The following is a 56925-nucleotide window of genomic DNA, read 5'->3' on the forward strand; positions in this document are numbered from 1 at the left end:
TGCAATAACGGTATACGGTTAGCCGGATTGGTGGCGACCAGTTCCAGTTTAACGCCAAGTGATTTAGCCAGCGCTTCAGCGAAATCAACGTCGTAGCCGACAATTTTATGTGTTTTTGCATCAATAGAGCCGAACGGTGGATTGGCGTCAAAGGTGGCGATTTTTACCACGCCTGCGGCTTTGATATCGGCCAGTTGATCGGCCTGAGCGTATGACGCGGCAATGCCTGACGCCAGCAGGATACTGAGTGCCAGCCATGTTTTTTTTGTGCTGTGAATCGTCGTTGCCATCATTTTCTTTGAATCCCTGTTGTTTTGGTTTGTGCTTTTTACGCTCCCATAACTTGCGGCGGTGACCAAATAAGAAAAAATTCTTATCTATATACAAAATGGTATTAGTGAAAAGGGTGTTAATTGCGGGTGAAAATAATGAAAAACTGAAATGCAAAATAGCGCACAACGTTGGCAAAAATTCGCATTTCATTTTTTACGCATTCTGCGCTGGAATAAGTTGAGCCCAACAGACAGCGGAGGCGGAGAAGATGAACGGGGTTAAATATCTTTGGTTGCGTATAAAGAATCGACATCCACAGACTCCACAACATAGTGCGGAACGAAATCTTCAGCGTGTTGTGGAGTCTGTTCTTCCTGCCGCCAGCCTGTATGGGGTGGATATCGCCAACATTGATCCGGAGTGGTTCCGTGATAAAACAACACGCTGAACTTCGCCTGACGCGCGAAATGTACTGGAATGAAGTGTGCAAAATGAGCAGAAATACTACTGAATCTCCATTCTGACCTGTAACATACATCAAAACAGGTCTGGATTGGGAACAAGCATGCTGCGTGATAATTTTAACGATCTCTATTATCTCATTGTCGTTGCCCGTGAACGCAGTTTTACCCGCGCCGCAGCGAAGTTAGGGGTCTCGCAGTCAGCATTAAGCCATGCCATTCGCGGGCTTGAGGAGCGACTGGATGTCAGATTGCTGACCCGTACCACGCGAAGCGTCGCGCCAACCGAAGCCGGAGAACGGCTTATCAACAGTATCAGTCCGCGTTTCGATGACATTGAGTCGGAGCTACTGGCATTAACCGATATTCGCCAGCGCGTGGCGGGGAATATCCGTCTGACGCTCGGGGAACATGCGTTGCAATCGACCGTCTGGCCTGCACTACAGCCGTTTTTGCAGGCGTATCCTGATGTAAATGTGGAAATGACCATCGACAACAGCCTGACGGATATCGTGACGGGACGCTATGATGCCGGTATCAGGCTTGGCGAGCAGGTGGCCAAAGATATGGTTGCTGTCAGGATTGGTCCCGACTGGCGCATGGTTGTGGTGGGATCCCCCGCCTATTTTGCCCGCCATGGCAAACCGCAAACCCCGCATGATTTACAGAATCATAACTGTATCAATATGCGCATGCCGACCCTGGGCGGGCTGTATGCCTGGGAGTTTGCCAAAAATGGGCAGGATCTCCGCGTGCGGGTAGAAGGGCAGCTTATTTTTAACAATCTTCCACCGCGTATCAGTGCGGCGATTTCGGGCATGGGCCTGGCATTTGTACCGGAAGACACCGTCGAGCAGGCGGTAGCAGAGGGAGCGCTGGAAAAAGTGCTGGAAGACTGGTGTGAACCTTTTCCCGGTTATTACCTGTACTATCCCAGCCGTAGACAACATACCGCAGCCTTTGCACAGCTGATTGAGGCGTTGCGTTATACGGCGTGAAGCGCAGGCTGACTATAAAAAAACCGGCATTGAGCCGGTTCAGAAATTAGATTTTGCAGGCATCGCCGCAGTCGTTATCAGCAATCATTTCCTGCGCTTTTTTGTCCGCATCTTCCAGACGTTCAGCATTACGCTCTTGCGCTTCTTCCAGCCCATCAAAGACCAGATTATCGAGATCAATTTCCATCATTCACCTGCCAGGTTCAGCGTTTAACATCATTCCATTATATTGCAAAAATGTTGCTGAACAGCAGCGATTATTGCTACTAAGCACGTTCTTATACCAGGTCAGCGTATTTTTCCGGCAGCGTATCCCACAGATGGCGGTTCGCTTCCAGCAGCAGACGGTGCTGCTCAACGGCGTGCGCGTTTTCCCGTGCCCCGCGCGACATCAGCGTCCAGGCCTCCAACGCTGAAAACCTCTCGTCACTCACTCGTTATGTTAATTAAATGTTATTAAATCGAGTCGAGCCCTTGTTTATTCAGGAACGTGATGTGCGATTTGTTTTAACAAATATGCGACAAAATCACTATACATATAACTTAATATCTTTTATACATTAATTGTTCAACCCTGCGACTATTCCACAAAAGAGAAAGCAATATGGAACAGACACCTGATAAGAAAAACGATAATTTTCAAAAAGATGGCAAAGAACAGTTCAACCGCTCGATCGGGCTTATTTCAAATTTTGCGTTGGGTTTTACCTACCTGTCACCGCTCACCGCTGTTTATTCGCTGTTCGCGTTGGCAGTGACGCTGGCGGGACCACCCGCGGTGTGGTGGATTTTAATCGTCGCGTGTGGGCAGTTGTTAGTCGCCCTGGTGTTTGGTGAGGTTGCGTCTCAATATCCGATCACCGGGGGGCTGTATCCCTGGGCGAGAAGGTTGTGGGGTAAGAAATATGCGTGGATCGCCGCCTGGATCTACCTGTGGGCGCTGGTGGTGACGATTACCTCGATCGCGGAATATACATCAACATTTGTTGAATCACTCTTTCATTATGGCCAGACACCCGCCACCATGCTGGTGACCTCCGTCTTGCTGCTGCTTTTGATGATGGCCGTCAATATGTCCGGGACCAGGAATCTGGCCAGGGTCGCCAAAATTGGTTTCTGGTGTGAAATCGTCAGCGTGATTGCGCTGGGTATTTACCTGCTGATTTTCCACCGTTCACAGCCTTTCTCCGTCATCTTTGATTCGATGGGGGTACTGGCACATGACGGAAGTTATTCCACCGCCTTTATGTCTGCCGCGCTGATGGGCCTGTTTATGTTCTTTGGCTTCGAGGCGTGCGGTAACGTTGCAGAGGAAGTGCAAAATCCAAGCAAAAAAATTCCGGTAGCCATGATTTTAAGTATCGTGTTTGGCGCGATCTCCGCCATTATCTCCGTCATGGGCTATTTGCTGGCGTCACCGAACCTGGTGAGTATCGTGAATGGCAAAACCGCCGATCCGATCCCGGCAATCCTCAATGAAGCACTGGGGGAAACCGGTGCGACGGTCTTTATCGTTGTCGCTATTATCGCGATGCTGTCGTGCATTCTGTCTCTGCAAGCGGCGTTAAGTCGTCTTATCTTTTCTTTCTCCCGCGACAGAATGCTGCCGGGCAGCGAGTGGATGGCCAAAATTTCCAAAAATGGTGTCCCGGATAATGCCATGGTCGTCAGCTGCGTGTTGCCGGTTATCATTTGTGTCTGGGTCTATTTCCAGCCAGATAACTTATCGCGTATCACCGCATTTGCTGTGATCGGTATTTATATTTCATTCCAGATGGTGGTACTGGCTGCGCTGCGTCAACGTCTGAAAGGCTGGAAACCCGCCGGAGAGTGGACGATTGGTGGTTGGGGCGTGATTGTAAACGTGCTGGCATTAGCTTACGGCCTGTGTGGGATCTGGTTACTGGCGCAGCCAGCTGACAGCAGTGATTTCATCGACCGTTGGACAGTACTGTTTGGTCTGGCGATTGTGGTAGGTTCAGGATTGATCTACATGTTCCTTACCCGACCTTTTGGCCGCTCGGCTGCACCGGAAAACGATGCTATTGCCTATGCCACGAAGCTCAATATAGGGCAGGATAACTAAAACTAAGGGCCTTCGGGCCCTTAATTTCGAACGCTTTGCGCGCCGGATACAACGCTGGCATCCTTATCCGGTAACGCTCAGCCTTGAATGGACTATTTCTGGTAGTGATAAAGGATAAAGTAGTCGCTTTGATACACCACCGTGCTGTGGGCTGGTGACAATAATTCACCGACGCGAAAGCGCGGCCAACTGGAAAAGATGATCCGGTTTTCCAGATTGGTCAGAATGACATAATCAGGGTGAGGGCAGGAGAGCAGTTCGGCTTCTATCTGACTGACCAGCAGATCGACGGCGGCGACGCCGAGGAACTGATCATGATAGTAAACCGGAACCGCTGAGGTTAGGGTATAGGAGATGTTACAGATATAGTCGACATACGGGCCATGGATGTACGCTTCACCTGCCGGAGGCGAATGCTTAAACCACTCAAAGGTTCTGAAATCCAGCCGCTGTTGCGTCGCCTGATCCAAATCCAGATGTGCCTGACTCAATCCATTATCTTTCTTATACCACCATTCCAGCAGCCAATATTCTTTGGTGGTTTCTGTACTCTCAATATGGCTGGCGAAACCTGCGCCCGAACAGTAGTGATTGTTGTTCAGTGTGCTCTTGATGTGTTGCTGAACCGTTGATCTGACAGCGGGGTCGAGGACAACTTCGGCGGAGCCTTTTTGCACGCCGGCAATGGCCTCGTGAATGCTCCTCGCCAGCGCAACGGTAGACTCTACGGTAGAGGCGGTAATATCATCAATTTTACGGATTAATGCGCTTAAGGATGTCGAAGAGCTCATGGTCTGTCCTGCCTTCACTGATTGTCAGTTCGAGTTATATTTCAGCTTTTTTTCAATAAGGTAGTAGGTAAACGTATCGATGATCTGCGTGGCGTACTGGACCGACCCGGTCTCGTTATGGGCGGCTAGCGCGTCGGCCAGCGCCGAATAAAGCGCGATAATTTCCGCATGAATATTGTCGGCGCGATAGAGTATTGCCACCAGTGATGCCCACTCGGCCTGGACCTGAAGCTCCTGGTTGGCTAGCCGTGCTGAATGAGAGCTGGCCGCAATTGCCAGCAAACAACGCATATCGGCCTGAGTCATCAGTTCCGGTGAGTCGGCTTTCCTCAGCACGTCTACAAACTCGCGAAATTTGGCAATATCCGCCGCGGTCATGCGTCTGGAGGCTAACCTGGCGCTGTGGCTGATAATGGCGCAATGCATTTCGCCTAAATCCGAAAGGTAATCGGTACTGATCGATTTAAACGGATGCAGGGCGCTATTTTTGCCATCAATATTCTCGCAAACGAAGCTCCCGCCATTACGGCCACGAACCGTATGGATAAGATTATTAGCCCGAAGCGTGTTGAGCGCTTCTCTGATAGTAATATGTGAGACACCCATCATTTTTGCCAAATCGGTTTCATTGGGCAGCTGTTCTTTTGGCTCCAGCAACCCGGTAATAATGGCATTTGACAGGCGCTGCACTATCTGGTCTGAACGACTGACTTGCCCGATAGGCGCAAATATGACCGCATGAGTAATCATAATCTTTTCTGCACTCAATTCCCTGAAACAACGACCATTTTTAACACATGCCCGCGGGGCACGAAAGGTCAGAATGGCCGCGTTATTTTACATGCCCACGCGCAACATCGCTGCACAGGCGGATGTGTGTCCCGATAGCGTCAAAGCGCACTGCACGCTGACGATGAAAAACCTTACTCTGAAAATGTAAAATTTAAGTTAAAAGTGCGAGGTTTATCATAGTGTCAATGTTGCGCATTTGAAAAATTTTTACAATATATATATTACATAAGCTTCTTTATGTATTAATTGGCGGGAGACAGGCATGAGAACCCTGAAGCATTTTATAAATGGGCAATATGTAGCGGGTAACACAGAAGACACGTTTGAGCTGGTGAGTCCGGTTGACGGTGAAACGTACGCGTTATCGCCTAATGCCGGTGCGACTGAGGTGGATCTTGCCTACTCGGCGGCCGCGGCGGCATTTAACATTTGGAAAAAATCGACACCAGCCCAGCGGCAAAAAGCACTGCTGCAACTGGCGGATGAGATAGAAAAAAATGTTGAACGACTGGTCAACGCGCAAAGCCAGGAAACCGGTCAATTGCGTCATTTTATCGAAAAAGAAGAGATCGCAGCCTCGTGCGATGCGATCCGTTTTTTTGCCGGCGCAGCGCGTTGTCTGGAAGGGAAGGCCGCCGGAGAATATTCCGCCGGGTTCACCTCAACGATTCGTCGTGAGCCGTTGGGCATTGTGGGACAAGTCACACCGTGGAACTACCCGTTTATGATGGCGGTGTGGAAGATTGCACCGGCGCTGGCCGCAGGCAATACGGTAGTTTTAAAACCGAGCGATACCACCCCGGTGAGTACGCTGCTCCTGGCTGAACTGGCGGCACCCTTATTTCCGCGCGGGGCGTTTAACGTTGTGTTGGGCAAGGCCAGTACTGGCTCACTGGTGGTTTCTAACCCGACGGCTTCATTGGTGTCGATTACCGGTTCGGTACGCGCTGGTCTGCAGGTTGCGGCATCAGCAGCAGCTAACCTGACAAAGGCCCATCTTGAACTGGGTGGCAAAGCACCCGCCGTCGTGTTTGCTGATGCCGATATGGACAAGGCGATTACTGCCATCACTACCGCAGGATTTTTCAATGGCGGACAGGATTGTACTGCCGCCACGCGCATCCTGGTGGAAGATTCTGTCTATGCGACGTTCCTGGAAAAACTGATCCAAAAAACGAAAAGTATCAAGTTTGGTCCTCCGCAGGATCAGGAGGCGTTATATGGCGCGCTGAATAGCAAAAACCAGCTTGAGCAGGTGAAGGGGTTTATTGAGCGTTTACCTGCACATGCGAAAATTGAAACCGGTGGTCATGCGGGGCCTGGGCCGGGTTTCTACTTTGAGCCGACGATAATTTCCGGCCTGCATCAACACGATGAAGCCATTCAACACGAAGTGTTTGGCCCGGTAATGACCATTCAGTCGTTTTCTGGTGATGAAGACGCGTTGCGCAAGGCGAATGATGTGGAATATGGCCTGGCCGCGAGCGTCTGGACCTGCAATCACAGTCGCGCGCAGCGTTTCAGTATTGATCTCGATTTCGGCACAGTATGGATTAACAGTCATATTCCTCTGTGCGCCGAAATGCCGCACGGTGGATTCAAAAAATCCGGCTATGGAAAAGATCTCTCCTCTTATTCGCTCGATGAGTATACCCGGGTGAAGCATATCATGTGTGATATTTCCGAATAACAGGTAATACGATGAAAACATTAAAAATAGCCGCACTTTCATTGGTGATGTTCTCAGGATTCAGTCTGGCAGAAAGCTCACCGCTGAACACGGTTAAAGCATATATGGCAGCATGGAATGCGCATAATGCGCCGCTGGCTGCCCAGTACCTGGCGGACGATGCCGTTTATTACGATGCCGCCGCAGGAGAGCCGGTAACCGGCCGGAAAAAAGCTGAAAAAGACGTGATTGGTGCATTTATTAAGGCGGTCCCGGATCTGACCTGGAAAATGGTCGGTAAACCTGTCGCGGATGAAGATACTGTGGCATTTCGTTGGGAATTCTCGGGTAAAAATAGCGGCGAATGGGCGGGAAGTCCGCCGACAAATAATCCGATCAAATTTGAAGGTGTCAGCTATATTCATGTTAAGGCAGGAAAAATCACCTGGCAGGGTGATTATTATGACGCTAAAAAACTGGATGAAGAGCTGAAGCCAGTGAAGTAGTCGGCGGTATCCTCCTTGTATCTGCGAGGGGGAACCTCTCATTTGTAGTGTTTTTTAGGACAATGTGTCAGTGGCAAAAGGACAAAGTTAATGGCAATTACCCGACGTGATTTTCTCAACGGCGTGGCGGTGACTATCGCTGCGGGACTGACCCCTCTGGATCTGGTCAGAGCGGCAGGAAAGGGGCACGAATTTATTGATGGAAGTTATTATCCGCCTGCGTTAACGGGGCTACGCGGTAACCATCCGGGTTCGTTTGAAATGGCCCATGCGTTAGGCCGTGAACATAAGCACTTTGATTTAAGCGCTCTGCCCATCGAGGAAGAGTACGATCTGGTGATTGTGGGCGGCGGTATCAGCGGACTGGCCGCGGGTTGTTTCTGGCATGAACTGGTCGGAAAAAACAGCAAGGTGCTGATCCTCGATAACCATGATGATTTTGGTGGTCACGCCAAACGCAACGAATTCACCTCCGCAGGCAAAAAACTTATCGGATATGGCGGGAGTGAAGCCTTTCAGTCACCCGCGCATAATTTCAGCCCCGAAGTGAATAAGCTGATGGAAACCGTCGGCGTGAGCGTCACGCGGTTGAAAAAGAGTTTTGACGTTAATTTCTACCCCGACTGGCAGCTAAGTCGTGGCGTCTTCTTCGATAAAAAGAATTTTGGTGAGACGAAAATAGTCAGCGGCGATCCGGGGCGTGCGGTATCCGATGATATTCCGCCGGATCGGCTCAATGGCCGTAATATCGAAGACTTTATCAATGACTTCCCCTTGAGTGAGGAAGATCGTAAAGCCCTGATCGATTTGCATGTGCGTCCGGCTGATTATCTTCCTGGGATGACGGTTGATGAGAAAACAGAATGGCTGGATACCCACAGCTATAGTGAGTTTCTTTCCACCAGGGTTGGTTTAAGCAAAATGGCGCTGCTCTATTTCCAGCAGCGTTCCAACGATTTCTTTGCCATCGGTATTGAAGGCATTTCCGGTAGTGATGCTCGTGCGTGCGCATTGCCGGGAATGGAAGCGTTAGGGCTGCCGCCGCTGGACGGTGAATCGCTTGCCGACCTCGAAGAGCCATATGTCTATCATTTCCCGGATGGCAATGCGGGTCTGGCACGGTTGCTGGTCAGACACATGCTGCCGGACGCGCTGCCTGGCAATACCATGGAAGATTCTGTCCTCGCCAGACTGGATTATGAAAAGCTCGACTTGCCGGAAAACACCACGCGTTTACGCCTGAACAGCACGGTGATTAATGCGGCGAACGTGGAGGGTGGCGTTGCCGTCACCTGGCTACGCGATGGCAAAATGCATCGCGTGCGCGGTAAGAATGCCATCATGGCGGGCTATAACATGATGATCCCATATCTGGTACCGGAAACACCAGAGCAGCAGCAGGCCGATCTCAAACTGAACGTGAAGGCGCCGCTGGTGTACACCAATGTGGTGGTCAAAAACTGGCAAGCGTTTAAGCAACTGGGGGTTCATGAGTTTTATTCACCGGCCGCGCCTTACAGCCGAATCAAGCTCGACTATCCGGTCAGTATCGGCGGATATCAACACCCGGCCTCGCCGGACGAGCCAATGGTGATTCATATGGTCTATGTGCCCACGTATCCTGGCAGTAATCTGTCCGCGAGGGAGCAGTTCCGTTTGGGGCGTGCTTATCTGCTGGGGACCACGTTTGCCGCACATGAAGAGATGATCCGTTCTCAGTTGCAGGAAATGTTTGGCTCAACCGGTTTTGACAACCAACGGGATATTGCGGCCATTACCGTTAACCGCTGGGCGCATGGTTATGCGTATTACGCTAATTCACTGTTCGATGATATGGAAAAAATGCCGGAGATTATTGAGCGGGCGCGTAAACCTATCGGACGTATTGCCATCGCTAACTCTGATGCTGACTGGAGCGCTTATGCTCATGCTGCGATCGATCAGGCATGGCGCGCGGTTAATGAACTCAAGGATATGGGGTGATCTATGCGTAATGCAACCGTTCTAATCGCCTGCCTGTTTACCGCTTCTGTCTCTGCCGCTGAATCTAACGGTGAGTACATCGCGAGGATCTCTGACTGCGTGGCATGCCATACCGCGGAAGGCGGCGCGGCGATGGCGGGAGGCAAGAGGTTCCCCACGCCGGTTGGTGATATCTATTCGACGAATATTACCCCGGATAAGACGCACGGTATCGGCAACTATTCTTACGACGATTTTGAGAAGGCCGTGCGCCAGGGGATTGCTAAAGACGGTCATCCGCTGTACCCGGCGATGCCTTATCCTTCTTACTCGAAACTGTCCGACGCAGATGTTCAGGCGCTGTATAGCTATTTCATGCATGATGTTAAGCCGTCAGCAGAACCCAATAAAGAGAATGCTATTCCCTGGCTGATTTCGGCCCGCTGGCCGCTGCATATCTGGAATTGGTTGTTTACCGATGCGCCGACTGCCGCTGTTGAAGGCAACAAAGCGGATGATACGGCAGCGCGGGTAAAACGGGGGGCTTATCTGGTTGAAGGTCCGGGTCACTGCGGGTCATGCCACACTCCGAGAGGGATGGCGATGAACGAAAAAGCCTATACCAATGCCGATGCTGAGTACCTGAGCGGGGCGATGATCGACGGCTGGTATGCGCCATCGCTGCGGGGAACCGGGATGTCTGAGCAGGCGTTAACGTCATTGCTGCTGACGGGGAAAAGCAAACATGCTGCGGTATCGGGATCGATGTCTGAAGTCGTCAGCCAGAGCACACAGTACCTGACGGACGAAGATGCCACGGCGATTGCGCTGTATCTGTTGAGCCTGAAAAGCACGAAGACGGAACCGACGCGTACGAAAGCCGCTACGGCCTCCTGGTCGAATTCCCCTGAAGCGGGTAAAGTGACCTACAACCGCTACTGCTCGACCTGTCATGGTCTGGAAGGGAAAGGGACCGATGATAATGCACCTTCGCTTATTCACAACCCGTTAGTGATGGTAGACGACCCAACGCCGTTGTTCAGGGTGATTGCCCACGGCGCAGAAACACCGACGACGCGGGGGAATGTCTCCTTTAAGATGCCAGCCTATGGCGGGTTGTTCAGCGACAGCGAAATGCGCGATGTGATCAATTACGTGCGTAAAAGCTGGGGTGAAGGTAATGGTGAGGTAAGCCAGGAAGATCTGTCCGGGATTAAAAAAGCCTCACATTAATCTGTGCAATGATGCCGGATGGCGCTGCGCTTATCCGGCCTACAAAAAGCGTAATTCGTAGGCCGGATAAGGTGCTTACTCGGTGTTTATCCTGATAATATCCGCCAGTCGGGTAAACGCCGCAGCCATCTCATGTTCTTCAATACTGGCAAAGCCCAGCAGCAGACCGCTGCGTTTTTCTTCTTTCACGTAGTACCGCGAAAGTGGGCGAACCAGAAGACCTTGTGCGTTGGCCTGTTGGGCAATTGCGCTATCATCAGTACCCGCAGGTAGCTGTAAAATCAGATGTAGTCCGGCGTTGCTGCTGTAAGGTCCCAGATAATCCTCACCAAGCTGGCTGATGATGAGCTCTACCAACGTATGGCGTCGGCGGCTATATAACTGGCGCATTTTACGGATGTGCGCCGCATAGTAACCCTCACGAATAAACTCAGCCAGCGCCGCCTGAATCAGGAGATGCCCACCACGATAGAGATCGTTATGTACCTTCATCAGTGGGGCGGCAAGCGGTTTGGGTATCACAACGTACCCGAGCCGCAGTGCCGGATAGAGGGTCTTGCTGAAGGTGCCGATATAGATAACCGGAGCATCTTCTTCCAGTCCCTGCAATGACGGGATGGGTTGGCCGGAAAAACGAAACTCGCTGTCGTAGTCATCTTCCACAATCCAGCTGTGCGTTTCACGTGCCTGATAGAGTAGCTGCCGTCGTCGACCAAGGCTCATTACCGGGCCAAGCGGATATTGATGTGACGGTGTCACAAAAATAAGTTTCGGCGCCGGTTCGACGCAAGCAGGCGCAAGCATGCCTTGTTCATCAACCGGGATGGCCGAAAAGTTGACGGCATTGATGCGCAGAATGTTTTTTATTCCCCAGTAACCGGGTTCTTCAATCCACGTATTATCGCCAGGATTACACAACGAGCGGGTTACCAGATCCAACGCCTGGTGAATGCCCTCGGTAATCAATATTTGATCTGGCGTACAGCGCACGCCGCGTGCGGTGCGCAGATAGTCCGCCAGCGCTTCTTTCAGTTCAATCAAACCACCAGTGGCATCGTAGGTGAGAAACTCCGGGCGTAGCCGCCTTGCCAGCCGATCCTGAATCTTTTTCAGTGTGCGATGCGGGAAAGAATGCACGTCCGGTACACCAGGAATAAAAGCTCCCCACTGGCGAGGGCTGGCGCTGGCATGCCCAAGCAGTTCAAGGCTACGGACGGACAAACTGGTGTGGTCTTCACGTGTCGCAGGTGAAACCGGAGGTTTATTAGGGGCCAGACCGAGATTGTCCAGCACGCTGTCGGTCACAAATGTACCGCTGCTGGTGCGCGCGGAGATATAGCCTTCGGCCTGCAACTGCTCGTAAACCCGCAGGACAGTATTCCGTGATAACGCCAGCTCACTCGCCAGGTCGCGTGAAGGTGGCATGCGGGTAGCGGGTTTCAGGCTCCCCTCAAGGATGCAGCTACAGATGGCGGCATACAGGCGACGATGCAGCTTCTCGTCAGTCTGCTGGCTAAATGCATGCTTGATCACATCTCCGGCAAGTGAACGCATTTGGATCCTTAAAATAAAACGATTTGGCTCTCGATTAAAGTACCAGATGGCGTCTAAATTTAAAGGGTAATTCAACCAATTGTGTTTATGGACAAGGTGTAGAGAATGAACAATAAAAACCTGCAACAACGTCGTCTGGATGCCACCCCACGTGGCGTAGGTGTGATGTGTGATTTTTATGCCCAGTCGGCTGAAAACAGCACGATTACCGATATTGAAGGCAATCAGTATATTGATTTCGCCGCCGGGATTGCCGTGCTGAACACCGGGCACCGCCATCCGCGTCTGGTGCAGGCCGTTGAGGCGCAACTGCAAGCCTTTACCCATACGGCTTATCAGATTGTTCCCTACGAAAGTTATGTATCGCTGGCGGAGAAAATCAACGCGGTGGCGCCAATTGACGGTAAGCGTAAAACGACATTCTTTACCACCGGGGCTGAGGCCGTGGAAAATGCGGTTAAAATTGCCCGCGCTCACACCGGTCGCCCTGGCGTTATCGCCTTTGGCGGTGGTTTCCATGGGCGGACATACATGACGATGGCGTTAACCGGCAAAGTGGCGCCATACAAAAAAGGCTTCGGTCCGTTCCCGGGGTCCGTTTACCATGCGCCATATCCTTCTGCGCTACAGGGGGTTTCAACTGCAGACTCGATTAAAGCGATAGAACGTTTGTTTAAAGCGGATATCGATCCGAGCCAGGTCGCTGCGATTATCTTCGAACCCGTCCAGGGGGAAGGCGGCTTTGTTGTCGCTCCGGCGGAGTTTGTCGCGGCAATTCGCCGTATCTGCGATGAGCATGGTATCGTGATGATTGCCGATGAGGTGCAAAGTGGTTTTGCCCGTACCGGGGAGCTGTTTGCGATGGATCACTATGCTGATAAAGCAGACCTGATGACCATGGCAAAAAGCCTTGCGGGTGGGATGCCGTTGTCGGGTGTCGTAGGCAAAGCCGATATTATGGATGCGCCCGCGCCGGGTGGACTGGGGGGGACTTACGCCGGGAACCCGCTATCGATTGCGGCAGCTCATGCGGTACTGGATATTATCCGTGATGAAAAGCTGTGCCAGCGTGCGGCAGCGCTTGGCGAGCAACTGCGTGCTGTGCTGACCGATGCGCGTGCAGTATGTCCTGAACTTGCCGAAGTGCGGGGATTAGGCTCGATGATTGCCGCTGAATTCTGCGATGCGGCCACGGGTGAACCCAGCGCCACCGCCGCGCAGCGCGTGCAGAAAAAAGCGCTTGAGCAGGGGCTGCTGCTGTTAACCTGCGGCCAGTATGGCAACGTGATCCGCTTCCTTTACCCACTGACTATCCCGCAGGATCAGTTTGCAAAAGCGTTAGAGATAATCAAAACGTCGATGAAGTAATCTCGTTCAGTACAGATCGTGTGTAAAGCCGACAGTAGCCATTACCGTCGGCTTTTTTGTTGTAACCATTTCGCCAATCCTCTCTCGTTATATATTTACATATATATCGATTAAGCCTATTCTATTCATCATACAAATATAATAAACGTGCCCCGCAAGAGAAGGCGCTTGTGTTATCGACCGCCAGTCTTTCTATCTAACGAATTGAATCAACAAATGTTAAATTGCAAAATCACCCCAATTGCCTCCGGGTTGCTGACTTTTTCTTGTCTTGCCGCCTCCCTGTCGGCCCATGCTGATGACACCATTACCGTTACTGCTTCCGCGCCTGCTCAATCTTCGTTTCCCGAGCAGGAGCCCGCGGCAGCTGAAAAAAAGGCGACGATCGGTAGCCTGGGCCAGCGAGAGTTAATTGATGTTCCGTGGTCGGTACAAACACTGTCGAAAAAAGTGATTGATCAGCAACAAATCAAAGATGTTAAGGATGTTTATCGCTACATACCGTCCGTTCAGGGAGAGGGGGTTCGACCACAAACCCGTGGCATGCAAGGGAGCGTGGTGCAAAACCATATGATTGATGGGCTGAATGCCGTTTCCACCACCGAATATCCGACAGAGCAGTTCCAGAATATAGACGTGCTGAGTGGTATCGCGGGTTCACTGTACGGGCCAGCCAACCCGGCGGGGATGTTTAATCTGGTCTCGAAACGCCCTCTGGATACGCCACTGCATCGGGTTACCGTAGGGCAAGGTACAGGGTCAGGAACGCTGGCATCAATGGATTTCAGCGGGCCTGTCGACGCGGGAGACAGAGTGAAGTACCGCCTCAACCTGATGAATGATGAAGGGCACAGTTACACCACCGATAGTCATGTTCGTCGGCAGTACGCGGGATTGGGCCTGGATTTTCAACTGACCGATAAAACCGTGCTGGAGAGTAATTTCAGCTATTACCATTATTATGAAAAAGGCATGCCAGGCAGCTTTGCGCTGGCAAAAGGCGTGCAGTTTCCTTCGGCATTCGATCCGACGAACAGTAAATATGGCCAGTCATATGCAGGTCATGATGATGAAACGACCACTGCGGACATGCACATCAAGCATGATTTTGACGGTAACTGGATGCTGGATCTGGGGGCCTTACACCAGGTTGCTGACCGTGAATCGACGGCAGTAACCAACACCCTGACGGATAATCGGGGTCACTACACCACCACGACCTCGAATTCAGCGGCCAGTCGCTTTACGATCAACAGCTATTTAGCGAACCTGACCGGCAGCATTGATTCCGGCTGGTTGACGCAGGATATCGCGACCGGAATGCGCGGATTTGTATGGAAAAACTATAACCCGAGAAATGGGGGAACCTTTACGCTGGGGCATTCTTCACTTGATCAACATCCCGACTATCCGCGCCCGCCTTATCCTGACTTTACTAATCGCTATCATTCGGCGACCACTACGCAGCATGCATTTCTGTTAAGCGATACGCTGCATTTCACTCCGCAATGGAGTTTGTTGCTGTCTGGCAGCGAAAACTTGTTTACCGTCAGCAACTATAACAAATCCGGTCATGAAACCAGTCGCCAAAAGGATAACGGCATGAGCGGCTCCGCCAGCCTGATGTATAAACCGGTTGAGAACGTCACGCTGTACACCACCTGGGCTGACAGTTTGCAGCAGGGCGATACCGCACCTGCCGGGGCCAGCAATGCAGGACATGTGCTGGATCCGTACCGCAGCCATCAGGTGGAGGTGGGGGCAAAATATGCGCCCGTCAAAGATCTGCTGCTCACCGCGGCGCTATTTGAAGCAAAACGTCCCTTTGCTTATACCAACGACAACGGCGAATTTGCTCAGGACGGTACGCAGAAAAACCGTGGGCTGGAACTGATGGCTGATGGGCATATCACGGAAAATTTACGGGTGTTAGGGGGAGCCGCCTGGTTGGACCCCATGCTGCACAATACTGCCGCCAGTAATGCAGATGGTAAGCAGGTTGTCGGCTTGCCACGCTTTACCTCGAATGTGCTGGCAGTCTATAGCATTGAACAGGTTCAGGGACTGGATGTGGATGCCAACGTGCATTACGTCGGACGTCGGGCTACCGATAACGCGAATGATACCTGGGTAGGCAGTTATACCACGGTGGATATTGGTAGCCGTTATGCCACCAGACTGTGGAACACACCCACAACTTTCCGGTTTGATATCACTAACCTGACTGACCGCCGCTACTGGACCAACATTGTCCCCGGCGCGTTGACGGGTTATACGGGGGCCGGGGCGGCCAGTGCGCAACTTGGCGCCCCACGTCAGGCGCAGATTTCCGTTCAGGTTGATTTTTAAGGATTGCTGATGAAAACGTGCCACACATGGTTGCTCTGTGTGTGGCTGGCGTTTCCCGCCCTGGCCACGCGTCAGGTTGTGGATGATGCCGGTCACACTGTAACCGTCCCCACACAAGTTCAACGTATTGCGGATAGCTGGTTTGCCCATCACTCGGTGTTGATGACGCTGGGGGCGGGACGTCAGATTGTCGCCACCGTCAACCATCCACAGAGCCAGCCGTGGATGTTCAAAATAAACCCATCGCTGAATCAGGCCTTACAAATTCACGGGACGTCATTCAATAGCGAGGCCCTGCTGGCTCTGCATACCGATGTTCTGTTTGTCGCAAAGGGCAAGGGGGATGCGCAGAGTTACAACCAGGCGGGTATCCCGACGCTGGAAATGGCATTTACTGATTATCCTTCGATGGAAAAGTCAGTCACGACCACGGCGGACGTGTTAGGCACGGATCAGGCTCGCGCCAGGGCGGTGGCATATAATCAATTTTTAACCCGCACTATTGCGGATGTTCGCGCGAAAACGGCGACATTAGCGGAAAATCGGCGCCCGCGGGTTCTGCACATTCAGTCGCTGAACCCACTGAAAGTCGACGGTAGAAACACGTTGATTGATACCTGGATTGCGCTCTCTGGTGGGCGGAACGTCGCCGGGGAAGTGGACGGTAACATGAAAGAAGTCTCACCCGAGCGGGTGCTGTATTGGCAGCCGGAGGTGATTATTCTCGGGGCGGGATGTGGCGATATTGCCAGTTCACCTTATGCAGCGTTGTTCAAAGAGCTTAACGCGGTGAAACAGGGCAAAGTCTGGCGCAATCCGGCGGGCGTCTTCCCCTGGGATCGCTATGGAACCGAAAGCGCGTTGCAGTTGCAGTGGGCCGCGTCAAAGCTGCATCCAGCACTGTTTGGCGGCCTGGATATGGTTAACGTAACCCGCGATTTTTACCGCCAGTTTTTTGATTATTCGCTTAGCGAGGCGCAGGCGAAGCGGATTTTAGCCGGGCTACCCCCACAGGGGTAAAGCGGGAAGCGCTGACGGGCAAATGCAGGCCAGTTCAGGGTTACACGCTGTATTTGCCGTGACGAACCGCGTGGCGGTATACCGTGTCTGGCGATAATGGGTTGCCAGCTATCACGTTATATAATTTAATGCATATCGAATTTTTCCCAGTCCAGATGGTATCTATGTTAACTCTTCGCTCTTTTGTGCTGGTTTGCGCCAGCATGTTTTTTGCCTTTTCCGCACAGGCGGATCGCACTATCACCGATCAGCTTGGGCGACAGGTTACAATCCCTGACCATGTCGATAAGGTGGTTGTGCTGCAACACCAGACGCTGAATATTCTGGTGCAACTGGATGCTGCGCAGGATATCGTCGGCGTGATGTCGAGCTGGAAAAAACAGCTTGGGCCTGAGTTTGCCCGGTTTATGCCGACAATAACTACGCTGCCTACGCCTGGCGATCTCACCAGCGTGAATATCGAAAGTTTGCTGGCGATTCATCCGCAGGTAGTGTTTGTCGCCAACTATGCGCCCGCTGAGATGATCCAGCAGATTCAGAATGCCGGTATCCCGGTGGTGGCTATCTCGTTACGTCAGGATATTGCCGGGCAACAGAATAAAATGAACCCGACGATGGCTGATGAAGAGCAGGTCTACAACGAAGGCTTAAAGCAGGGGATCCGCCTGATTGCGGATGTGGTCGGGCGTAAAACGCAGGCGGAAACGCTGATCAATTACGTCTTTACGGCGCGAGCAAAATTCAATGCGCCAGTTGCGGCCATCCCGGAAGCGCAAAAGGTTCGCATTTATATGGCTAACCCTGACCTTATGACCTACGGTTCCGGGAAATACACTGGCCTGATGATGCAACATGCGGGTGGGTTAAATGTGGCGGCGGCCAGCGTGAAAGGCGCGCGTCAGGTGGCGCTTGAGCAGGTGCTGGCGTGGAACCCGCAGGTGATTTTTGTTCAGGACCGATATCCGCAGGTGGTCAAAGAGATCCAAAACGATCCTAACTGGCAGGGAATTGACGCGGTGAAAAATCATCGTGTCTGGCTGATGCCTGAATATGCCAAAGCCTGGGGTTATCCGATGCCGGAAGCATTGGCAATAGGTGAGTTGTGGATGGCCAAAAAACTTTACCCGGATGCCTATAAAAATGTCGATGTGGATGCGCAGGCGCAGGATTACTATCAACGTTTTTATCGTGTGAACTGGCAGTCAGATGCTGCTAAGTAAACGGGATTTCCCCTTGCAATCATTACTGATAGCAGGGGTGTTGGTGCTGGGGGTCAGTTCGCTGTGTCTTGGACAATATCCGCTGTCACTTCGTGAAGTGTTTTATCAACTCACCCATTTTGGCGATGCGCAGGGTATTGCCAGTCAGGTGATATGGACAGTCAGACTACCGCGTATTCTGATGGCGTTGCTGGCGGGGGGCGCGCTGGGATTGTGCGGCGCTACCTTGCAAGGGGTGTTTCACAACCCATTGGTCGACCCGCACATCATAGGCGTAACCTCGGGGGCGGCCTTCGGCGGGACGCTGGCGATTCTGCTGGGTCTTGAGCCGTGGCTGATGATGGGGTCAACCTTCTTCTTCGGTCTGGCAGCGCTCATTCTGGTATATGCCATTGCGGCCTTACAAGGGCTGGAAAATACGCTGGTGCTGATCTTATCTGGCATTATTTTAAGTGGTTTTTTTGCCGCGCTGGTGAGCCTGATTCAATACCAGGCCGATACGGAAGAAACCTTGCCGAACATCGTATTCTGGCTGCTGGGCAGTTTTGCCACGGCTAACTGGCATAAAGTCCTGCTGCTGGCGATCCCGGTATCCATTGCGGCGACGATGTTGTACCAGTTGCGCTGGCGGATAAATCTGTTATCGCTCAATGATAAAGATGCTAAAGCGCTGGGCGTGGCGGTGGTTCCGCTGCGGCGTAGCGTGCTGGTGTGCTGCGCGTTTTTAGTTGCCGCTCAGGTGGCGGTCAGTGGCAGCATTGCCTGGGTTGGGCTGGTTATTCCCCATCTTGCGCGGTTGCTGGTGGGGGTTGATCATCGTCGCTTGCTCCCGTGTGCTTTTTGGATGGGAGGTGGTTTTATGATTGCGGTCGATGATATCGCCCGCACTCTGATGCATGCGGAAATACCGCTTGGGATCATCACCGCGTTGCTCGGCGCACCGCTGTTTGCCTTCTTGCTCATTCGTACCAGTCGTCGGGGGAAACAATGACATCTATTGCGCTCAGCGTGAATCAGCTTAGCTATGGCTATCGCTCTCCACTGTTTGACCCCCTCACTTTTCAGTGTCAGAAAGGCCAGATCTGGGCGATGCTTGGGCGAAACGGTCTGGGTAAGAGCACGCTGCTGGATACGCTCACGGGCACGCGACCCGCGCTGGGCGGGAGTATTGATGTTCATGGGGGGATAGGCATTGTGGCCCAGCATTGCCATCTGCCGTTTCCCTATACGGTGAGCGACGTGGTGTTGATGGGGCGGGCGCAGCACGTAAAATTGTTTGCTCAGCCCAGCCGCCAGGATCAACAACGGGCGGAGCAGGCGCTGGAACAGCTAAACATTGCGCATCTCGCCGCCACATCGTTTAGCTCACTTTCTGGCGGTCAGCAGCAACTGGTGATGATTGCCCGTGCTCTGGTTACAGAATGCCAGACGCTGTTGCTTGATGAGCCATGTTCAGCGCTGGATCTTGCCAATCAGCAGGTCGTGCTGCAGCTCATCAGCGATTTAGCACACCGGCAGGGGTGTAGCGTGCTTTTCTCGACGCACGATCCGTTGCACGCCTTACAGATTGCAACTCATACGCTGCTGTTGCTTCCTGAGGGAAAATGGCTGGCAGGGCCGACGGACGGCGTGGTGACAGAAGATAATCTGTTCCAGGCCTATGGCTTGCCATTGCGAAAATTCAGTGTGGAAAACTATCAGACACCGTTTATTGCGCCGCTGTTTGCTATCCACCGCTAACAGGCAAGAAACCGGCGGCGGTCAGCAACGCCTGACCGTCGTGGGCAAGCATAAATTTAACCAGTCTCATCACCTCTTCAGAAGCATCGAGCACCGCCAGTTGGTATTCACACAAGATGTTCTGTTCCGCAGGAATAGCAACGTAGCGAACATCGGACGGTGAACCGAGTGCTTTTGCATAATGTGCGTAACCAATAAACAGATCGGCCAACCCCTGGCGAAGAAGCCAACTGCTTGCCAATTCTCCTGGCGGGATGCTGAGCGTATCGCGGCCACCAACCAGTGGCAGGGCGCGTGCACGAAGCTGTCGTCCAAGTCCCGGTTCCAGTGCATCCATGTTATCGAAAAATGTCCAGGTATAATCACCGGAAGGGTCGCAGCCCGGTGTGGATGTGCCAATACGCAGCACCGGGTCGCGTAGTAAATCCAGCCATTCACCGCGCCGGTTGGTAACCAGGCCCAGTTGATTCCAGCACAGTGTATGTGTGGAAACGGCCCGGTGTGTGTCCAGTAGTCGTTGCGGATGTGCCCGATTTGCACTGGCGAATAGAGCACACGGTTCCCCGGCTTCAATACGCTCGCGCAGCAAACCTGCCGGGCCATAGCCAACGTTGACCTCAATGCCGCTAAGGCGGGTGAACTGATTGAGTAGTGGGGTAAATGCCAGTCGTAAACTTCCCGCAGCAAGGAGGGTGATTGAAGAGGGCATGATATCTGATCTCTGGGCTATGGCAGTTATGCGAAGAAGATGAATGATACGCCCTGCACAAGGGACTTTGAAGGCATCTGATGATGCCATTTCGCTTACATCATTTGATGTTGTAGTCACTTTCAAAGGGTTATTTGATCCAGCGTGCGGTGGGATGCTGACGCTGTCTTTTTTTGTTCTATGCTTTGACCGTAATGAAAGATCCTGAACGGAAGAGGGCATGCGTGCAGGGGGAAGACAAATGACAATCTTGTGTAAGACCTGCGGAACGTCCTATGACGATACGCATGGGGCTATAACGCATTGCAAAATCTGCGAAGATGAGCGCCAGTATGTTCCCGTTACCGGACAATCATGGATCGATCCAGCCGCGCTTCACGCGACGCATACGAATAAATGGCTGCAGCATGAGCGTTCGCTACTGAGTATTCAGACCGTGCCACGGTTTGCCATTAACCAACGGGCATTTTTGCTACGCACCCCGCTGGGGAATGTGCTCTGGGATTGTATTGCGAATCTGGACCCGGCCACGCAGACGCTCATCACCGCGCTGGGTGGGTTGAGTGCCATTGCCATTTCGCATCCTCACTACTACTCCACGATGCAGGATTGGGCGGCAGCATTCGATGCACCAATCTATCTGCATGCCGACGATCGCCAGTGGATTATGCGTGACAGTCCCTCTATTCGGCTATGGGAAGGCGATGTGCATAAAGTGCTTCCTACCGTGACGTTGTTACGCCTGGGCGGACATTTTGCGGGGGGGAGTATTATGCATATTGATGATGGGGAGGGGATAATCCTTGTGGGCGATATTTTGCAGGTCACTCCCGGTGCGGATGCTGTGTCGTTTATGTGGAGCTACCCCAATATGCTGCCATTGCCGGCAAGCGCGGTTATCCACATTATGCACGCGTTGCAGGATGTCAGATTCGACCGACTCTATGGCGCGTTTGAAGGTCAGGATATTAAATCCAACGCCAGACAGATTGTGGTGCGATCGGTGCAGAAGTATCTTGCTTGTCTGCGCAAAGAATAGAATGGGTTTCAGGAGAACGTTTGAGAATTTAGCACCAAATCAAAGGGATATGATTTGGTGCGTCCGAGTGGACTCGAACCACCGACCCCCACCATGTCAAGGTGGTGCTCTAACCAACTGAGCTACGGACGCAAATGGTGCGTTCAATTGGACTCGAACCAACGACCCCCACCATGTCAAGGTGGTGCTCTAACCAACTGAGCTATGAACGCAACGTTGTAGGTGACAACGGGGACGAATATTAGCGGCACAGACCGAATGAGGCAAGAGGGAATTAGCATTTTTCTGCATGTTTTCACGCGATTGCAGAGTAATTAAGCAAGTTGACTATATTTTGTTGATTTTGCAGCGTGTTTTTTATTCAGACAGCGAACTGGAGCATACCATGTTCGGTTTGAATGACAGGGGCGCTCAGACTTTACGCGCTGTAAGGATAGTAGTTTCTATTTTCTCTGGGGTAGTGAAAGGGGTAAAACGCTTGAGCGGCTTGCTGTCACGCCTATCGGGAAGCCCACACTGTAGTTGATGTGACAGGCTTCGCTGCGTACGCGACAGTGGATTGGACAGAAAACTGATTCAAGAGGCGATGAACTTTTGCGAAGAACAGAAATTCTCTGCGGTTCAGTTATGGACATTCCATAATTTATATTAACCAACCTGACGAGCGTTCCATTCGTCGCGCGTGATTTCCCAAAGTTCAGAATCCAGCAAACCGCTGACATACTCTTTCTTTTCCGTCTTGATAAGCCGCATGCCGCTACTGTCTGAAATACGTTTGGAACGGATATTGAGAGATGCTTTCGGCGCACGCAATACCGTCTTATTTAACGTATTAAACCAGTAATCCGTAGCGATATTACTGGCCTCACGCATAAAACCCTGACCCTGATATTCCGGATCTAACCAAAATCCACGGTTATTATCCTCAACGTCATAAAGGCAAATTAAACCTATGAGAGCGTCAGGGGCCTCACGGAGTCTGATAGTCCAGATCCACGCAATCCCTTTTTCCATATCAGGCAGGGCAACGTTATTGACGTAATTCTCCGCACCGTTATCAGGATAGGGCCAGGGTACTGAGGAAACCATATAGCGAACTATCTCCCAGCGTGGATAAAGCAACTGAATCTGCGAGGCATCTTCGGCTTCTAATGGTTTTAACAGCAAGCGTTCCGTATGGAGTTTTGGTATTTTCATATGCGCTTTTCCTACAAGAGCAAAATAAGAGAATCAATGTGGGGAGGATTTTGAAAAAATATTAATAACCAGAACCCCAGCACAAATAAGAAGCATGCCTGCGATCGCCGGAAAATCAAGTTTTTGCCCACTTACCAACCAGCTCAAAAGGCTGATTAATACGATTCCAGCACCTGACCAAATTGCGTACGCAATACCCGTTGGAATGGTCGACAGAGTCTGGGAGAGAAGATAAAAGGCTGTGCAGTAGCACACAATAGTTGCTACCGATGGCCATAGGCGTGTGAATCCGTCAGAGAACTTCATCAGGGTTGTACCTATGACTTCAGCTACAATAGCTCCTGCAAGGAAAATGTATGAATTCAAGATCTGATCCCATGTGACAATCTAAAGCAAATATCGTATCACAAAGGGTTGGGTGAGTTTGAACGCAGCCCAAACTACTACTGAAATGTCCGTTTCATGGCATCTGGCGAAGCACCGCAAGTTCCGCTTTGAGCGAGGTGCGGACGTGGTAGAAATTAAAATAGCGCAAGTAAGTCATGCTCATAGAAAAAAGAGGGAGCAGCATTCACGGTTCCCTCTTTTTTCGTGTAGTGATTAATAATCACCACGATATTGATTATTTTACGACGCTGACCGCATGAAGAATTACACTTGCCACGGCATCTGGCTGAGAAATATGTGGGGCATGACTGGTGTTCAGGGTAGTCACCGTCGCGTGAATTTTCTTCGCCATCGCTTTCTGTAAGTCAGTGTCGAGCATATGATCCTGTTCGCTGACAATATACCAGGAAGGTTTATTTTCCCATGCCGCGTCTTTCACTTTTTCGCCAAATACTGCGCCGTTAGTTGGGCCCTGAGTGGCGTAGATAAGTCTCGCTTGTTCCGCAGTAACATCCTGCGCCAGGTGCTGAGAAACGCCTTCAAAAGTGAGCTTCAGATAACCCGCATCATCAGCATCAATATGGCTGAAACCTGATGGCGTAGGATAATCTTTTGTTAAATCACCGACAGACTCTCCGGCCGATGGTGCAAAAGCGGCAACATAAACCAGTGCTTTGACGTTCTCATTTTTTGCACCGGCCTCTGTAATGACTGCTCCACCATAGGAATGGCCGACCAGCACAACAGGACCTTTTACTCGTGCCAGTGCGCGACGTGTTGTGGCGGTATCTTCAGCAAAGGAGGTGAGTGGGTTTTGTACGGCAACGACATTAAGCCCTTTAGCCTCAAGCAAAGGAATGACCTTATTCCAGCTTGAACCATCTGAAAATGCACCATGCACAAGCACAATTTTATGAAAGAGCGAAAAATATTCTGGCTGAAATGGAAGAAGCGGAAGCCGTGATTGCTGAAACCCGTGCGATCCCCCGTGGTAATCTCAGGATCAGCGCTCCCATTACCTTTGGCAGTCAGCTGCTGGCCTCAAAACTGCCGGAATATCTCAAACAAAATCCCGAAGTCTCGCTCGAACTCTGTCTGTCGAATCGCACTGTCGATCTGTTTGAAGAGCGCTTTGATGCCGTTTTTCGTACGGGAGAACTGGCGGACAGCCAGCTACTGGCAAGAGCGCTTGCTCCCTATCAGATGGTTATTTGTGCTGCACCGGCTTATCTTGAAGAGGCTGGAACGCCCTCTGTGCCGCAGGATTTGACGCGGCACCAGTGCCTGATCTTTACCCATACATCAATGCGGACGGAATGGAAATTTGAAGGCCCTGGCGGACAAGTCTCGGTACCTGTAACCGGCAGGTTTAAAACGGACAACAGCGAAGCCCTGCTTGCTGCCGCCCTCTCAGGGCTGGGAATCATTATGCAACCGCTTCCGCTGATGAGCGCGGACATCGCCGCCGGGCGGCTGGTGCGGGTTCTGCCCGATTATGAACTGCCCGGTCGGCCCGTCCATGTGCTTTATGCCCAGGACAGAAGAATGACTCCACGATTACGAAGTTTTATCGATTTCTGCATCACCCATTTTGGCTCTTAGATACCCGTGAAGACGGCTTACTTCGGATCGCCGAGAACCTTTTTCAACTCCTCGATATCCTCTTCAACCGCTGTTTTAAGACCGCGGCGTTCCAGCCAGTTTCTGCCCCATATGCTTAGATCCAGAACCAGTTTGTTCAGCTCCCGTCCTTCGTCACTCAACGAGTATTCAACCTTTGGTGGAACAACGGGATAAACCTGGCGAATAATCAGGCCATCCTCTTCAAGTTCACGCAGTTGCTTCGTCAGTAAACGCTGATTGATGCTGGTTAAAAACCGCTGGAGTTCGCTAAACCGAAGCGTACCGTCCTTAAATAAATGATAGAGGATCACCCCTTTCCATTTCCCACCCATGATATGCAGTGCTGCTTCCATTGAACAACCTGGTGCCGAATCGTAGTTACGTAATTTCTTCATAAAAACATCATGGTTACCTTTTGGTAAGTATGTGCATTTTTTTAGCGTATAAACGAATTATCATCGTATGGTACTTTTAGCGGGCTAAATATCAATCACTTTCTGGAGTAGAAATGTCAGCTTTGCTTTTTGAACCCATCACAATCAACGGCGTTGAATTCCGCAACCGTATTGCCATGTCCCCGATGTGCATGCACTCGGCATCTGACGACGGCAAGATTAATGACTTTCATGTTATCCACTACGGCGCGCGTGCCCTGGGCGGAGCAGGTCTTATCATGCTGGAAACGGCCTCTGTATTACCGAATGGTCCAATCGGTCCTGGAGACATCGGTATCTGGGATGATAGCCATATTGAAGGTTTGTCCCGCGTGACAGATTCCATTCACCGTTTTGGCGCGAAAGCCGGCGCACAGATTGGACATGCTGGTCGCCAACTGGGAATTGACCTGCCCTCTATCGCGCCGTCAGCTATTCCGTTCACACCTGAGTCCCGCGTACCACAGGCGATGAGTATTGAGCAAATTAACGAAGTCGTAGAGGCGTTCCGTCAAGGTGCTCGCCGTGCGCGTGAAGCCGGTTTTGACGTTATTGAAATCCACGGTGCCCACGGCTATCTGTTGAATCAGTTCCTGTCGCCGCTAGCGAACAAACGTACCGATGAATACGGTGGTAGCCACGAGAATCGTTACCGCATTGTGCGTGAAGTCATTGACGTCGTGCGCAGCGAGTGGAAAGGCCCATTGTTCCTGCGTATCTCTTCAACCGATTATGTTGAAGGCGGAAACCGTCCGGAAGACTTCTTGATCTACGGCAACTGGATGAAAGAACAAGGTATTGATCTGATTGACTATTCAAGCGGCGGAATTGCGATGGTACAGGTAAACACTTACCCAAATTATCAGGTCCCTGCAGCCGAGCTACTACGAAGGGAGTTGGATATTAAAACCGGGGCTGTAGGTCTGATCGAAACAGGTCGTCAGGCAGAAGAAATTTTGCAGAATGGCCGAGCAGATATCATTCTTGTTGGCCGGGATATGCTGAAGGATCCGTTCTGGGCGCGTACTGCAGCAGACGATTTGAACGTTGTACTCCCCGTTCCTGCACAGTACACCCGCTATGGTTCTGGCTGGCAGCGTTCTCAGCCGCGACTGCCGGCAGCTGACCTGGCAAGCACTGTAGAGCAATAATAACAGCTACTTCATCGGCCCTGCACGGTTGTAATGCTGTATCTGTACCAATAGACCCTTTGTTGTAACCCTCATAGTTAAAAAAACAGAAGTGCTTTTCTATTGCCCCTGCATGCTGACGCAGGTTTTTTTTATTGAGAACATCTGATTTTGTATTGCGGATGGTAAAAACCTTAAAAATCAAAGATAAAATTAATTTCATAAATATACTCATCAAATCATATCAACGTCCGCTCCTGGCTGTGAGTCAAAACACCGAAGCACAGTGCTGTGACTCCTCAACGTTATCCCTGTGCTGATTTCTTACTCTGTGTTCGATCGGATGAAATAACAATGGCTATGCCAGCCAGAACGATCAGTGTGCAAACCAGAATTCTCAAATCAGGCAATTCGCCAAGAAATAGCACTCCACCTACCGCAGCAATACAGGGCACACTCAACTGCAGCGTGCTGGCGGTTGCTGAAGACATAGTGGCAACAAGTTGGTACCAAAGTACGTAAGCCACACCAGAAGCCAGTCCGCCGGAGAGCAGGGCAAGGATGACGCCGTTGGCGTCAGTATGCACGGGCTCCTGTCGTACCAAACTCAGGATGAAAATAACCGGAAGGCTCAGAATGAAATTTCCTGCAGTCGTCCCGGCAGGAGAGAGGATATTTTTCCCACGCACAGAGTAAGCTCCCCATGCCATGCCTGAAACAACCATCGTCAGGGCGGGTATCAAAGGGGGAGCGGTTGCGCCGGGGAGCAGCAGCATAATGATCCCCCCGATGGCAATAACGATCCCGATGGCTTTGTATCCGCTAAGTGTTTCACCTTTTATTAATCCCCAGCCAATCATGCAGATCTGCACTGCGCCAAACAGCAGTAATGCGCCTGTTGCGGTATTGAGCTGCACATACGCGATTGAGAAAAATAATACATAGGCACACAGCAACAGGGCATCGATGATTTTCCAGCGTATTTCTTTCAGTTTACCCCGGGCTATATGCCAGAAAAACAGCATTACTGCACCACCGAGTAATCTCAGCATGCTGAACGTTTCAGGATCTGAATACTCATTCTTTAAGGCGATACGGCAGAGGATAGAATTGGCTGCAAATGCAGTTAGCACCAGGAGAACCAGCAACAGCTTTTTCATACCCATCCTTAATGTTGACGATCTGTTGCAGAGTATAGAGTGCATACATCAGGACAGACATGCTAACGATGCTTTTGTTTATAATCCAACACGATAACGTTGCACAGGGGCTGGCGCTATCCCTAAATGATGCTCAGGAAAGTGAGAATGGAAAGAACTGATACACGGCCACCATAGCGGAGGTACTTAATATCACACTGATGATGAAGTAAGTTTTGAAGGGCTGCTTTTGTGTTTTATGGTGAAAGAGTTGTTGGCCGACAATGGCTCCAGCCCATCCGCCCACAGCGCCAAATACCAGCAACGTGGATTCCGGCACTCTGCGCCAGGCCTTACGCGCTGCCATTTTGTCCACGCCGTAAATCGCCAGCGTCAATATGTTGGCGAGCAGGCCCCATATCAGCAACGGATGTGGGGCAAAAAGGCTACTGACCGCAGAGCAGACCAGTAGCAAATAACAACAGCGATTGAGATTCATCTCATTAACCACAGCCAGAACGGAGAGGCGATTATCTTAACCCAGAACCGACACCGATAAATGGATATGTAGATTCCTGGAAGCCAGGGTTATCCAGATTTTGATACAGAAACTGTCGGGGTCGCATGTCCAGTCTATAAAATAGAACATTATGAAAAGTAATGATATTGTTCTACCAGCCACGCTCATAACGAGGTTTTATGAAAATCAGAAGGTTCAAGAATGGAGATGAGATTTCGTTACTCAGCGTTTTCTTATCTTCTGTACATACCCTCGCATCCCACTATTACACACATGAACAAATAGATGCCTGGGCCCCGTCAGATATCGACCCGGATCACTGGACTAATCGCATGAGGGCACTACGTCCCTTTGTTGTTGAAGTGGATGGTGAAATAGCTGGATATGCGGATGTTCAGCCAAATGGGTACATTGACCATTTCTATGTCTCGGGAGTCTACCCGAGACAGGGCGTAGGGACGCTACTGATGGACCGCATTCATGAAGAAGCCAGACAACGTGGAATGGGTGAACTTACTTCAAATGTCAGTAAGGCTGCGGAAGCGTTCTTTCTACGACACGGCTTTCATGTCGTGGAACGAGGTTTCCCTGTGTGTCGTGGCGTGACACTACAAAATGCACTGATGCGTAAATATTTGGCGAAACAGATGAAAAGAAAAAGAGTCGTGTCTGGATAGTTAAATCAGAGTGTCATCATCATTTCATGCCAGGCCATACCACCGTGGTCTGACTCTGACGGTTTCATATACTTGTAACCAAAATGAGCATACAGATCGACGTGGCGATCTTTACACAACAGGTGGATTGTTTTTTTGTTCATTGCTTTCATATGCGCCACGAATTCACGCATCAGCAACGACGAGTATCCTTTGCCCTGATAATCCGGGTGAACCACGACAGACATAATCACGGCATTAGGTGCATCCGGATCGTGTCCAACCAGTTCTTTAAATTCTTCATCAGACATCACGACTTCCCATGCGCAGCCTGCATTGATGAAACCAATAACGTCGCCGTTCAGCTCCATACACAGGAAACCTTCCGGATAGCGGTTAATACGGGTGGCTATTTTCTCGCGCGTTGCGGCTTCATCCCCTTCGTAGGATGTGATTTCAATATCATAGCAACGATCGACATCGGCGGCAGTGGCCTGACGGAATACAGGGGTAGACATAGTTTTGCCTCTTCAGAATCATTTTGTTGGAAATATACTATCTTTTTTCAATCATGCTTTCGCTGCATTTTATGCAAAAATAAAATGTACAATATTCATTAATCACTATTTTCAAATTTCACCCGGAAAAAAGAACCATGGTGTCGACGTTGCGCAAGACCGATCTGAATTTATTGCTTATCTTCGATTCTCTTTATCGGCATGGGAGCGTAACGGAGGCCGCTAATGAAATGGCGCTAAGTCCGTCGGCGCTGAGTCATGCGCTCAATCGCTTACGTGCCTCACTGGATGATCCCTTATTTGTGCGCACTGGCGGACGCATGGTGCCAACGTCAAAAGCAGAGAGCATTGCCGCCAACGTTTCCGCCGCTCTGAACAGTCTCTCGACTTGCCTACATGAGCCTGAACACTTTGAGCCGGAAAAAAGCCGGGAGACGTTTACTTTTGCCGCCACGGACTACACGGCCGCTGTGATCCTGCCAGGCCTGATCGCGAGAGTTAACAGCCTCGCGCCGGGTATTACCATTAAGCTTATCTACTCATGCGATTTTAACGCCGATGAAGATCTGCTTTCGGGCAAAGTTGATTTTGCTCTTGGTTTTGAAGAAGAGCAGAAAAATCCCCGGCGCGGTATTGAGTCCATTACCTGCTTTACGGATGATTACGTGGTTGCGGTGCGACGTGGTCACCCTGAAATTTATGATTCCCTTACCCATGAGCGCTATATTAACGCCGGACACGTGGTGGTACGCCCATGGCTGGAATCCCGGGGGGCTATTGACCGTTATCTGGAAAGTCAGCAGGTACGCCGCCGAATTGTTGTTGAATTACCAAGTCTGATGATTGCCCCGCTCATTGTTTCAAATACTGATCTGGTCATCACGCTGCCCAAGCGGGGCATCTCATCTGTTTTTGATATGAAAAATCTTGTGGTGTTTACTCCTCCATTCCCAACACCCCAGTATATTCTGAAGGCTTATTACAGCCCACAGCTCAGTAACTCCCCTGGACATTTATGGATGAAAGAGCAAATTTTACAGGTTTGCGAGCCGCAAAACCCGATTACGTCAATGAATGCACCCGATCAAACCCCTGACCCAGATCGGTGATCAGGTCATCCGGATCTTCCTGGCCAATCTGGAGCCGAAGGGGTTCTCCCTTCTTGTGCCAGGTTGTCGCAGTTCGATATTCCCGGCAGCCGAAAGGAATAATCAGGCTTTCAAAACCGCCCCAGGAATACCCCATTCCGAACAGCTGCATGTCATTTAGCATGTGTGTTAAAGCCTGTTTGCTGAATACGGGATCAAGCACCACAGAGAACAGCCCTGACGATCCCGTAGGGTCTCGCTTCCATATTTCATGTCCCGGACAATCCGGCATTGCGGGGTGGAGTACAGTTTTGACTTCAGGTTGTTCTTCAAGCCAGTGAGCAATTGCCAGTGCTTCCGCTTCTTTCAGCGAATATGCAACATTCTTAAACCATGTAAGGCAAAGAAACAGTCTTCTGCACCCGGTAACATGGCAAGTATGCCCAAAATCATGCCCGTTGATGTTGGGCTTTAGATACTTTTTACATCAACGTAACCCGCTTCCAGATAGCAGACAAAACAGGGTCAGAAAGTTAATTTATCCTGCTTTTTTGCCCGCAACTCGTTAACAATACCTACAAACGCAAGACCGACGGGAACAAGGGCCCCCCACAGGACGGAGTTCCAGCCGTAGAGGCTGAGTAGAGCACCTGAAGAAAATGACCCTACAATCATAACCCCAAATACCACAAAATCGTTCAGGGACTGGACCTGGGTTTTCTCTTCTGGACGATGATATTCAATGATCTTCGCCGATGCGCCGGTGAAGCCAAAATTCCAGCCGAGACCCAGCAAAATCAGCGACAACCAGTAGTGAAAAATATCGGTTCCACCGAGTCCGGCGAGGACAGAGCATGCAGTGATAAGCAAACCCGCAGCAGCGATACGCATGGCTCCAAAGCGGTTAATTAATTTGCCAGTGAAGAAACCCGGACCGTACATGGCAATAACGTGCCACTGGATACCGAGATTGGACGCCTGTTGAGAGATGCCGTGCATGTGCATCGAGAGTGGTGCAGCCGTCATCAGGAAGTTCATCACCATATAGGTTACCGCACCGCTGAATACGGTTCTGGCAAACCCTGGCTGACGGGCAATTTCGCGTAAAGGCCGCCCACCCGTTTTTATCGCGCAGGTAGGTTCTGCGGTTTTTACGCCTTTAAGTATGAATGCCGAAATAACGGCCACGAGCGCCTGCGCGAGGAACGTGACGGCGAAGGTATGAGGCGGCCAGAAGTGCATCGTGCCTGAAACCAGCATCGGGCCAATCACGCCGGCAACCACGCCGCCTCCCATCACCAGCGACAGGGCCCGGGCGCGACGTTCTGGCGTGACGCCGTCGGTTGCCGCAAAACGAAAGCTGAGCGCAACGGCTGCATAGGCTCCGCCCATGAAGGCGGCAATGCAGAACAATATAAATGAGCCAATCACGACGGCCAGGGCGGCGGTCAGTCCAGTCAAGACACCCGCCCCGGTTCCGACCATAAATGCGCTTTTACGGCCATTTTTACGCGCTAATGAGCCTAACGGCAGGATACAGCCTGCCATCCCCAGAACAAACATGGTGATGGGAAGTGTAGCCAGCGAGCTGCCGGGAGCGAGGGCGTTACCCACAATTGCGCCAGTGGCATAAAAGACGACAGAGTTGGCACCCGCGAGGGCCTGCGCGGCCGACAGGCGAATGATATTATTTCTCTGGTCTGCAACGGGCAGGAAATGTTCTGCGGACATGTGATTAATTATCCTGATTCATGGTGAGCACTATCCTGTATCGCGCCAGACCTTGCTTAAGTCTGTTGAGCGCCTCATTTGCCCGTTCAAATGGCAACATCTCTGTGATGGGCAACGTCTGAAAGAGGTGGCTGAACTGCAGTGCGCGCTCGGTTTGCGCCGGTGTGCCGACGAAGGAGCCTGTCAAGGTGCGTTCAGCGCCGATCATCATACCCGGCGAGACCTGCAGCGGCTTTTGTCCTGTACCCAGCAAGATTGTTTTACCCTGGGGGGAGAGGGCGGACAAGAGGGCTGAAACCGTTTCTGAAGCCGGTGCAGTTGCCACGATAAAATCCACACCGCCGTCATTTTTCAGGCGTTCTGATGCATTTTCCTCAAGTGTATTGATGTAGTGATGCGCACCCAGCTTAAAGGCCGCGCGTTCTTTTTCGCTACCCCGTGCAATCACAGTCACCTCAAAACCCATTTTACGGGCGTACTGAACAGCCATGTGGCCAAGCCCACCCACTCCGAGAACAGCCACTCTGTCGCCCGCTCTTGCGCCTGAATTACGCAGTGCGTTGAAGGTAGCGGTACCGGCGCAAAGGATCGGGGCTGCATGCACGGAAGAGAGCGCGGAGGGAATTGCTATCAGCGCGGTATGTCGCATGACAACGTACTCTGCGTAGCCGCCATCGCAGCTGAGGCCCGGCGTCAGTTGATTTTCACAGAGATGAAAAAGCCCTCTGCGGCAAGGTTTGCAGTGCTGACAATACCCACCCAGTCGGCCGACGCCTACGCGCTGACCGCATTGCCAGATATCGGGTACCCTGTTCCCCTTGCGGGCAATAAACCCAACGATTTCATGTCCCGGTATACGGCCGGGTTGGCCCTCCTGCGGCGCTCTTTCCGCGTCCCGGAGATCGGCACCGCATACTCCGCATGCTTCAATTTTGATAAGCACCTCATCCGGACCGGGAGCGGGTATCGGCCGCTTTGTCATTTCCAGCACCCCGGGGGCAACGATCTGCATCGCGCGGTATTTTTTATTCATAAATGGCACCGATATAATAGGGATTATCAGATGGCAAGGGCGAGATCTTTAGCCCTGGCTTCCTGAACAAAGACGGCCGTCATACAGGCATTAAACGCAGCGAGCATTAATTCCCGCGGATCAGGAGCCAGTCCCTCGCCACCCAGCGAAACCGATTCATCGGAATCGATAACATGGTTTTGAAGTGCCAACGGAGCGGAACCTCCGGAATACGGCTGGCAGAGCGTCCGGCGCGGTCTTCAGGCGTTACGGCCAGCCATCACACCGCCATCAATATCCCAGATAGCGCCGGTGACCCAGCCAGTTTTTTCAGAAAGCAGGAAAGCCACAGTTTCCGCGATGTCGACTGGCGTACCCACGCGTCCGATCGGATGGAAGCTGTCAAAGCTGTTCATCACATCTTTTACGTCGTCTTTCGGAATGAAGCCTTCGTAAATAGGAGTGTGAACAACGGCCGGAGAAACCGCATTCACGCGGATCCCTTTTTCACCCAGCTCAATGGCCAGGTTTTTAGTCAGCGCGTGCAGACCGGCTTTGGCCATCGAATAGGCTGAAGACGGCGTGGCACCAATCGCCTGCTGCGCCCACATGGAGCCGATATTCACGATGGAGCCTTTAATCCCGGCATCAACCATATTGCGAACCACGTCACGGGTAATAAAGAACGTTGCGCGGTTAATGCTCATATACATGTCATAGTCTGACGCTTCATGTTCGGTGAAGGGTTTTGGGAAAAACACGCCAGCCGCATTGACCAGCAGGCTGATATCTTTGTGTTCGGCATTAATGGTGTCTACCACATGCTGCATCCCTTCTTCTTTCATCAGGTCGGCAACGATGATAGAAACCTGACCATCCGCAGCCAGTGCCTGGCGGGCCTGCCCGGCTTTGTCCTGACGATTGCCAACAAGCACAACGCTGCCGCCGTTTTTCAAAACCAGCTTCGCCGTTTCGAAGCCCATACCGCTTGTACCACCGACCACTAACAGTTTTTTACCGGCAAAAGATGCGTTCATCGCTAACCTCTTTGAATTCATATGGTTGTTATTGATGAAAAGCCGTACTCCTCATCGTGTGAAATCAGAATGCCACCCGGACGCCTGATTGACGACTGAGAAGAAATTGCGACTCAGGAAAGAAAATCTTTCTCGCTGGCGTATACTGAGAAAAATAATGAATCAGGATTTCCACAATGCGATCGCTAAACCGACTTAAATGGCTGCACGCTTTTGAAGCCACCGCCAGGCACGGCAGCTTTACCGGCGCGGCACAGGAGCTTGGCGTTACGCCCGCTGCAGTAGGCCAACTGGTACGCTCGCTGGAAGACTGGGTCGGACACCCGCTTCTTCACCGCACCCGCTCCGGAAAAGAGCGGCTGACGTTGGTTGACGAAGCGGAGGAGGCGCTACAGGACATCACGCAGGGACTGGACAAACTCGAAACCGGGTTAAACAAGCTTCGCGGTCGCCGCTCGCGTTCGGTGGTGGTGGTGACGGCATCGCAGGTGCTGATGATGAACTGGCTGATGGATCGCCTGAACCGGTTTTCGGAAACGCACGAAAATATCAATCTGCGGCTTAACGTCACGGAAAAACTGATGGATGTGTCGCACGGCGAGGCGGACATCGGTATTCGCTGCGGACAGGGCGACTGGCCAGGCGTGCATAAAACCTGGCTGATGGATGAAGAAGCGGTGCTGGTCTGCAGTCCGCGCCTGGTGCCGCCCGGGAAAATGGCCTGCCGTGAATGGCTCGCCACGCAAAAACTCATTCACGATGACACGCCGCATCCTGGGGCGGATTTTCCGTCATGGGATGCTGTCCTGATGGCGGTCGGTGCACCCGAAGCGCTGGATAGCGGGCTGCATATTAACTCCACCTCAGCGGTCATCCTGTCGGCCCTGAGCGGCAGGGGCGTGGCCATCGTTCGTTACGCTTTGGTGAAGCAGCTTATCGAAACCGGTCAGTTGGTTCAGCTGCACCCCGATCGCCGTTGGCCGCTCAAATGGTCCTATTATCTGGTCACTCCGCAACAAAAAGTTATGCGTGATGAAGTCAACGTTTTCCATGACTGGCTTCTTCAGGATGTCGTCTCAGACCGTTCATAAACTGCCCCCTCAGGCATTACGCTGCCCCGGCAATCACGTCGGGTGCGTAGTGCTTATACCACGACAATTCACGACATAGAATTTCTTTTCTGCTTCGCAAGATTATCTGATTTGTTGAAGCTGTCTGGCTTTCTGATAATCGCCCTCAACGAAAGGTAATACAGACCGGTTTTTTAAACGGGCGTATTACTTCAACCCTGAACGAAGGAGAGAACGATGGCTTATCTGCAAATCACCCTGAATATCAGTAATGAAAACCGTGCGGCAGCCGCTGAGGTATACCAGAAATACAAAACTCCGTTTCTGACCACCATTGAGGGTGCCACCTCTAAAGAGCTGCTTGTCCGCGACGAAGACGTCCAGGTGCTGCACGGTTTTACGACCGTTGCGCAGGCGCAGGCATACCTTAACAGCCTGCTGTTTACGCAGGATGTCGTTGCCGGATTAAAACCGTATTTAAACAGTGCGCCTGACGTGCGTATTTTCGACGTCATTTAATAACTTTTCTGAGACAAACAACAACCGGAGTTTTGAATGTTCTTAAACTGGAATGAATATCGCAGTGGCCTGCTCGCCACCATCGACAAATTTGCCAAACTGCAGCCTGAGTTTATGAAAGGCTTTCAGCAGATGGATAAAGGTGCGTCAGAAAGCAAGCACCTCGATCCCAAAACCCATGAACTGATTGCGCTGGCCGTGGCCGTAACCACCCGCTGCGACGGTTGCCTGGCCGTTCATGTGGATGCTGCTGTTAAGTACGGTGCCACGCGCGAAGAGATCGCCGAAGCGCTGGCGGTTGCCATAAACCTGAACACCGGCGCAGCGCTGACGTATACCGCGCGCGCACTGGATGTGTACGATAATCTGCCGAACAAATAGGCCTGCACACGGCTCCGCGTGGGGCCGTCTAATCACTGATTATGATGTTACTGAATTCTGATTTTTCGCAGCGCGTGATCATTACCCCGGATGATTATCAATGGATATTTTCACCCTAGCCCGGGGTTGAGCGCATGATGCTTGACCGGATTGGTTGCGAGCAGGTACGCGCAACCCTTCTCGTCAGGCTGCGCCAGATGTCTGCCGATGCACGCCAGCCGGTCAGGTTATATACGCAGAAGGCGGCTAACTGGCATGGTCAGCCGCAAAGACAAGTCTTCGCTTTATTCTCTGGTACCTCAGAAACAATGCTGCTTCAGAAGCTTGTCCCAGGCGCGCGGATTTTCTGTGCGCCGCATGTTGGCGGAGCAGAGATCCACGACGTATCCGAGCCAGATTCGGGTAAAACGGCGATTTTTGGTTTTACTGGCGTACTTGCAAAATCGAGATGGACTGTCAGCGATGCTGTTCTCAAAAGCCTTTGTCGGGAGCCGCTCGTACGCTTATTTGGGCAGGATGCGGTAGAGCCCGAAGCTGAGTATATAAAAGACTGGGCGGCCGATCCGTTTCTGCAACGGAATTTGATCTCCAGCAGGAAGTCAGTCACGTAATACCTGAGCAACTTTCCGCCAGGGGAGAATTGTCCGGTGAGATAACAGGTATTGCCAGTGAATGGTCGCCGCAGTTCCCGGGCTATCTGACAGGCGCAATTGACTCTGCATTAACGGGCGTTCAGCGCTGGCTACAACAGAAATAACCCGCGAAAATGGGGGGCTACCATCCGAGCAGGAGATGGGTTGTTGAAAACAGAGTATCCGGTTCTATAATGCGTCAGCTTTTAAAAAGAGCTGGCTTCTGAAGCGTCCGCTTCACGCCCTGAGACATTCGATAAGCTTTTTACGGCATCAATAAGGGCGATTTTCGCGCTTCCAGTGCCAGCAAATATTTTGCTTCATCATAACAGGTTCTAGTCTTCCAGCAGCGGTAAATTATCCTTATCCATTTGAATGCCAGAGCCCGGATCGCTGATTGATGAGATTTTCCTTTTTCTCGCAGCCCCTGGTAATACAGCTTGGCCCAGTATGATGAGTTAACCGTCTTGGCAGCCCATTCGACGAAGGTTTGCCTGACGAACTTGGCACACTGCCATCGCCAGTGAACCCAGGATTTCTGGCCACTTCGTTCAGTCACCGGTGCAATCCCCGCGTAGTTTTGAATTTCCTCAGCGCTGTTGAAGCGGTCGCGGTTATCACCCAGTGCGGCAAGCATACGTGGGCCCAGACACGGCCCCATGCCCGGTAGTGATCTGAACAGCTCTGCATCCGGAAGTGTATCGAATAACGATTCGATTCGTTCGTCGTAGGTTCTGATAAGTTCACCTACAAGTTTGATTTGCGATGCAAGAGCTGTTGCCATTAGCACGTTCGCCTCGATGACACTTTTATCAGTGGTCAGGGGAATAGCGTTCGCAATGCTTGTCACCCGCTGTTCTGTATAAGCTACAGCGGGACCACCTCTTGCGTTCATAAAATGACGGACGGTATCACTCCTGGCACGTTTGAGCTGTTGCAGGCTTGGCCAGCGGATTATGAGCTCACAGAACAATGAACTGTCCCGATGCGAGAACCATTCCAAGGGTTGAGGGTAATACTGCTTAAGCGTGTTAATGAGCCGATTAACAAAGCGGCGTTTGTCTTCTACCAGCAGTCTGCGCTGCTCGACTAGTTGTAGAAGTAAACGGATATCAGCATTGTCGGGTTCGATGGGTTTTATCTTTTGGGGATAGCGAAGCATCAGATCTAACGCCAGCTCGGCATCCTGCGGATCGTCCTTCGCACCACTTGGCCAGAAGGTCTGCCGATAGCGGGCCAATGATAACGCGTGTACAGGAAAGACAGTAATAAAGGGGTACTTCTGGAGAGCGTACACTACCGGGCCTTTTTTCAGTTCAAGGGCGATAGCGATCCTGCCTTTGACCTTCTGATGCAAGTCATTGAGCCAGGTATCAAGCGCTTCCGGCGTATGGTTAATCACATGGAATGTGCGCTCACCGTTTTTAAACTGAACGCAGACATCGTGTTTTTTATCCGCCCAGTCCAGGCCAACATGAGCAGCAAACTGATCTATAGCAGTCATCACCAACTCCTTTTAACCGGGGATTGGTATGCATTCCACGCTCTTCGAAAGAAATATAGTCAGCAGTTTATCTGCATGCCCTGAGTATTCGTTAGCGAACGTGGAGCACTTACTGGCTCGAAAGCAAAGCGGCAATCATCAAATCACATGATTCTGGCACAATATTCGTAACCAATAAGCGCATACCCTGAATCACTTAAAAGTGTAACTCTCAGGGTGTGAATGACTATACCTGGCACAAAGCGAACATTCTAAAACAAGTTGATGGACGATGAGCATTGCTCATCGCAAGCATTCAGAGCCAGGCAGAAAGACACTGCGGCACAGTTCCCGTTTCGTTTAGCCGAGGTTTACTGCATACGACCTGCACAATCTACCTCACCACACACATCGGTCTGCCAGATATCGGCTCGGGATGGATCTCCGTTTCCACGCTGAATACGCTTCTCAGCAATCCAGGATTCATCACTGCTTCCGGTGTGCCTTGTGCCATCACATGTCCGTTGGCCATGACCACCAGATGATCGCAGTATCGGCTGGCCTGATTAAGGTCGTGCAGCACTGCGACTACCGTTTTCCCCTGGGCTCGGAGTGCGCCCATCAACCGCATCAATTCCACCTGGTGATTGATATCGAGATAGGTCGTTGGCTCATCGAGCAGGACAACGGGCGTATCCTGCGCCAGGACCATCGCCAGAAATGCGCGCTGGCGCTGGCCGCCAGAAAGATCGGTTAACCGTCTGTCGGCAAGATGATGGATTTGGGTCTGGCTCATGGCGAGATTGACCCGCGCATTGTCTTGCGCACAAAGACGCCCCCAAAGTGGTAACCACGGGTTGCGGCCGTAGGAAACCAGCTCCTGGACGGTGATCCCCTCTGGCGTTAAATGGTGTTGCGGCAGCAGCGCCAGCCTGCGGGCAAGCTGGCGCGATGAGAACGTATTGATGGGATTGTCGTCAAGAAATACGGTGCCGGACTGCGGCATTAACAGCCGTGAAAAACAGTTTAACAGCGTCGATTTCCCACAACCGTTAGGGCCAAGTAGCGCAGTAATCTTGCCCGTAGGCAGTGCGAGTGATACGCCGTCAAGCACCTTGTTTGTCCCGTAACAGACCGTCAGATTTTCAGTTCGTAATGTCATTTATCGCATTCTCACAAGCAGCCAGACAAACCACGGCGCACCGATAATGGCGGTCAGCACGCCAGCCGGAAGCTCCAGCGGGGGATGAATAATTCGCGCCAGCAGGTCGGCCGCCACCAGCAGCAATGCACCCGTCATGGCCGAAACGGGCAGCAGCCAGCGGTGACGTCCACCGGTAATGGTGCGCACCATATGCGGTACCACGAGTCCAATAAAGCTAATCGGGCCGCAGACGGCCACGCCGGTTGACGTCATGGCAACCGCCAGTAGTAAAGCCTGAAACCGTGTACGCGGCACCGACACCCCGAGCGTGGTGGCACGCGCATCGCCCAATGCCAGGAGGTCGAGATCTCGGCAAAAAACCAGGCTCAGCGGCAGAAACAACATCAGCAGCGGGGCGGCAACCTTCACAAAACTCCAGTCACGTCCCCATAAGCTGCCGGTCAGCCACAGCAGGGCGCTGTTCACATCCTGCGGGCGCGAAAGCATCAGGTAATCCGTCAGGCTGGCCCAGCAGGCAGAAAGTGCGACACCCGTGAGCGCGAGCTTCATCGGCTGGCTGGTGTTCGCCAGCATTCTCAGCAGGATCAGGCCTGCCATGCCACCGACAAAGGCCAGCAGCGGCAGGGCAATCACCGGTAGTGACGGCAAGAGCAGTAGCGCGCCCACAGAGGCCAGGCTTGCGGCATGATTTACGCCGAGAATATCCGGCGATGCCAGAGGGTTACGCACGATCCCTTGAACCAGAACGCCTGCCACCGCGAGGGCTGCGCCGACCAGCAGCGCCAGCAGCAATCGCGGCAGGCGGTACGCCGTTAATACGTAATGATACTCGCGCCCGGTGTGCCAGTCGGTCAGCAGGGCGCGCCAGGGAACGGCGATCACCCCCATTTGCAGAGACAGAACCGAAAATCCCGTCAATGCGAGGGCGATGAAAATGACTAACGCAATTTTCATCCACGCCCCCTGACCAGCCAGACAAAGCAGGGCGCGCCAATCAGCGCCACTACTGCCCCGGCAGGCAATTCGCCAGGAAAAGCCAGCGCTCGGGCCAGAAGATCTGCCAGCAGCAGCAGCGTAGCGCCCATCAGCATGCTCATCGGTAAAACCTTGCGCTGATCGAATCCCACCCAGAAGCGAGCCAGATGCGGCATCAGCAGGCCGATAAACGCCACCGGGCCAGCCACGCTGACGCAGGCACCGACCAGAAGCAGCACCAGAATATTGATGATCAAACGTAGCTTTGGCAGATTCACCCCCAGCGTGCGGGCGGTGCTGTCACTGACGTTAAGCAGGTTCAGTTGATTAGCCAGCAGCAACACCACCGGCAGGGCAACCGCCACCATCGGGAAAAGCTGCCAGAACTCCTGCCAGCGTGCGTGGGATACGCCTCCCGCGAGCCAGTATAAAATGCCGTAAGCGTGATCTTCCGTCAGCAGCAGGGTGATGCGGGTCAGGGCCATGCAAAACGCCGAGAACGCGATGCCCGCGAGGATCAATTTGTTTCGGTCCTGGCTGTGGCGAAATCCGCCGCCAGCGGTCATCACCAGCAGCCAGCTTACGCCGCCACCGCAGGCGGCGATAAAGGCGATGGAGTAACCTGCAACGGGCACGGGGCTGAGAGCGCTGGTCAGCGCCATCGCCAGCGCCGCGCCGCTGTTAATACCAAGCAGCGAAGGGGATGCCATTGAATTATGCGTCAGGGTCTGCAGCAGCGTTCCCGCGAGAGCCAGACTCGCGCCGATCAGAATGGCGACCAGGCTTCGCGGCAAACGAAGGTTTTGCACCAGCGCTTGTGCAAGCGTCGGCGTATGGCCCGGCAGCAGAGCGTGAATGGCGTCAACGCCAGAAACAGGAATGGCCGAGTAGCAAAACAGACTCAGCCAGAAGAGAGTGATAAGCGCGGCAAGGGGAAGACCCCACTGCAGCGCTGGGTGTCTGAGAACCGTCATTTCACATCGGATAAAGGCTGGTGATGGAAGATTTTTACCGTGTCACTGGCAATGCGTTCGGCCGCGAAAATGCCGCGCATCCGCGCCCAGGCGTTACTGTCGACCGACGCCGTCTGCTGTTTTTGCACTGCAGTTAACATCTGCCACAGCGGGTCCTGCTGCCAGCGTTTGACGATGCTCTCTTTGCGGTAGTGGGCGACCAGCAGCCATGCAGGATTGATCGCCAGCAACTGCTCCAGGCCGATAGACGGCATAGACGCACCGGATATTGACGCCGGCACCGTCAGCCCCAGAGAGGTCAGGACGCCCCCGGTCCAGGTCTCTTGCGTGTGCAGGTTGAACTGCTGCTCCCGGGACGTACCAAACAACACCAGCGTGCCTTTTGGCAACTGGCTTGCCCACGCTGACATCTGTTGTTGGTGTTGCGCCAGACGTGACTGCATCTGCGCCTTTTTGCCCACAACTTCGCCGATGATGGCTGCAGATTGCAGATTTTCAGCGTAGGTTTCATTGCGGGATTTAAGCAGCAGCACCGGTGCGATTTGCTGCAAGGCGCTGTAGATACCCGCATGACGGCTGCTGTCGGCAATGATCAGATCCGGCTTCAGCGCGCTGATGGCTTCTAAACTCGGCTGCGTGCGCGTGCCGACAGACTGCCAGGATTTAAGATGGGCGCGAACTTCTGGAAGAATGCGCGTGGCATCGTTATCGTCGGCAATGCCGACCGGACTAACATCGACGGCTGCCAGTGCGTCCGCGAACGACAGTTCCAGCACCACGATCCGCTGTGGCGTTTTATCAAGCGTAAAGGTGCCATGTTCGTCATGAACCGTGGCGGCAAAAGCATGGCCGGTGAGCAGCAGCAGAGCGGCGAATAGCGTGCGTAATGATGTGAACATGTGAATGGCCTGTGTTGAGTGGCGCGTCGTTGACCCGGCCGACAAAAACAGCATGCAGGCCGGGTCAACGGGATTTAGAACTTCAACGACCCCTGCATATACAGCGTGCGCGGCTGGCCTGCGTAGATGCCTTTATTGTTGTCGTCGTAGGAGCGGGTGAAATACGTCTGGTCGAAGATATTCTTCACGCCGAACGCCAGGTTCAGGTCTGCCATTTGCGGACCAAAATCATAAGCTACGCGTGCGCCCCAGAGCATAAAGCCAGGGATACGACCGGTACTGCCATCGGCGCTCTCTTTCACGGTGTTGGCGTTATCCGCAAACTGGCTGGACTGGAAATCACTGTTCAGGTTGAAGGTCCAGTTGCCCGGCTTATAGTCCACGCCCAATGTGCCTTTGTGTTTCGGGGAGAACGGCACCTGGTTGCCGTAGGTGTCGCCTTTCTCACGAATCTCGGCGTCCACGTACGCATAGCTTGCGTAGACTGAAACGTTGTCGAGCGTTGGCGTCAGCGTGCCGAGGTCATAGCGGGCCTGGGTTTCCAGCCCGGTATGGCGCGTTTTACCGCGTGCTGTAACGGTGTCGTTGGTCTGGTTGGAGTCGTACTGATTATTAAAGTTAATCAGGAACAACCCCATTTCCGCGGTCAGCGCGCCATCGTCGTATCGGGTGCCGAGCTCCCAGGTTCGCGCTTTTTCCGGTTCCACATTGCCGCTTTGCACAGCCTTGCCAATTTGGCTGTACTGTACGGTGCCGAACGAGCCTTCGGTGTTTGCATAAAGATTCCAGCTGTCAGTCAGGTGATAAAGCACGTTTAGCGCCGGAAGCGGGGCGTTATAGCTCACTTCCTCATGTGTGCCTTTGATGGCGTTGTTCTGGTATGACTCGATATGTTCAAAGCGCATACCCGGAGTGATAGTCCAGTTGCCAATATCGATTTTGTCATCCAGATACCAGGCGTGCGCTTCGGTGCCGGAACGGGTGTCACGATCGTAAGGGCTGGCGCTGGACGGCAGTTGTCCGCTGCTGGTGGCGGTGTAGTAACGCATTTCATGCGTCGACTCGCTCACATAGCGGTATCCCACCCCCACTTCGTGCGCGGAAGGGCCCAGCATAAAGCTCTGGCTGTATCGTGGCTCAATGCCGCGTACCCAGTAATTGCGCGGTGAAAGCGTGGTGCGTTTGCCCTGTTCCAGGTAGCCGCTGCGCAGGGTTTCGGTGTAGAAGCCCTGAATATTGAATTTATGCTGGCTGTCCGGCTGGAACTGATAGCCAAGGCTTGCCAGCTTGCGACGCCCCCAGAAGCGATCGTTCGGACGCGTAGATTGCCAGCGGTCGGCGTTGTAATCCGCGCGCGACAGGCCCCCGGGCATATCGGCTTCACCGTCGTAGTATTGCAGAAGGCTATTGAAGGTATGCACGTCGTTCGGCGCATATTTGCTTTTCAGCATCAGGTCATCGATGCGCGTCGCGCTGTGCTCGCGCCAGTCGCTGCCGCGCGTGCCGGAGTAAAGCAGGGCGGTGCCAAAACCGTTATCCGCTGTGCCGCCCACCATCAGGTTGTGCGTCTCTTTGGGATTATTTTGTGAGGACGTTGGGCTGAGCTGGCCTTCCATGCCGGCTTCGATCCCGAAGTCTTGCGGAATGGCGCGGGTAACAAAGTTCACCACGCCGCCCACGCTCTGCGGTCCGTAACGTACGGCGCCGCCGCCGCGCACCACATCGATGGCGTCCATATTTCCGAGCGAAACGGGTGCCAGGGAAAGCTGCGGCTGGCCGTAAGGGGCAAACGGCACCGGAATACCGTCCATCAGCACCGTTGAACGGCTGGCAAGGCGCGGGTTCAGGCCGCGAATACCAAAGTTCATCGCCAGATCGTGGCTACCGGTACCGTTGTTTTCCGGGGCGGTAACGCCAGGAATACGATTCAGCACCTCGCGCATGGTCGTCGCGCCGGTTTTGGCGAAATCCTCACGGCGGATAACGTCACGCGCGCCGGCATGTTCGAATACGTCGTTTTCGCGCGCATCGCCCAGCCAGTCGCCCACAACCGTGAGCGCATCTTCCTGTGGTGCTGGAACGTGTTCGAGCGTCCAGCTGTTATTCCCTAACGGCTTCACCTGCAGGCCACTGCCCAGGAGCAACTGCTGCAAACCACTCTCAACATCGTAATCGCCGTGCAAACCGTTGCTGTGCTTGCCGCGCGTCAGGCTGGCATCAACAGACAGGGTAATTCCGCTGTGTGCGGCATATTGGTTTAGCGCTTTATCGAGTGAGCCTGGTGCAATATCAACCTGCGCTGCGAAAGCGGATAACGAGAGCCCAGCCAGCGGCAGCAGGCTCAGGCGAATGGCGTTAACCAAAGGTGTTGTTTTGCTAAAAACGCGTAAAGGCGTCATACCTTCTCCATCATCATTTTTGTTGTGTTCAGCTATGAGTCGAATGAGAAGGGGAAAAAGGACAATGAAAATGAGAATTATTTTTCTTACAGTGCCGAAATATTTACCCAGTATCGCGTAACAGTCTGAATTTTAACTGGAAGTGTCTGGGCAATAACATCCAGAATCGCATCGGTATTTTTCAGCGGGAACGTGCCACTCAGGCGCAGCCCGGCCACTGCCGGATCGCAACGCAGCACGCCGTTGCGATAACGGCTCAGTGTGGCAATGACCTCACCCAGCGGTTTATCGCTGAAACTCAGAACACCCTGGGTCCAGGTTGCGCTTTCATCATCCGATGTGGTGATTTCAGCAAATTCAGACGCGCTAAACTGCAGGCTCTCGCCAGCGTTGACGATACGTTTTTCCTGCAGATGATTTGCCAGGCGGACTTCAACAGCGTGCTGCTGTACGGCTACGCACGTGATGTTATCGTGCTGAAAGACGGTAAATTCTGTGCCTAACGCGGTGAGCTGACCCTGGCGGGTCATCACACGGAAAGGCCTCTGCTGCGCATCTTTTGCGGTGGTAATCGCAATTTCGCCATACCAGAGGTGGACAGCGCGCTGATGCGTATCAAAACGAACATCAGCGGCGCTTTGTGTGTTGAGCGTCAGCAGTGAGCCATCCTCCAGCCGCTGATGGCTGACCACGCCTTTAGCGGTGCGGTAGTCGGCACGTAGACCTTCTCCGGCCTCAGATTGCCAGAGCTGCCAGCCGCTACCCACGCCAAGCAGTAGCAACAACCCTTTCATGACGTGACGACGAGTTAGGCGCGTATCGTGCAGCGCCCGGCTGGCGACATCGCCCGGAACGCTGCTGAGCTGGCTGCGCAGGTTTTCAACCTGTTGCCATGCCCACTGATTGTCCTGGTCCTGTTCATACCATTGTTGCCAGCGAGCTTCCTGCTGTGGGCTGACACGCTCGCCGCTCAATACCGCATACCAGTGTGATGCCGAGCGCAAAGCCTGACGGCGAGAATCGGTGATAGAAGCGTTCACAGGCCGTGCTCCAGACGAAACAGCAGACAATGTTCGATAGCCTTTGCCACATACTTTTTCACCGAGCTGACGGAGACGCCGAGCTTAAGCGCGATCTCGCTGTATTTGAGCCCCTCCAGTTGCGAAAGCAAAAACGCTTCGCGTGTGTTTCCGTTCAGGCCGTCAAGCATGCTGTCGATGAGTTGCAGGGTTTCGAGCTGGCTCTCACGTTCCTCGGGCGAAGGCGCGAGATTTTCCGGCATCAGCGCCAGCATCTCCAGATAGGCTTTCTCCAGCGCGTTTCGACGAAACAGGTCGACCATCACCCGTTTGGCAATAGTACACAGGAAGGAACGAGGGTCGCGGACAGTCTTGAGCGAGTCACTGCCCATTACCCGTAAAAATGTGTCCTGGGCAATATCATCAGCATCAAAGGCAGACTGGAGCTTGCGCGTCAGCCAGCTTTTCAGCCAGCCGTGATGTGTGCCATAAAGCGACTCGAACGTGAAGCAAGCGGTAGTAGTGGCGCGGTCAGACATGCGGATTGCATCAAAAGTTAATTATCACGCGGCCACATTAACATGAGAATAGTTATCATTACAATTGGAAATGAAATGAGATAAAAATGACATTTTAAAGGGGTTATGATTTTGGCATTAATAGCATCCCTTATTGCCCGCGCTTGCGCTCCCCATCTTTCCTGAGAGTCATAGATCCCATTGGCGATGGTTTAATTGCCTGCACATTCGCAGGCAATAGCACAATAAAATTACGCCAACGGGATGTCTTCAAGGCGGAAATAAACGGTGAGTCCATGCTTATGTGCGACATCGATGTCCATATCAGCACCTTTAGAAGCGCCTTTAATACGGTAAATCGCATCACATTTGGTGATAAGTCGATGGGCAACAGGGTAGATCATAGATTCGCCGATTTCATCGTCAATAGCCGTAGAACCGGCAGCTTTTGCCAGTGGTAGTGCCAGCCATTCGCCAATTACAGGAATGTGTCCTCTTTGATATACCGCTAACGCTGCATCTTCCAGGCGAGCAAGATTCGCATCGATAAGATTTTGTTTTCCATCCGTACCGCTACGGTAGGGGCCAGCAATGAGAATAAGTTGTTTCACAAAGAGAACCTCATAGAATGTTTTTCAGCGCGACGTGGTAAAGCAACATAATGGTTTTGCCATCGACGATAAGACCACTTTCAATTGCGGCAAGTGCGCTTGCAAGCGGCCACTCAAGCACTTCGATATCTTCTCCTTCAGCCGCAATTCCACCACCGGCACCTGTCTTGTCGGCAGCATCATATTCCGCGATGTAAAAATAGAGCTTCTCCGTGACCGAGCCTGGGCTCATGTACGCCTCGAAAACCTTCTGTACGCTGGATACACGAAAACCGGTTTCTTCTTCAACTTCTGCTTTGATCCGTTTTTCAGGAGCCATGTTGTCAAGAAGACCTGCTGCTGTTTCAATGAGATAGCCATCGTGACCATTTATAAATACCGGAAAACGAAACTGACGAGTTAAGATCACTGTTTTCCTGTCACGGTTATAGAGCAGAATCGTGGCTCCGTTGCCGCGATCGTAAACTTCACGACTTTGGCGCTGCCAATCACCGTTTCTTCGTTGAATATCAAAAGTGTATTTTCTTAAACAATACCAGTCATCGGATAATGTTAGGTTATCGACGATGCGTATTTCTGCACGTTTAGGTTGCATGAAGACTCCTTGATCCGTAGAGTTGATATCATAATCAGCATTATCGTGCAAATACAAGTATAAACATGCATAAACAGGAACGGTCACATGCTCGCTCATCAACGTAAACACCTTATTCTTGAACAACTGCAGGTTGAAGGGCAGGTCCAATCGAAAAATCTGAGTGATCGATTTGGCGTTTCAGAAGACACCATTCGACGGGATTTACGTGAGCTTGCCGCAGAAGGGCGATTGCAGCGCGTTCATGGTGGTGCTTTGCCATCGTCTTCAGCTGTTGCGACATTTTCCGAGCGTAAGTCATTAAAAACAGATGTGAAAATGAAGATCGCGCGCAAAGGCACTGAACTCATTTCTTCGGGACAAGTTGTTATTGTGGATGGCGGCACGACCACATCAGAGCTCATTGCCTGTCTGCCGGACGATCTGCATATTACCGTGGTGACACACAGTCCCAGCATTGCACTGGGGTTGGTCGATAAACCCGAGGTTGACGTTATTTTGATCGGTGGCCGACTGTACAAGCACTCCATTGTCAGTGTAGGGGCGGCTGCTATTGAAGGCATCGGCAATATTCATGCGGATATTTTCTTCATGGGGGTAACGGGTATTCATCCTGAAGCGGGATTAACCACGGGTGATTATGAAGAAGCGTGCATCAAACGTGCATTTTCCGGCAGAGCGGCGGAAACGGTCGTACTGGTGTCACCGGAGAAGGTCAACGCTGCGTCATCGTTTGTCATCGGTGAGGTAGGGCTAATCAATACTATCGTGGTTGATAGTGAAACCGATGATAATTGGTTAAGGAGTATTGAAGGAAAGGGCATCACCATTATCAAAGCGTGATTCTCTGTTAATCGAACATGAGAAATCGCATAAAAAACAGATACAGCCACGCCAGTACACTCTGGCCGTTCAGCAACTGTCGCAGATAGCCCAGCACTGTAAAAATCACGCTTTCCATCGTTTGTTCGTGAGATGGCACATATTTGTAAAGTCGGAGGGAAAGGGCAATGAATAGGGGATCTTTGGTAAGGATCTTACTGACTATGGCATTAGTTGGGGATGGAGTAGGACTAGCGACCGCTTTGAGCGAGGAGCGGAAGTTCGAAGTTTTATGAAGGCATTACTTAAATCGTAGCGTGTTAAACAAAGGGGCAGTTCGCCCCCGGTTCTTTCCCCAAATTGATGTAAAACACTACTGAAGAGCTTTAAACAACGTCTCAATATGAATATCAACCGTGTCCAGTGCTTTAACAGGTAACGCTGTACCCGCGAACAAAAGGGGAAGCTCTGTGCATCCCAGAATGATGGCCTCAATGCCTTCATCCCGATACATCCGCTCAATGATCGCGGTAAACGTGTCTCGCGTCTGTGACTTAATAATGCCTCTTTCGAGTTCATCGTGGATTTTTTCTGCGATGTAATCAACCTCGTCAGCATGCGGGACGACCACCTGGATGCCTGCTTCAGTGAAAGGCCGTTTGAAGAAGTCAGCCTCCATTGTAAATCGTGTTCCCACGAGACCTACTTTTTTCAGGCCCTGAGTCTGAACTTCTGCACAAGTGGACTCGATAATGCTGACAAGAGGAACTGTTGTACACGACTGGAGTTCGTTGAAGACGATGTGTGGTGTGTTACCGGTCAAGGCGACGACTTCAGCCCCAGCGGCCACCAAATTCCCGACAGCCTTGGCCAGGTACCTCGTCAGCGCTTCATAATCTTTCCGTCCACACATGGTCAGGACGTCATATACATTGATACTTTCAATAGTTAGAGACGGGAAGAATGTATCGCCAATTCTTTTGTTAGCTTCATAAACAAATTTGCGATAGTAGAGCAATGTTGATTCTGGTCCGGTGCCGCCGATTAATCCAAGTTTCTTCATTTTATTACCCTCAATAGCTCCCGTATTAATCAAGCGTGACCATTTTGCGATGATCAACAAGCGCTTGAGACTAGCTGGGAGGCTGGTAGCTGTTTAAATGGAGTAAATAAATTAAAAAACATGTAGATTCATTTCAATTGAATAAAATAGAATCCAATTTTCAATTATGGTGAAAGTATGGATATAGCTGACTTCCGAACCATCATCGCACTGGTAGAAACAGGTACTATTACTGCAGCAGCAAATTTGCTCTGCCGAGTCCCCTCCGCAATAACCACTCGCGTTCAGAACCTGGAGAGCCAGCTCGGAACCACACTGTTTGTAAGGTCTGGCCGTAGGTTTCTTCCGACAAATGAAGGTCAGGTGCTTTATAACAATGCACTGAAGATTATCGAGCTGGTTACCTTAGCAGAACAGCAGATGGTAAAGCCAGTGCCTGGCGGTCGGTTCCGACTTGGGGCGCTCGACAGTATGGCCGCAACAAGGTTGCCTGAGCCGCTGGCGCGTCTCTACCAGCAACATCAATCAGTAACGGTGGAGCTGGTTACCGGGATAAGCCGCACACTGCTCGATGCAGTGCTTAGTCACGAACTTGATGCAGCCTTCATTGCAGACGCGCCGGATAATGACAGACTGGAACGCATGGTTGTTTACAAGGAAGAACTGGTTATTATCGCCGCAGCAAATTTCCCGCAGATACGTTCTGCTGCCGATTTAGCTCACACAACGTTGCTGGTATTCAGTGACGGTTGCTCCTATCGCGATCGGCTAACAACCTGGTTCAGAGAGGCTGGGATCAGACCTTTCAGGCTGGCAGAAATGTCCTCCTACCATGCCATTCTGGGGGGAGTCAGTTCTGGAATGGGGGCGGGGGTGATACCAACACCAATCCTCGATACGTTTCCGACACAGGAACTCATCACAGTCCATCCCTTTGATTCAGAAAACAGTCAAATAACAACGGAACTGATATGGCGCAAGGGAGAGCTCACGGCTAATACAGGTGCCCTGATTGATATCTTGTCCTCAACGTCGAAATTGCCTGACAGGCAGGGTGCTGCAATCTAGTTTGAGATTATGAACGCTTGACGGTGTCTGCAATGTCGAAATCCCTACCGGGTGAAATGACACTTCTGGTCTTTTCTATCCTGCCAGAGGCTAATGCCCGACTTTGAGCCGTTAACAAAAGCTTAAACTGTCACCTTCCGCTCCTGGCACCAGGTAGACGGTTCAAATGACAATAATACCTAGATTTCAAGTGCAGCAAGGATGATGGTTTCCATTTTCTCCGGGGTAGTGAACGGCGCAAAACGCTTTAGCGGCTTGCCATCGCGTCCGATCAGGAATTTTGTGAAATTCCATTTTATCCGTCCCCCCAGCATGCCGGGCAACTCGTTTTTTAGATAACGAAATACCGGATGCGTAGCGGCGCCGTTAACCTCCACTTTTTCAAACATTGGGAAGCTTACACCGTAGTTGATGTGGCAGGTCTGCGCGATTTCGTCGGCGTCGCCGGGTTCCTGCTTACCAAACTGGTTGCAGGGAAAACCAAGCACCACCAGTCCACGAGATGCGTACTTTTTGTACAGTACTTCCAGACCTGCATATTGTGGCGTGAAGCCACAATGGCTGGCGGTATTTACCACCAGAACCAGCTTGCCAGCATAGTCAGCCATAGGGATACGCTGGCCGTCCAGGCTGGTGGCTGTTAGTTGATAAAAGGTGGTCATAGCGAACTCCTCAGAGCAGGACCTGTCAGACATCGGCATAGCCATACAGCATGGTGCTGCTGGGGCAAGTGAGGAGCGGAGGTGAGTCCGCTCGGTTTAGTGCTGCCAGATTCAGTCCCTAATGATCCAAATCTTCGCGAGTGGGTCCTTGAAAGTAAAGGGTACTAATATGGCAACTACGCGGTTGAGTCAGCACAAAATGAATTGTTTCCCAGACAGAACGCCCATTCATTAGATGTTCTCCCATTCTGGATTGAGTGTCGACAAGAGGATCTAACCCGGTCAATTCAAAATCCGGTGGGTATAACCCGGTTACCCGTATATTTTCTTTGGATAACTGTTCCGACAGTTTAGTTGTAAAACCACTCATCCCGTGTTTACTGGCAAAAAAAGCGGGATGGGCAATTGAATCCGTAAAATTCGGAATGCCGCATACAGATATAATCGAAACGATGTCAGCACTGTCTGAGCGCCTTAATCCTGGAAGCAATGCCTGTGTTAGTAGAATTGAACCTGTCAGGCCTGAGCTGACGGTATTGTAGATTTCTGAGTCTGGTTGTTCGTCTATAGTCCCTGATAACCACTGAGCAGCATTGAGGATTAGAATGTCGATGGACCTGTCTATATCTAAGAGTTGTGAAGCAAACTGAGAAATAGATTCAGGCTGGGTTAAATCACACAGATACCCTTTTGCAACACCACCTTCAGCGGCGATGATGCTGCAGGTTTTGTGAATATCCTCAACCCGCCGGGCAGAAAAATCCACGTTGACGCCTTCTCGAGCCAACCAAACGCACAACGCCTGACCAAATCCGCCGCCGCCGCCGGTGATAACGGCTCTTTTACCTTTCAACATAACGATGCTTCCCTTTCGTGATGAGTTTGTGTCGCTGGATATATAGCATGGTGATACGGGGTCACATCTTCCCGTTAGTGCCATTTACGGCGGGATATAAATAGCGGTTTGCATGCGTTATATCGTTCTCAAAATGGGCTCAGCTCAGATTTAAGCAAAATGCACACCGACGGGGGGATGCATGATGGGACGTCAATCCAGATTAAAATACCGACAATCCCAATCCTTGTTTTACTTCTCTTAGCGTTTGCTGTGTGATGTCGTAGGCCTGCGCGCTGCCTTTTTTAAGCATCGCCATCAGCATACCTTTATCCTGAATATAGGTTGCCCGACGCTCACGCATGGGCGCGATGAGTTCTTGCAGGCACATCTCCAGCTCATTTTTGCATGCCCGATCACCCAATCCTCCTTGCTGATAATTCACTTTCATTTCTGCGACTTTGGCCTTATCCGGGTGAAAAGCATCCAGATAGGTGAACACGACATTACCCTCAATTTGCCCCGGATCGGACACTTTTAGGTGGTTAGGATCAGTGTACATTGCGCTGACGGCGCGATGGATAGTCTCTTCACTTGCCGACAGGAGCAGCGTATTACCGAGCGATTTCGACATCTTGGCGTTGCCGTCAATACCAGGAAGACGGCTGGTTTCGCTTAACATAGCTTTACAGTGATGCAGAACGGGGGTCGGTAACAGGCTATTCATCTTATGCACGATTTCATTAGTCTGTTCGATCATCGGCAACTGATCGTCGCCGACGGGCACCAGGCTGGCTTTGAACGCCGTAATATCTGCTGCCTGGCTGATGGGGTAAACCAGGAAACCGACCGGAAGCGAACGGGCGAAACCTTTTTGTGCAATTTCATTTTTGACCGTTGGGTTACGCTCGACGCGAGCCACGGTAACGATATTCATATACAGCGCGGTGAGTTCGGCAAGGGCAGGTAGTGCTGATTGTAAACAAAGGGTGGTGAGTGAGGGATCAATACCTGCAGCGAGATAATCGGCCAACACTTCGGGTATGTTATTTTGGATCTTTTGTGGATTGCTGCCGTTATCGGTCAGACCTTGCAGGTCTGCGACCAGAACAAACTGCTGATAGTCGTGTTGCAGTATCGCGCGTTGGCGCAGGGAACCGACATAGTGGCCAAGATGCAGTGGCCCAGTAGGGCGGTCGCCGGTAAGGATGATGGATTTGTTGTTCATAGAAGACTCCTTAAGCATAAAACCGAAAGGGGTCTCAAAATGCAAATAACCGCCTTTCGGCGGTTATTTAAAAATGGATAAACACATTCTGACCGCCTTTAAGAAGGCAGCCACCAACGCTTGTGGTTAAAACCGTTGCAATCGTGTTTTATATTCATCGGGTCAACATATCACTACCAGGGGTAGAGGTAAAGTAATGCTCTGCCCGCTCGGGGGGATATTTTAGGAAGTACCCGTCTGGGCTTACGCACCGCTTTTTAGCTCGCTTCCAGCATCCCAAAGCTCACTATGCGTGAACGCCCCAGCTCTTTTGCGCGATACAGCGCGACATCCGCGGCACGTAACAGGTTATCGCTCTGGGCGTGCTGCGGGTAGCTGGCGACACCAATAGACACATCAACATGACCGATGTCAGAGACGCCAAAGCTGAGCGTCAACTCGCGTACCCCGTTGTAAATGTCCGTCGCAAAGCGATTGGCCGCTTCTTCATCCATACCGGCAAGCAGAACCAGAAACTCTTCACCACCGTAGCGGAAGGCCATTCCGTGGTCGTGAACAACGCGCTGAATAATTGCTGCGATACTTTTTATCACCCCATCACCAGCCTCATGACCAAATCGGTCGTTGATGTTTTTGAAGTGATCGATATCGATCATCAGGCAACTGATCGGTTCCTGGTTGTGGACAGCCTGACTCATTTGGGTGCGCAGAGTGTCTTCAAGGTGATGGCGATTGCGCAGACCGGTCAGTGGGTCGTAAAGCGCTTTTTCCAGTAATGCATCGCGCAGACGTTGGTTGGCTAATGCCAGTCCAAGTGCCTCGGCCATCAGCTCCAGATAAGCACGGGAAGGGGCGGAATTGTCACTGAGATTCTGGAATGAGAGCAGGCCGATGGCTTCCCCCTGGGCGATCAACGGTACGCACAGGGTATGATCCTGACACGATTCAGGCAGGTGGTAGCAGGCGATATCAGGCTCACCTTGCACGGGAGGATGACTTTGCCCACGGCGCACTGCCCAGCAGTCATCCAGATGGAAAGGGTCTGTTTTGCCTTGCGGCGAAAGCCACTCGGCGGCACAGCGCATGTGCCAGGCTTGCCGATCAAGAATGTAGAGCCGTCCGGCAACGCCAGGGGCAATGTTCGGGGCAAAAAGCTGCGCAACATTGATAACATCGGCAAAGTTTTCGCAGCCCTGTAAACGCTGGGTCATACGAGCCAACAGTTCACGGATCGCCCAGTCGGCGTCCCGCTCTTTCTCCAGCCGCTGCCGCACCAGGCCGTTCTCACGAAAGATGCGAATGGCTTGCGCCATATCGCCAATCTCATCAATCTGATTAAAGTTAGGCGTTTCTACGGCATAATCCTGCGATGCGAGACGGTGAACCACGTCGCTCAGACGCACAACCGGACGCAGTACGCGGCGTTTCAAAATAAAGCCGAGGACAAACAAAAACAGCAGCGCGGTTAAACCGACCATAACTTCGGAGAGCGTACGCAGTATGCGGGAAGTCCTGGTGGCATCGTCAATGCTGTTACGTACACGGTTATCGAGCAACTGCCGGAAATGATCTATCCGCACCTGCGCCCGTTCCAGTTCCTGTTCATAGGCTTTGCCGTAGAGCAGGGCGATTGCCTGTGACGTTTCTCCGCGGGCCATACTGGCGAGCGCGGCTGCTTGCTCTTCCTGCAGCGCATCGACAATTTGTAATCCTTCATGCAGCAGCGCCAGCTCTTCACCTGTCGCGCCGAAGTCTTTTAATTTTGTTAACCGCAGCTCAATCGCTTTTAGTGATGACGCCTTTTGGCGATAGGCATTCAGTGCTTCTGGATCTTTGGCGATCACGTACTCGCGAGCTAAATCTGACAATGACCAGGCATCGAGCTCCACCTCTTCGGTTAGCTGATCAAATTTATACCGCTGCTCTACCACCTGACGTTCAGTATTGTCTGCTCCGGAAGCCATCAGCATAACAACGCCGGAGGCAATGGTCAGGCATACCGTCGCACTGTAGGCCCAGTTGGTGATTGTGGCTATTCGCACTTTTTCGTTCCTTCTGCGACGATTAATGAATAAGCATGATTGAAATTATAGGAAACGTATGATTTTGCGTGAAAACAAAAGGCGACCCGCGGCCGCCCTTTGTTATCGTCATGCCATCATAAATCTGGAGGGTTTTTTCCTTCTTCCATGAAGGCTTCATCGATACCTTCTACGTTGCCCTCATGGTCACGTCCGGAGAACAGATTCCAGCTCGCCAAAAACAGTGCAGCGATTAGCGGGCCAATCACAAAGCCATTGATACCGTAAATCTCCATCCCACCGAGGGTGGTAATCAATATCAGGTAGTCCGGCATTTTGGTGTCTTTTCCTACCAGTAGTGGGCGCAGGATATTGTCCACCAGTCCGACAATAATGACGAAGAATCCGACAATAAACAGCCCTTGCCACAGTTGGTGGGTGGCAAAGAGGAAAATAGCCGCCGGGACCCAGACTATCGCCGAGCCAACCGCTGGCACCAACGAGAGGAATGCCATTAGTGCGCCCCACAAAACGCTGCCGTCGATGTCGACAATGGCGAAAGCAATGCCGCCCAGCGTGCCCTGTACGACAGCGACAACCGCCGTGCCTTTGACTGTCGCCCGCGTGACACCCACGAATTTGGCAAACAAGTGCTGCTTGGCAAAATCAGACAGCGGTAAGGAATCCAGAATCTGACGCACCAGATACGGTCCATCCTTCAACAGGAAAAATAGCAGGTACAGCATGATGCCAAAGCTGATGGCGAAGCCGAAGGTCCCTTTACCAATCAGGAAAGCACTGCCTGCGAGGTACTGTCCGCCCTGCAGCGCAATGTCGGAGAGTTTTTTCTGGATCTGCGCGACATTATCCAGATTGTGTTCTGCGAGGAATCCTCTGGCCCAGTCAGGAAGATAAGAAAGAATAGAACTGACCACTTCCGGAAACTGCGTATCGTTTTGCTGCAACTTGGTGTAAACCACATTCAGTTCGATTGCCAACGATGACAGGATCACCATCAGAGGAATAAAGACAATTAAGCAAATAATACCAATAGTGATTAACGATGCCAGACCGTTACGTTCGCCAAGCGCACTGCGCAGTTTGTTTTTTACCGGATTAAAGATAGTCGTCAGAATTGCGGCCCACAAGATTGCGGAGAAGTAGGGGGACAATACGTCGAAAAACGCCCAGGTCACGAGGGCAAGAATGAAAATGAAGAAACCTTTGGTCAGTCCGTTAAATCGCATTAGTGAATCCTGTAACTGAGAAGCAGTCTCGACTATAGAACTGTTCAGCAGAATTACCAACTGTGGATGTTGATTCCGGCTTAACGCCGCCTTGATGAGCAAACAGTGAACTCAGAGCAAAAAATTGCCGCGTGTTCCTGTCTCCGTAAGGGGTGAGCGAATGATCTATCTACTCGCCGAGAAAGGGGGCAACGTGTCTGGAAAGCCAAAAATTCTCCGTTGTTTACTGTCCACCATGAAGCGAGTTGATTCGCCAGCCGGTTGAAAATTCGTTATGATCTATCCCCACTTTTTAGTCTGGTTGTCTGATGTCTACGATTCTCGATACCTTTGTTGCTCCGCCGTGCCATGACGAAATAGAAATCCTTTATCAGGATGAACATCTGCTGCTTATCAATAAACCCAGTGGGTTGCTGAGTCTGTCGGGGAAAAATCCGCAAAATCTTGATTCGGTTCACTATCGTCTGGTACAGATATACCCGGGCTGCACGCTGGTA

General features: G+C 51.9%; 58 protein-coding genes, 2 tRNA genes and 2 pseudogenes (2 of these 62 only partly in view). 25 read left to right on the forward strand and 37 right to left on the reverse strand.

The window, feature by feature from the left end; genetic code table 11:
• Positions 1 to 293, reverse strand: the 5' portion of a protein-coding gene (locus AL515_RS11715) for an ABC transporter substrate-binding protein (RefSeq protein ID WP_061067816.1). Its footprint begins 541 nt before the window's first position; the window shows 293 of its 834 coding nt (coding positions 1-293); its start codon is at positions 291 to 293; its stop codon lies off the left edge, out of view.
• 248 nt (positions 294 to 541) lie between these two features.
• On the opposite strand from AL515_RS11715, the gene AL515_RS11720 reads away from it, so the two are divergent.
• Together AL515_RS11720 and AL515_RS11725 are read left to right on the forward strand one after the other, a co-directional pair.
• The gene (locus AL515_RS11720) at positions 542 to 721 is read left to right on the forward strand and encodes a hypothetical protein (protein ID WP_071887336.1); all 180 of its coding nucleotides are present in this window, start codon (positions 542 to 544) and stop codon (positions 719 to 721) included.
• Between the two features lie 117 nt (positions 722 to 838).
• Complete coding sequence (locus AL515_RS11725) at positions 839 to 1732, forward strand: LysR family transcriptional regulator (RefSeq protein WP_048211818.1); 894 nt, start codon at positions 839 to 841, stop codon at positions 1730 to 1732.
• 46 nt (positions 1733 to 1778) lie between these two features.
• Here AL515_RS11725 and AL515_RS11730 read toward each other — a convergent pair whose 3' ends face one another.
• On the reverse strand, positions 1779 to 1919 hold the full coding sequence (locus AL515_RS11730; protein WP_086523654.1) for a hypothetical protein: 141 nt from the start codon (positions 1917 to 1919) through the stop codon (positions 1779 to 1781).
• A 417-nt stretch (positions 1920 to 2336) separates the two neighbouring features.
• On the opposite strand from AL515_RS11730, the gene AL515_RS11740 reads away from it, so the two are divergent.
• Positions 2337 to 3818, forward strand: coding sequence for an APC family permease (locus AL515_RS11740; RefSeq protein WP_048211817.1), 1482 nt, complete (start codon positions 2337 to 2339; stop codon positions 3816 to 3818).
• Between the two features lie 92 nt (positions 3819 to 3910).
• Here the strand turns inward: AL515_RS11740 and AL515_RS11745 are convergent, their stop codons facing one another.
• Both AL515_RS11745 and AL515_RS11750 read right to left on the reverse strand, forming a co-directional pair.
• Positions 3911 to 4609 (reverse strand): cache domain-containing protein, encoded by a 699-nt coding sequence (locus tag AL515_RS11745; RefSeq protein WP_048211816.1) that lies wholly within the window; start codon positions 4607 to 4609, stop codon positions 3911 to 3913.
• Positions 4610 to 4633: 24 nt separating this feature from the next.
• Positions 4634 to 5359 (reverse strand): FadR/GntR family transcriptional regulator, encoded by a 726-nt coding sequence (locus AL515_RS11750; RefSeq protein WP_040233767.1) that lies wholly within the window; start codon positions 5357 to 5359, stop codon positions 4634 to 4636.
• Positions 5360 to 5663: 304 nt separating this feature from the next.
• On the opposite strand from AL515_RS11750, the gene AL515_RS11755 reads away from it, so the two are divergent.
• The 4 genes from AL515_RS11755 (at position 5664) to AL515_RS11770 (ending at position 10771) form a co-directional block, all read left to right on the forward strand.
• Complete coding sequence (locus AL515_RS11755; protein WP_061067817.1) at positions 5664 to 7091, forward strand: gamma-aminobutyraldehyde dehydrogenase; 1428 nt, start codon at positions 5664 to 5666, stop codon at positions 7089 to 7091.
• Positions 7092 to 7102: 11 nt separating this feature from the next.
• Complete coding sequence (locus tag AL515_RS11760) at positions 7103 to 7576, forward strand: ester cyclase (protein WP_053065222.1); 474 nt, start codon at positions 7103 to 7105, stop codon at positions 7574 to 7576.
• Positions 7577 to 7666: 90 nt separating this feature from the next.
• Positions 7667 to 9559: an NAD(P)-binding protein gene (locus AL515_RS11765; protein ID WP_061067818.1), complete on the forward strand. Its 1893-nt coding sequence runs from the start codon at positions 7667 to 7669 to the stop codon at positions 9557 to 9559.
• A 3-nt stretch (positions 9560 to 9562) separates the two neighbouring features.
• Complete coding sequence (locus AL515_RS11770) at positions 9563 to 10771, forward strand: cytochrome c (protein ID WP_061067819.1); 1209 nt, start codon at positions 9563 to 9565, stop codon at positions 10769 to 10771.
• Positions 10772 to 10846: 75 nt separating this feature from the next.
• On the opposite strand, the gene pdxR is transcribed toward AL515_RS11770, so the two are convergent.
• Entirely contained in the window at positions 10847 to 12325 is a 1479-nt protein-coding gene (pdxR, locus tag AL515_RS11775; protein WP_048211812.1) for a MocR-like pyridoxine biosynthesis transcription factor PdxR, read from the reverse strand.
• A 105-nt stretch (positions 12326 to 12430) separates the two neighbouring features.
• On the opposite strand from pdxR, the gene puuE reads away from it, so the two are divergent.
• The 6 genes from puuE (at position 12431) to AL515_RS11805 (ending at position 20022) form a co-directional block, all read left to right on the forward strand.
• Positions 12431 to 13693: a 4-aminobutyrate transaminase gene (gene puuE / locus AL515_RS11780; protein WP_048211811.1), complete on the forward strand. Its 1263-nt coding sequence runs from the start codon at positions 12431 to 12433 to the stop codon at positions 13691 to 13693.
• 216 nt (positions 13694 to 13909) lie between these two features.
• On the forward strand, positions 13910 to 16042 hold the full coding sequence (locus AL515_RS11785) for a TonB-dependent receptor (protein ID WP_105242169.1): 2133 nt from the start codon (positions 13910 to 13912) through the stop codon (positions 16040 to 16042).
• 9 nt (positions 16043 to 16051) lie between these two features.
• A complete protein-coding gene (locus AL515_RS11790) occupies positions 16052 to 17062 on the forward strand; it encodes an ABC transporter substrate-binding protein (RefSeq protein ID WP_061067820.1) in 1011 nt (336 codons plus the stop codon).
• A gap of 164 nt (positions 17063 to 17226) precedes the next feature.
• A complete protein-coding gene (locus AL515_RS11795; protein ID WP_048211808.1) occupies positions 17227 to 18282 on the forward strand; it encodes an ABC transporter substrate-binding protein in 1056 nt (351 codons plus the stop codon).
• Positions 18269 to 19273: a FecCD family ABC transporter permease gene (locus tag AL515_RS11800; protein WP_048211807.1), complete on the forward strand. Its 1005-nt coding sequence runs from the start codon at positions 18269 to 18271 to the stop codon at positions 19271 to 19273. The genes AL515_RS11795 and AL515_RS11800 overlap by 14 nt, the downstream gene beginning before the upstream one ends.
• On the forward strand, positions 19270 to 20022 hold the full coding sequence (locus AL515_RS11805) for an ABC transporter ATP-binding protein (RefSeq protein ID WP_061067821.1): 753 nt from the start codon (positions 19270 to 19272) through the stop codon (positions 20020 to 20022). The genes AL515_RS11800 and AL515_RS11805 overlap by 4 nt, the downstream gene beginning before the upstream one ends.
• Here the strand turns inward: AL515_RS11805 and AL515_RS11810 are convergent.
• On the reverse strand, positions 20009 to 20731 hold the full coding sequence (locus tag AL515_RS11810) for a substrate-binding domain-containing protein (protein ID WP_061067822.1): 723 nt from the start codon (positions 20729 to 20731) through the stop codon (positions 20009 to 20011). The genes AL515_RS11805 and AL515_RS11810 overlap by 14 nt on opposite strands.
• A 241-nt stretch (positions 20732 to 20972) precedes the next feature.
• On the opposite strand from AL515_RS11810, the gene AL515_RS11815 reads away from it, so the two are divergent.
• Positions 20973 to 21770 (forward strand): hypothetical protein, encoded by a 798-nt coding sequence (locus AL515_RS11815; protein WP_061067823.1) that lies wholly within the window; start codon positions 20973 to 20975, stop codon positions 21768 to 21770.
• A 55-nt stretch (positions 21771 to 21825) separates the two neighbouring features.
• Here AL515_RS11815 and AL515_RS11820 read toward each other — a convergent pair.
• The 6 genes and pseudogenes from AL515_RS11820 to AL515_RS11850 form a co-directional block, all read right to left on the reverse strand.
• Positions 21826 to 21902 (reverse strand) — tRNA-Val (locus tag AL515_RS11820).
• A gap of 3 nt (positions 21903 to 21905) precedes the next feature.
• A tRNA-Val gene (locus AL515_RS11825) sits at positions 21906 to 21982 on the reverse strand.
• A 199-nt stretch (positions 21983 to 22181) separates the two neighbouring features.
• Positions 22182 to 22268, reverse strand: a pseudogene (locus tag AL515_RS23805) (glutathione peroxidase); the annotation flags it as partial.
• Between the two features lie 150 nt (positions 22269 to 22418).
• A complete protein-coding gene (locus AL515_RS11840) occupies positions 22419 to 22967 on the reverse strand; it encodes a GNAT family N-acetyltransferase (protein ID WP_061067824.1) in 549 nt (182 codons plus the stop codon).
• A gap of 33 nt (positions 22968 to 23000) precedes the next feature.
• Positions 23001 to 23333 carry an EmrE family multidrug efflux SMR transporter gene (locus AL515_RS11845; protein ID WP_071887338.1) on the reverse strand — a complete coding sequence of 111 codons (333 nt, stop codon included), beginning with the start codon at positions 23331 to 23333 and terminating at the stop codon, positions 23001 to 23003.
• Between the two features lie 256 nt (positions 23334 to 23589).
• Positions 23590 to 24207 carry an alpha/beta hydrolase gene (locus AL515_RS11850; protein WP_061067825.1) on the reverse strand — a complete coding sequence of 206 codons (618 nt, stop codon included), beginning with the start codon at positions 24205 to 24207 and terminating at the stop codon, positions 23590 to 23592.
• A gap of 20 nt (positions 24208 to 24227) precedes the next feature.
• On the opposite strand from AL515_RS11850, the gene AL515_RS11855 reads away from it, so the two are divergent.
• On the forward strand, positions 24228 to 24956 hold the full coding sequence (locus AL515_RS11855; protein WP_219351471.1) for a LysR substrate-binding domain-containing protein: 729 nt from the start codon (positions 24228 to 24230) through the stop codon (positions 24954 to 24956).
• A gap of 17 nt (positions 24957 to 24973) precedes the next feature.
• Here the strand turns inward: AL515_RS11855 and AL515_RS11860 are convergent, their stop codons facing one another.
• Positions 24974 to 25372: a winged helix-turn-helix transcriptional regulator gene (locus AL515_RS11860; protein ID WP_048211800.1), complete on the reverse strand. Its 399-nt coding sequence runs from the start codon at positions 25370 to 25372 to the stop codon at positions 24974 to 24976.
• Positions 25373 to 25485: 113 nt separating this feature from the next.
• Between AL515_RS11860 and namA the strand changes: the two genes are divergently transcribed.
• On the forward strand, positions 25486 to 26562 hold the full coding sequence (gene namA / locus AL515_RS11865) for an NADPH dehydrogenase NamA (RefSeq protein ID WP_061067827.1): 1077 nt from the start codon (positions 25486 to 25488) through the stop codon (positions 26560 to 26562).
• A 284-nt stretch (positions 26563 to 26846) separates the two neighbouring features.
• Here namA and AL515_RS11870 read toward each other — a convergent pair whose 3' ends face one another.
• Together AL515_RS11870 and AL515_RS11875 are read right to left on the reverse strand one after the other, a co-directional pair.
• Positions 26847 to 27701, reverse strand: a complete 855-nt coding sequence (locus AL515_RS11870) for a DMT family transporter (RefSeq protein WP_061067828.1) — start codon at positions 27699 to 27701, stop codon at positions 26847 to 26849.
• 133 nt (positions 27702 to 27834) lie between these two features.
• Complete coding sequence (locus AL515_RS11875; RefSeq protein WP_061067829.1) at positions 27835 to 28179, reverse strand: DUF1294 domain-containing protein; 345 nt, start codon at positions 28177 to 28179, stop codon at positions 27835 to 27837.
• Between the two features lie 200 nt (positions 28180 to 28379).
• On the opposite strand from AL515_RS11875, the gene AL515_RS11880 reads away from it, so the two are divergent.
• The gene (locus AL515_RS11880; RefSeq protein WP_048211796.1) at positions 28380 to 28877 is read left to right on the forward strand and encodes a GNAT family N-acetyltransferase; all 498 of its coding nucleotides are present in this window, start codon (positions 28380 to 28382) and stop codon (positions 28875 to 28877) included.
• A 5-nt stretch (positions 28878 to 28882) separates the two neighbouring features.
• Here the strand turns inward: AL515_RS11880 and AL515_RS11885 are convergent, their stop codons facing one another.
• Positions 28883 to 29374 (reverse strand): GNAT family N-acetyltransferase, encoded by a 492-nt coding sequence (locus tag AL515_RS11885; protein WP_061067830.1) that lies wholly within the window; start codon positions 29372 to 29374, stop codon positions 28883 to 28885.
• Positions 29375 to 29523: 149 nt separating this feature from the next.
• Here AL515_RS11885 and AL515_RS11890 point away from each other — a divergent pair, with 149 nt between their 5' ends.
• Positions 29524 to 30483 (forward strand): LysR family transcriptional regulator, encoded by a 960-nt coding sequence (locus tag AL515_RS11890; RefSeq protein ID WP_192575265.1) that lies wholly within the window; start codon positions 29524 to 29526, stop codon positions 30481 to 30483.
• Here AL515_RS11890 and AL515_RS11895 read toward each other — a convergent pair.
• The 5 genes and pseudogenes from AL515_RS11895 to AL515_RS11915 all read right to left on the reverse strand — a co-directional run.
• Positions 30437 to 30900: pseudogene (locus AL515_RS11895) on the reverse strand (PLP-dependent transferase); the annotation flags it as partial. The gene AL515_RS11890 and the pseudogene AL515_RS11895 sit on opposite strands and share 47 nt — an antisense overlap.
• Before the next feature lie 87 nt (positions 30901 to 30987).
• Positions 30988 to 32193, reverse strand: coding sequence for an MFS transporter (locus AL515_RS11900; protein WP_061067832.1), 1206 nt, complete (start codon positions 32191 to 32193; stop codon positions 30988 to 30990).
• Positions 32194 to 32197: 4 nt separating this feature from the next.
• On the reverse strand, positions 32198 to 33226 hold the full coding sequence (locus AL515_RS11905) for a zinc-binding dehydrogenase (RefSeq protein WP_061067833.1): 1029 nt from the start codon (positions 33224 to 33226) through the stop codon (positions 32198 to 32200).
• A 26-nt stretch (positions 33227 to 33252) separates the two neighbouring features.
• A complete protein-coding gene (locus AL515_RS11910; RefSeq protein WP_225807905.1) occupies positions 33253 to 33417 on the reverse strand; it encodes an OsmC family protein in 165 nt (54 codons plus the stop codon).
• Between the two features lie 48 nt (positions 33418 to 33465).
• Positions 33466 to 34242 carry an SDR family NAD(P)-dependent oxidoreductase gene (locus AL515_RS11915; RefSeq protein ID WP_061067834.1) on the reverse strand — a complete coding sequence of 259 codons (777 nt, stop codon included), beginning with the start codon at positions 34240 to 34242 and terminating at the stop codon, positions 33466 to 33468.
• Between the two features lie 176 nt (positions 34243 to 34418).
• Here AL515_RS11915 and AL515_RS11920 point away from each other — a divergent pair, with 176 nt between their 5' ends.
• The 4 genes from AL515_RS11920 (at position 34419) to AL515_RS23810 (ending at position 36823) form a co-directional block, all read left to right on the forward strand.
• Positions 34419 to 35333: a LysR substrate-binding domain-containing protein gene (locus AL515_RS11920; protein WP_061067835.1), complete on the forward strand. Its 915-nt coding sequence runs from the start codon at positions 34419 to 34421 to the stop codon at positions 35331 to 35333.
• Between the two features lie 216 nt (positions 35334 to 35549).
• Complete coding sequence (locus AL515_RS11925; protein ID WP_048211789.1) at positions 35550 to 35831, forward strand: hypothetical protein; 282 nt, start codon at positions 35550 to 35552, stop codon at positions 35829 to 35831.
• A gap of 36 nt (positions 35832 to 35867) precedes the next feature.
• Positions 35868 to 36212, forward strand: coding sequence for a carboxymuconolactone decarboxylase family protein (locus AL515_RS11930; protein WP_048211788.1), 345 nt, complete (start codon positions 35868 to 35870; stop codon positions 36210 to 36212).
• 134 nt (positions 36213 to 36346) lie between these two features.
• Positions 36347 to 36823, forward strand: a complete 477-nt coding sequence (locus AL515_RS23810) for a hypothetical protein (protein ID WP_225807906.1) — start codon at positions 36347 to 36349, stop codon at positions 36821 to 36823.
• A 286-nt stretch (positions 36824 to 37109) separates the two neighbouring features.
• Here AL515_RS23810 and AL515_RS11940 read toward each other — a convergent pair whose 3' ends face one another.
• The 10 genes from AL515_RS11940 to AL515_RS11985 form a co-directional block, all read right to left on the reverse strand.
• Entirely contained in the window at positions 37110 to 38348 is a 1239-nt protein-coding gene (locus tag AL515_RS11940; protein WP_061067836.1) for an IS110 family transposase, read from the reverse strand.
• 373 nt (positions 38349 to 38721) lie between these two features.
• A complete protein-coding gene (gene fecE, locus AL515_RS11945) occupies positions 38722 to 39489 on the reverse strand; it encodes a Fe(3+) dicitrate ABC transporter ATP-binding protein FecE (protein WP_061067837.1) in 768 nt (255 codons plus the stop codon).
• Entirely contained in the window at positions 39490 to 40446 is a 957-nt protein-coding gene (gene fecD, locus AL515_RS11950; RefSeq protein WP_061067838.1) for a Fe(3+) dicitrate ABC transporter permease subunit FecD, read from the reverse strand.
• Positions 40443 to 41441, reverse strand: a complete 999-nt coding sequence (gene fecC, locus AL515_RS11955) for an iron-dicitrate ABC transporter permease FecC (RefSeq protein WP_061067839.1) — start codon at positions 41439 to 41441, stop codon at positions 40443 to 40445. Before fecC ends, fecD begins: the two co-directional genes overlap by 4 nt.
• Positions 41438 to 42340 (reverse strand): Fe(3+) dicitrate ABC transporter substrate-binding protein FecB, encoded by a 903-nt coding sequence (locus AL515_RS11960; protein WP_061067840.1) that lies wholly within the window; start codon positions 42338 to 42340, stop codon positions 41438 to 41440. Before AL515_RS11960 ends, fecC begins: the two co-directional genes overlap by 4 nt.
• Positions 42341 to 42414: 74 nt before the next feature.
• Complete coding sequence (gene fecA / locus AL515_RS11965; protein ID WP_105242170.1) at positions 42415 to 44739, reverse strand: TonB-dependent Fe(3+) dicitrate receptor FecA; 2325 nt, start codon at positions 44737 to 44739, stop codon at positions 42415 to 42417.
• Positions 44740 to 44825: 86 nt separating this feature from the next.
• On the reverse strand, positions 44826 to 45779 hold the full coding sequence (fecR, locus tag AL515_RS11970; protein WP_061067841.1) for a ferric citrate uptake sigma factor regulator FecR: 954 nt from the start codon (positions 45777 to 45779) through the stop codon (positions 44826 to 44828).
• Positions 45776 to 46297, reverse strand: a complete 522-nt coding sequence (fecI, locus tag AL515_RS11975) for a ferric citrate uptake sigma factor FecI (RefSeq protein WP_048211780.1) — start codon at positions 46295 to 46297, stop codon at positions 45776 to 45778. The genes fecR and fecI overlap by 4 nt, the downstream gene beginning before the upstream one ends.
• A 230-nt stretch (positions 46298 to 46527) precedes the next feature.
• On the reverse strand, positions 46528 to 46887 hold the full coding sequence (locus AL515_RS11980) for a DUF4406 domain-containing protein (RefSeq protein ID WP_061067842.1): 360 nt from the start codon (positions 46885 to 46887) through the stop codon (positions 46528 to 46530).
• Positions 46888 to 46897: 10 nt separating this feature from the next.
• The gene (locus tag AL515_RS11985; protein ID WP_061067843.1) at positions 46898 to 47482 is read right to left on the reverse strand and encodes an NUDIX domain-containing protein; all 585 of its coding nucleotides are present in this window, start codon (positions 47480 to 47482) and stop codon (positions 46898 to 46900) included.
• Positions 47483 to 47569: 87 nt separating this feature from the next.
• On the opposite strand from AL515_RS11985, the gene AL515_RS11990 reads away from it, so the two are divergent.
• Positions 47570 to 48325: a DeoR/GlpR family DNA-binding transcription regulator gene (locus AL515_RS11990; RefSeq protein ID WP_061067844.1), complete on the forward strand. Its 756-nt coding sequence runs from the start codon at positions 47570 to 47572 to the stop codon at positions 48323 to 48325.
• 352 nt (positions 48326 to 48677) lie between these two features.
• On the opposite strand, the gene AL515_RS11995 is transcribed toward AL515_RS11990, so the two are convergent.
• Positions 48678 to 49367: an aspartate/glutamate racemase family protein gene (locus tag AL515_RS11995; protein WP_061067845.1), complete on the reverse strand. Its 690-nt coding sequence runs from the start codon at positions 49365 to 49367 to the stop codon at positions 48678 to 48680.
• 177 nt (positions 49368 to 49544) lie between these two features.
• Here AL515_RS11995 and AL515_RS12000 point away from each other — a divergent pair, with 177 nt between their 5' ends.
• Positions 49545 to 50435: a LysR family transcriptional regulator gene (locus AL515_RS12000; RefSeq protein WP_061067846.1), complete on the forward strand. Its 891-nt coding sequence runs from the start codon at positions 49545 to 49547 to the stop codon at positions 50433 to 50435.
• A gap of 179 nt (positions 50436 to 50614) precedes the next feature.
• Here AL515_RS12000 and AL515_RS12005 read toward each other — a convergent pair whose 3' ends face one another.
• The 5 genes from AL515_RS12005 to AL515_RS12025 all read right to left on the reverse strand — a co-directional run bounded on the left by AL515_RS12005 (position 50615) and on the right by AL515_RS12025 (position 56428).
• Positions 50615 to 51097, reverse strand: a complete 483-nt coding sequence (locus AL515_RS12005) for a glutathione peroxidase (protein ID WP_061067847.1) — start codon at positions 51095 to 51097, stop codon at positions 50615 to 50617.
• 118 nt (positions 51098 to 51215) lie between these two features.
• Positions 51216 to 51953, reverse strand: a complete 738-nt coding sequence (locus AL515_RS12010; RefSeq protein WP_061067848.1) for an SDR family oxidoreductase — start codon at positions 51951 to 51953, stop codon at positions 51216 to 51218.
• A 202-nt stretch (positions 51954 to 52155) separates the two neighbouring features.
• Positions 52156 to 53160: a tryptophan--tRNA ligase gene (trpS, locus tag AL515_RS12015; protein ID WP_061067849.1), complete on the reverse strand. Its 1005-nt coding sequence runs from the start codon at positions 53158 to 53160 to the stop codon at positions 52156 to 52158.
• A 257-nt stretch (positions 53161 to 53417) separates the two neighbouring features.
• Complete coding sequence (locus tag AL515_RS12020) at positions 53418 to 55202, reverse strand: diguanylate cyclase (protein WP_061067850.1); 1785 nt, start codon at positions 55200 to 55202, stop codon at positions 53418 to 53420.
• A gap of 116 nt (positions 55203 to 55318) precedes the next feature.
• On the reverse strand, positions 55319 to 56428 hold the full coding sequence (locus tag AL515_RS12025) for an AI-2E family transporter (protein WP_061067851.1): 1110 nt from the start codon (positions 56426 to 56428) through the stop codon (positions 55319 to 55321).
• 308 nt (positions 56429 to 56736) lie between these two features.
• Between AL515_RS12025 and AL515_RS12030 the strand changes: the two genes are divergently transcribed.
• Positions 56737 to 56925: the beginning of an RluA family pseudouridine synthase gene (locus tag AL515_RS12030; RefSeq protein WP_048211772.1), read on the forward strand. Its footprint extends 510 nt past the window's final position; the window shows 189 of its 699 coding nt (coding positions 1-189); the start codon lies at positions 56737 to 56739; the stop codon falls past the right edge of the window.

Source organism: Citrobacter sp. FDAARGOS_156 (genome assembly GCF_001559235.2).
GTDB lineage: Bacteria > Pseudomonadota > Gammaproteobacteria > Enterobacterales > Enterobacteriaceae > Citrobacter > Citrobacter youngae.

Coding starts and splice junctions, on each gene's coding strand:
- AL515_RS11720 (WP_071887336.1), top strand. CDS start 542: ATGAACGGGGTTAAATATCTTTGGTTGCGTATAAAGAATCGACATCCA.
- AL515_RS11725 (WP_048211818.1), top strand. CDS start 839: ATGCTGCGTGATAATTTTAACGATCTCTATTATCTCATTGTCGTTGCC.
- AL515_RS11730 (WP_086523654.1), bottom strand. CDS start 1,919: ATGGAAATTGATCTCGATAATCTGGTCTTTGATGGGCTGGAAGAAGCG.
- AL515_RS11740 (WP_048211817.1), top strand. CDS start 2,337: ATGGAACAGACACCTGATAAGAAAAACGATAATTTTCAAAAAGATGGC.
- AL515_RS11745 (WP_048211816.1), bottom strand. CDS start 4,609: ATGAGCTCTTCGACATCCTTAAGCGCATTAATCCGTAAAATTGATGAT.
- AL515_RS11750 (WP_040233767.1), bottom strand. CDS start 5,359: ATGATTACTCATGCGGTCATATTTGCGCCTATCGGGCAAGTCAGTCGT.
- AL515_RS11755 (WP_061067817.1), top strand. CDS start 5,664: ATGAGAACCCTGAAGCATTTTATAAATGGGCAATATGTAGCGGGTAAC.
- AL515_RS11760 (WP_053065222.1), top strand. CDS start 7,103: ATGAAAACATTAAAAATAGCCGCACTTTCATTGGTGATGTTCTCAGGA.
- AL515_RS11765 (WP_061067818.1), top strand. CDS start 7,667: ATGGCAATTACCCGACGTGATTTTCTCAACGGCGTGGCGGTGACTATC.
- AL515_RS11770 (WP_061067819.1), top strand. CDS start 9,563: ATGCGTAATGCAACCGTTCTAATCGCCTGCCTGTTTACCGCTTCTGTC.
- pdxR (WP_048211812.1), bottom strand. CDS start 12,325: ATGCGTTCACTTGCCGGAGATGTGATCAAGCATGCATTTAGCCAGCAG.
- puuE (WP_048211811.1), top strand. CDS start 12,431: ATGAACAATAAAAACCTGCAACAACGTCGTCTGGATGCCACCCCACGT.
- AL515_RS11785 (WP_105242169.1), top strand. CDS start 13,910: ATGTTAAATTGCAAAATCACCCCAATTGCCTCCGGGTTGCTGACTTTT.
- AL515_RS11790 (WP_061067820.1), top strand. CDS start 16,052: ATGAAAACGTGCCACACATGGTTGCTCTGTGTGTGGCTGGCGTTTCCC.
- AL515_RS11795 (WP_048211808.1), top strand. CDS start 17,227: ATGTTAACTCTTCGCTCTTTTGTGCTGGTTTGCGCCAGCATGTTTTTT.
- AL515_RS11800 (WP_048211807.1), top strand. CDS start 18,269: ATGCTGCTAAGTAAACGGGATTTCCCCTTGCAATCATTACTGATAGCA.
- AL515_RS11805 (WP_061067821.1), top strand. CDS start 19,270: ATGACATCTATTGCGCTCAGCGTGAATCAGCTTAGCTATGGCTATCGC.
- AL515_RS11810 (WP_061067822.1), bottom strand. CDS start 20,731: ATGCCCTCTTCAATCACCCTCCTTGCTGCGGGAAGTTTACGACTGGCA.
- AL515_RS11815 (WP_061067823.1), top strand. CDS start 20,973: ATGACAATCTTGTGTAAGACCTGCGGAACGTCCTATGACGATACGCAT.
- AL515_RS11840 (WP_061067824.1), bottom strand. CDS start 22,967: ATGAAAATACCAAAACTCCATACGGAACGCTTGCTGTTAAAACCATTA.
- AL515_RS11860 (WP_048211800.1), bottom strand. CDS start 25,372: ATGAAGAAATTACGTAACTACGATTCGGCACCAGGTTGTTCAATGGAA.
- namA (WP_061067827.1), top strand. CDS start 25,486: ATGTCAGCTTTGCTTTTTGAACCCATCACAATCAACGGCGTTGAATTC.
- AL515_RS11870 (WP_061067828.1), bottom strand. CDS start 27,701: ATGAAAAAGCTGTTGCTGGTTCTCCTGGTGCTAACTGCATTTGCAGCC.
- AL515_RS11875 (WP_061067829.1), bottom strand. CDS start 28,179: ATGAATCTCAATCGCTGTTGTTATTTGCTACTGGTCTGCTCTGCGGTC.
- AL515_RS11880 (WP_048211796.1), top strand. CDS start 28,380: ATGAAAATCAGAAGGTTCAAGAATGGAGATGAGATTTCGTTACTCAGC.
- AL515_RS11885 (WP_061067830.1), bottom strand. CDS start 29,374: ATGTCTACCCCTGTATTCCGTCAGGCCACTGCCGCCGATGTCGATCGT.
- AL515_RS11900 (WP_061067832.1), bottom strand. CDS start 32,193: ATGTCCGCAGAACATTTCCTGCCCGTTGCAGACCAGAGAAATAATATC.
- AL515_RS11905 (WP_061067833.1), bottom strand. CDS start 33,226: ATGAATAAAAAATACCGCGCGATGCAGATCGTTGCCCCCGGGGTGCTG.
- AL515_RS11915 (WP_061067834.1), bottom strand. CDS start 34,242: ATGAACGCATCTTTTGCCGGTAAAAAACTGTTAGTGGTCGGTGGTACA.
- AL515_RS11920 (WP_061067835.1), top strand. CDS start 34,419: ATGCGATCGCTAAACCGACTTAAATGGCTGCACGCTTTTGAAGCCACC.
- AL515_RS11925 (WP_048211789.1), top strand. CDS start 35,550: ATGGCTTATCTGCAAATCACCCTGAATATCAGTAATGAAAACCGTGCG.
- AL515_RS11930 (WP_048211788.1), top strand. CDS start 35,868: ATGTTCTTAAACTGGAATGAATATCGCAGTGGCCTGCTCGCCACCATC.
- AL515_RS23810 (WP_225807906.1), top strand. CDS start 36,347: ATGATGCTTGACCGGATTGGTTGCGAGCAGGTACGCGCAACCCTTCTC.
- AL515_RS11940 (WP_061067836.1), bottom strand. CDS start 38,348: ATGACTGCTATAGATCAGTTTGCTGCTCATGTTGGCCTGGACTGGGCG.
- fecE (WP_061067837.1), bottom strand. CDS start 39,489: ATGACATTACGAACTGAAAATCTGACGGTCTGTTACGGGACAAACAAG.
- fecD (WP_061067838.1), bottom strand. CDS start 40,446: ATGAAAATTGCGTTAGTCATTTTCATCGCCCTCGCATTGACGGGATTT.
- fecC (WP_061067839.1), bottom strand. CDS start 41,441: ATGACGGTTCTCAGACACCCAGCGCTGCAGTGGGGTCTTCCCCTTGCC.
- AL515_RS11960 (WP_061067840.1), bottom strand. CDS start 42,340: ATGTTCACATCATTACGCACGCTATTCGCCGCTCTGCTGCTGCTCACC.
- fecA (WP_105242170.1), bottom strand. CDS start 44,739: ATGACGCCTTTACGCGTTTTTAGCAAAACAACACCTTTGGTTAACGCC.
- fecI (WP_048211780.1), bottom strand. CDS start 46,297: ATGTCTGACCGCGCCACTACTACCGCTTGCTTCACGTTCGAGTCGCTT.
- AL515_RS11985 (WP_061067843.1), bottom strand. CDS start 47,482: ATGCAACCTAAACGTGCAGAAATACGCATCGTCGATAACCTAACATTA.
- AL515_RS11990 (WP_061067844.1), top strand. CDS start 47,570: ATGCTCGCTCATCAACGTAAACACCTTATTCTTGAACAACTGCAGGTT.
- AL515_RS11995 (WP_061067845.1), bottom strand. CDS start 49,367: ATGAAGAAACTTGGATTAATCGGCGGCACCGGACCAGAATCAACATTG.
- AL515_RS12000 (WP_061067846.1), top strand. CDS start 49,545: ATGGATATAGCTGACTTCCGAACCATCATCGCACTGGTAGAAACAGGT.
- AL515_RS12005 (WP_061067847.1), bottom strand. CDS start 51,097: ATGACCACCTTTTATCAACTAACAGCCACCAGCCTGGACGGCCAGCGT.
- AL515_RS12010 (WP_061067848.1), bottom strand. CDS start 51,953: ATGTTGAAAGGTAAAAGAGCCGTTATCACCGGCGGCGGCGGCGGATTT.
- trpS (WP_061067849.1), bottom strand. CDS start 53,160: ATGAACAACAAATCCATCATCCTTACCGGCGACCGCCCTACTGGGCCA.
- AL515_RS12025 (WP_061067851.1), bottom strand. CDS start 56,428: ATGCGATTTAACGGACTGACCAAAGGTTTCTTCATTTTCATTCTTGCC.